The organism is Bradyrhizobium sp. WSM2793, assembly GCF_000379585.1.
Classification (GTDB): domain Bacteria; phylum Pseudomonadota; class Alphaproteobacteria; order Rhizobiales; family Xanthobacteraceae; genus Bradyrhizobium.
This window is the reverse complement of sequence record NZ_KB902791.1, coordinates 226,902-282,824: the sequence shown is the minus strand read 5'-3', so window position 1 is coordinate 282,824 and position 55,923 is coordinate 226,902. Positions and strand designations below refer to the sequence as shown.

Annotated in this window: 57 protein-coding genes and 3 pseudogenes (2 of these 60 running past the window's edge); 30 read left to right on the top strand and 30 right to left on the bottom strand. The window is 63.1% G+C overall.

Annotated elements, in window-relative coordinates; all coding sequences use genetic code 11:
* Together trpC and moaC are read left to right on the top strand one after the other, a co-directional pair.
* Window positions 1–56 carry the end of an indole-3-glycerol phosphate synthase TrpC gene (trpC, locus tag A3AS_RS0124860; protein WP_018320269.1) on the top strand. It extends 766 nt beyond the left edge of the window, so the window shows 56 of its 822 coding nt (coding positions 767–822); its start codon lies beyond the left edge, outside the window; the stop codon is at window positions 54–56.
* A 1-nt stretch (window position 57) separates the two neighbouring features.
* Window positions 58–558: a cyclic pyranopterin monophosphate synthase MoaC gene (gene moaC, locus A3AS_RS0124855; protein ID WP_018320268.1), complete on the top strand. Its 501-nt coding sequence runs from the start codon at window positions 58–60 to the stop codon at window positions 556–558.
* 14 nt (window positions 559–572) lie between these two features.
* Here the strand turns inward: moaC and A3AS_RS0124850 are convergent, their stop codons facing one another.
* The gene (locus A3AS_RS0124850; protein WP_018320267.1) at window positions 573–1,166 is read right to left on the bottom strand and encodes a CGNR zinc finger domain-containing protein; all 594 of its coding nucleotides are present in this window, start codon (window positions 1,164–1,166) and stop codon (window positions 573–575) included.
* Between the two features lie 139 nt (window positions 1,167–1,305).
* Here A3AS_RS0124850 and A3AS_RS0124845 point away from each other — a divergent pair, with 139 nt between their 5' ends.
* On the top strand, window positions 1,306–2,502 hold the full coding sequence (locus A3AS_RS0124845) for an amidase (RefSeq protein WP_371260710.1): 1,197 nt from the start codon (window positions 1,306–1,308) through the stop codon (window positions 2,500–2,502).
* A 214-nt stretch (window positions 2,503–2,716) separates the two neighbouring features.
* Entirely contained in the window at window positions 2,717–3,973 is a 1,257-nt protein-coding gene (locus A3AS_RS0124840; protein WP_018320266.1) for an MFS transporter, read from the top strand.
* Here A3AS_RS0124840 and A3AS_RS0124835 read toward each other — a convergent pair.
* Entirely contained in the window at window positions 3,954–4,118 is a 165-nt protein-coding gene (locus A3AS_RS0124835) for a Flp family type IVb pilin (protein WP_018320265.1), read from the bottom strand. The two genes, A3AS_RS0124840 and A3AS_RS0124835, sit on opposite strands and share 20 nt — an antisense overlap.
* A gap of 310 nt (window positions 4,119–4,428) precedes the next feature.
* Between A3AS_RS0124835 and A3AS_RS0124830 the strand changes: the two genes are divergently transcribed.
* Window positions 4,429–7,161, top strand: coding sequence for an EAL domain-containing protein (locus A3AS_RS0124830; RefSeq protein ID WP_018320264.1), 2,733 nt, complete (start codon window positions 4,429–4,431; stop codon window positions 7,159–7,161).
* A 91-nt stretch (window positions 7,162–7,252) separates the two neighbouring features.
* Here the strand turns inward: A3AS_RS0124830 and A3AS_RS0124825 are convergent, their stop codons facing one another.
* Window positions 7,253–8,590, bottom strand: a complete 1,338-nt coding sequence (locus A3AS_RS0124825) for a S41 family peptidase (protein WP_018320263.1) — start codon at window positions 8,588–8,590, stop codon at window positions 7,253–7,255.
* A gap of 354 nt (window positions 8,591–8,944) precedes the next feature.
* Here A3AS_RS0124825 and A3AS_RS0124820 point away from each other — a divergent pair, with 354 nt between their 5' ends.
* From A3AS_RS0124820 to lexA, 5 genes are all read left to right on the top strand, one after another.
* A complete protein-coding gene (locus A3AS_RS0124820; RefSeq protein WP_018320262.1) occupies window positions 8,945–10,078 on the top strand; it encodes an alpha-hydroxy acid oxidase in 1,134 nt (377 codons plus the stop codon).
* 8 nt (window positions 10,079–10,086) lie between these two features.
* Window positions 10,087–10,716, top strand: a complete 630-nt coding sequence (locus tag A3AS_RS0124815; RefSeq protein ID WP_018320261.1) for an HAD family phosphatase — start codon at window positions 10,087–10,089, stop codon at window positions 10,714–10,716.
* 168 nt (window positions 10,717–10,884) lie between these two features.
* Window positions 10,885–11,091: a hypothetical protein gene (locus A3AS_RS0124810; protein ID WP_049814976.1), complete on the top strand. Its 207-nt coding sequence runs from the start codon at window positions 10,885–10,887 to the stop codon at window positions 11,089–11,091.
* 227 nt (window positions 11,092–11,318) lie between these two features.
* Window positions 11,319–12,530 carry a gephyrin-like molybdotransferase Glp gene (gene glp / locus A3AS_RS0124800; RefSeq protein WP_018320258.1) on the top strand — a complete coding sequence of 404 codons (1,212 nt, stop codon included), beginning with the start codon at window positions 11,319–11,321 and terminating at the stop codon, window positions 12,528–12,530.
* A gap of 175 nt (window positions 12,531–12,705) precedes the next feature.
* A complete protein-coding gene (gene lexA, locus A3AS_RS0124795) occupies window positions 12,706–13,407 on the top strand; it encodes a transcriptional repressor LexA (RefSeq protein WP_026202323.1) in 702 nt (233 codons plus the stop codon).
* 64 nt (window positions 13,408–13,471) lie between these two features.
* On the opposite strand, the gene A3AS_RS0124790 is transcribed toward lexA, so the two are convergent.
* A complete protein-coding gene (locus A3AS_RS0124790) occupies window positions 13,472–13,720 on the bottom strand; it encodes a hypothetical protein (RefSeq protein ID WP_018320256.1) in 249 nt (82 codons plus the stop codon).
* A gap of 214 nt (window positions 13,721–13,934) precedes the next feature.
* On the opposite strand from A3AS_RS0124790, the gene A3AS_RS0124785 reads away from it, so the two are divergent.
* Together A3AS_RS0124785 and A3AS_RS0124780 are read left to right on the top strand one after the other, a co-directional pair.
* The gene (locus A3AS_RS0124785) at window positions 13,935–14,369 is read left to right on the top strand and encodes a hypothetical protein (protein ID WP_018320255.1); all 435 of its coding nucleotides are present in this window, start codon (window positions 13,935–13,937) and stop codon (window positions 14,367–14,369) included.
* Between the two features lie 218 nt (window positions 14,370–14,587).
* Window positions 14,588–15,529, top strand: a complete 942-nt coding sequence (locus tag A3AS_RS0124780) for a GAF domain-containing protein (protein ID WP_018320254.1) — start codon at window positions 14,588–14,590, stop codon at window positions 15,527–15,529.
* A gap of 9 nt (window positions 15,530–15,538) precedes the next feature.
* Here the strand turns inward: A3AS_RS0124780 and A3AS_RS43780 are convergent.
* Window positions 15,539–16,912, bottom strand: a pseudogene (locus A3AS_RS43780) (ComEC/Rec2 family competence protein); the annotation flags it as partial.
* Window positions 16,913–17,026: 114 nt separating this feature from the next.
* Here A3AS_RS43780 and A3AS_RS49185 point away from each other — a divergent pair.
* From A3AS_RS49185 to A3AS_RS0124765, 3 genes and pseudogenes are all read left to right on the top strand, one after another.
* A pseudogene (locus A3AS_RS49185) lies at window positions 17,027–17,228 on the top strand (hypothetical protein).
* An 834-nt stretch (window positions 17,229–18,062) separates the two neighbouring features.
* The gene (locus A3AS_RS48470; protein ID WP_018320252.1) at window positions 18,063–18,227 is read left to right on the top strand and encodes a hypothetical protein; all 165 of its coding nucleotides are present in this window, start codon (window positions 18,063–18,065) and stop codon (window positions 18,225–18,227) included.
* A gap of 125 nt (window positions 18,228–18,352) precedes the next feature.
* Complete coding sequence (locus A3AS_RS0124765; RefSeq protein ID WP_018320251.1) at window positions 18,353–19,465, top strand: acyltransferase; 1,113 nt, start codon at window positions 18,353–18,355, stop codon at window positions 19,463–19,465.
* Between the two features lie 42 nt (window positions 19,466–19,507).
* Here the strand turns inward: A3AS_RS0124765 and A3AS_RS0124760 are convergent, their stop codons facing one another.
* Complete coding sequence (locus A3AS_RS0124760) at window positions 19,508–19,765, bottom strand: hypothetical protein (protein ID WP_018320250.1); 258 nt, start codon at window positions 19,763–19,765, stop codon at window positions 19,508–19,510.
* On the bottom strand, window positions 19,762–20,097 hold the full coding sequence (locus tag A3AS_RS0124755; RefSeq protein WP_018320249.1) for a hypothetical protein: 336 nt from the start codon (window positions 20,095–20,097) through the stop codon (window positions 19,762–19,764). Before A3AS_RS0124755 ends, A3AS_RS0124760 begins: the two co-directional genes overlap by 4 nt.
* Window positions 20,098–20,459: 362 nt before the next feature.
* Between A3AS_RS0124755 and A3AS_RS0124750 the strand changes: the two genes are divergently transcribed.
* The 3 genes from A3AS_RS0124750 to A3AS_RS0124740 all read left to right on the top strand — a co-directional run bounded on the left by A3AS_RS0124750 (window position 20,460) and on the right by A3AS_RS0124740 (window position 23,319).
* Window positions 20,460–21,191, top strand: a complete 732-nt coding sequence (locus A3AS_RS0124750) for a hypothetical protein (protein WP_157644374.1) — start codon at window positions 20,460–20,462, stop codon at window positions 21,189–21,191.
* 88 nt (window positions 21,192–21,279) lie between these two features.
* Window positions 21,280–22,176, top strand: a complete 897-nt coding sequence (locus tag A3AS_RS43775) for a DUF6236 family protein (protein WP_157644373.1) — start codon at window positions 21,280–21,282, stop codon at window positions 22,174–22,176.
* 324 nt (window positions 22,177–22,500) lie between these two features.
* Window positions 22,501–23,319 (top strand): hypothetical protein, encoded by an 819-nt coding sequence (locus tag A3AS_RS0124740; RefSeq protein ID WP_157644372.1) that lies wholly within the window; start codon window positions 22,501–22,503, stop codon window positions 23,317–23,319.
* A gap of 102 nt (window positions 23,320–23,421) precedes the next feature.
* Here A3AS_RS0124740 and A3AS_RS0124735 read toward each other — a convergent pair whose 3' ends face one another.
* The 15 genes and pseudogenes from A3AS_RS0124735 to A3AS_RS0124670 form a co-directional block, all read right to left on the bottom strand.
* Entirely contained in the window at window positions 23,422–24,687 is a 1,266-nt protein-coding gene (locus tag A3AS_RS0124735) for a hypothetical protein (RefSeq protein WP_020508732.1), read from the bottom strand.
* An 83-nt stretch (window positions 24,688–24,770) separates the two neighbouring features.
* On the bottom strand, window positions 24,771–26,345 hold the full coding sequence (locus A3AS_RS0124730; protein WP_157644371.1) for a hypothetical protein: 1,575 nt from the start codon (window positions 26,343–26,345) through the stop codon (window positions 24,771–24,773).
* Between the two features lie 209 nt (window positions 26,346–26,554).
* Complete coding sequence (locus A3AS_RS0124725; protein ID WP_018320243.1) at window positions 26,555–26,794, bottom strand: hypothetical protein; 240 nt, start codon at window positions 26,792–26,794, stop codon at window positions 26,555–26,557.
* A 16-nt stretch (window positions 26,795–26,810) separates the two neighbouring features.
* Window positions 26,811–27,005: a hypothetical protein gene (locus A3AS_RS0124720; RefSeq protein WP_018320242.1), complete on the bottom strand. Its 195-nt coding sequence runs from the start codon at window positions 27,003–27,005 to the stop codon at window positions 26,811–26,813.
* The gene (locus A3AS_RS0124715; RefSeq protein ID WP_157644370.1) at window positions 27,002–27,625 is read right to left on the bottom strand and encodes a hypothetical protein; all 624 of its coding nucleotides are present in this window, start codon (window positions 27,623–27,625) and stop codon (window positions 27,002–27,004) included. The genes A3AS_RS0124720 and A3AS_RS0124715 overlap by 4 nt, the downstream gene beginning before the upstream one ends.
* Window positions 27,558–28,097, bottom strand: a complete 540-nt coding sequence (locus A3AS_RS0124710; protein WP_049814969.1) for a hypothetical protein — start codon at window positions 28,095–28,097, stop codon at window positions 27,558–27,560. Before A3AS_RS0124710 ends, A3AS_RS0124715 begins: the two co-directional genes overlap by 68 nt.
* A gap of 2 nt (window positions 28,098–28,099) precedes the next feature.
* Window positions 28,100–28,855 carry a hypothetical protein gene (locus A3AS_RS0124705; protein WP_018320239.1) on the bottom strand — a complete coding sequence of 252 codons (756 nt, stop codon included), beginning with the start codon at window positions 28,853–28,855 and terminating at the stop codon, window positions 28,100–28,102.
* Between the two features lie 727 nt (window positions 28,856–29,582).
* Window positions 29,583–30,809, bottom strand: a complete 1,227-nt coding sequence (locus A3AS_RS0124700) for an AAA family ATPase (RefSeq protein WP_026202322.1) — start codon at window positions 30,807–30,809, stop codon at window positions 29,583–29,585.
* Window positions 30,809–31,297 carry a hypothetical protein gene (locus A3AS_RS0124695; RefSeq protein WP_157644369.1) on the bottom strand — a complete coding sequence of 163 codons (489 nt, stop codon included), beginning with the start codon at window positions 31,295–31,297 and terminating at the stop codon, window positions 30,809–30,811. Before A3AS_RS0124695 ends, A3AS_RS0124700 begins: the two co-directional genes overlap by 1 nt.
* Window positions 31,294–31,584: a hypothetical protein gene (locus tag A3AS_RS0124690; protein ID WP_018320236.1), complete on the bottom strand. Its 291-nt coding sequence runs from the start codon at window positions 31,582–31,584 to the stop codon at window positions 31,294–31,296. Before A3AS_RS0124690 ends, A3AS_RS0124695 begins: the two co-directional genes overlap by 4 nt.
* 2 nt (window positions 31,585–31,586) lie before the next feature.
* Entirely contained in the window at window positions 31,587–31,796 is a 210-nt protein-coding gene (locus A3AS_RS45465; RefSeq protein WP_245283270.1) for an AlpA family transcriptional regulator, read from the bottom strand.
* A gap of 77 nt (window positions 31,797–31,873) precedes the next feature.
* The gene (locus A3AS_RS0124685; RefSeq protein ID WP_018320235.1) at window positions 31,874–32,452 is read right to left on the bottom strand and encodes a hypothetical protein; all 579 of its coding nucleotides are present in this window, start codon (window positions 32,450–32,452) and stop codon (window positions 31,874–31,876) included.
* A 1-nt stretch (window position 32,453) separates the two neighbouring features.
* Entirely contained in the window at window positions 32,454–33,686 is a 1,233-nt protein-coding gene (locus A3AS_RS0124680) for a site-specific integrase (RefSeq protein ID WP_018320234.1), read from the bottom strand.
* A 149-nt stretch (window positions 33,687–33,835) separates the two neighbouring features.
* A pseudogene (locus tag A3AS_RS0124675) lies at window positions 33,836–34,759 on the bottom strand (ComEC/Rec2 family competence protein); the annotation flags it as partial.
* Window positions 34,760–34,854: 95 nt separating this feature from the next.
* Window positions 34,855–35,088, bottom strand: a complete 234-nt coding sequence (locus A3AS_RS0124670) for a DUF2171 domain-containing protein (protein WP_024341296.1) — start codon at window positions 35,086–35,088, stop codon at window positions 34,855–34,857.
* Between the two features lie 387 nt (window positions 35,089–35,475).
* On the opposite strand from A3AS_RS0124670, the gene A3AS_RS0124665 reads away from it, so the two are divergent.
* Window positions 35,476–36,798: an MFS transporter gene (locus A3AS_RS0124665; protein ID WP_018320231.1), complete on the top strand. Its 1,323-nt coding sequence runs from the start codon at window positions 35,476–35,478 to the stop codon at window positions 36,796–36,798.
* 135 nt (window positions 36,799–36,933) lie between these two features.
* On the opposite strand, the gene A3AS_RS0124660 is transcribed toward A3AS_RS0124665, so the two are convergent.
* The 3 genes from A3AS_RS0124660 to A3AS_RS0124650 form a co-directional block, all read right to left on the bottom strand.
* A complete protein-coding gene (locus tag A3AS_RS0124660) occupies window positions 36,934–37,296 on the bottom strand; it encodes an SPW repeat protein (protein ID WP_018320230.1) in 363 nt (120 codons plus the stop codon).
* A gap of 171 nt (window positions 37,297–37,467) precedes the next feature.
* The gene (locus A3AS_RS0124655) at window positions 37,468–37,854 is read right to left on the bottom strand and encodes a nuclear transport factor 2 family protein (protein WP_018320229.1); all 387 of its coding nucleotides are present in this window, start codon (window positions 37,852–37,854) and stop codon (window positions 37,468–37,470) included.
* 7 nt (window positions 37,855–37,861) lie between these two features.
* On the bottom strand, window positions 37,862–39,538 hold the full coding sequence (locus A3AS_RS0124650) for a glutamine--tRNA ligase/YqeY domain fusion protein (RefSeq protein WP_018320228.1): 1,677 nt from the start codon (window positions 39,536–39,538) through the stop codon (window positions 37,862–37,864).
* 176 nt (window positions 39,539–39,714) lie between these two features.
* Here A3AS_RS0124650 and A3AS_RS0124645 point away from each other — a divergent pair, with 176 nt between their 5' ends.
* The 10 genes from A3AS_RS0124645 to A3AS_RS0124600 all read left to right on the top strand — a co-directional run bounded on the left by A3AS_RS0124645 (window position 39,715) and on the right by A3AS_RS0124600 (window position 51,101).
* Entirely contained in the window at window positions 39,715–40,215 is a 501-nt protein-coding gene (locus tag A3AS_RS0124645; RefSeq protein WP_018320227.1) for a hypothetical protein, read from the top strand.
* A 39-nt stretch (window positions 40,216–40,254) separates the two neighbouring features.
* Window positions 40,255–41,637, top strand: a complete 1,383-nt coding sequence (locus tag A3AS_RS0124640) for a hypothetical protein (protein WP_018320226.1) — start codon at window positions 40,255–40,257, stop codon at window positions 41,635–41,637.
* A gap of 143 nt (window positions 41,638–41,780) precedes the next feature.
* On the top strand, window positions 41,781–43,211 hold the full coding sequence (gltX, locus tag A3AS_RS0124635; RefSeq protein WP_018320225.1) for a glutamate--tRNA ligase: 1,431 nt from the start codon (window positions 41,781–41,783) through the stop codon (window positions 43,209–43,211).
* 147 nt (window positions 43,212–43,358) lie between these two features.
* On the top strand, window positions 43,359–44,663 hold the full coding sequence (gene gltA / locus A3AS_RS0124630; RefSeq protein WP_018320224.1) for a citrate synthase: 1,305 nt from the start codon (window positions 43,359–43,361) through the stop codon (window positions 44,661–44,663).
* A gap of 261 nt (window positions 44,664–44,924) precedes the next feature.
* A complete protein-coding gene (locus tag A3AS_RS0124625) occupies window positions 44,925–46,103 on the top strand; it encodes an ROK family transcriptional regulator (RefSeq protein WP_018320223.1) in 1,179 nt (392 codons plus the stop codon).
* A gap of 57 nt (window positions 46,104–46,160) precedes the next feature.
* Window positions 46,161–47,447, top strand: coding sequence for an ABC transporter substrate-binding protein (locus tag A3AS_RS0124620; RefSeq protein WP_018320222.1), 1,287 nt, complete (start codon window positions 46,161–46,163; stop codon window positions 47,445–47,447).
* Complete coding sequence (locus A3AS_RS0124615; RefSeq protein WP_018320221.1) at window positions 47,444–48,367, top strand: carbohydrate ABC transporter permease; 924 nt, start codon at window positions 47,444–47,446, stop codon at window positions 48,365–48,367. The genes A3AS_RS0124620 and A3AS_RS0124615 overlap by 4 nt, the downstream gene beginning before the upstream one ends.
* On the top strand, window positions 48,360–49,217 hold the full coding sequence (locus A3AS_RS0124610; RefSeq protein WP_026202320.1) for a carbohydrate ABC transporter permease: 858 nt from the start codon (window positions 48,360–48,362) through the stop codon (window positions 49,215–49,217). The genes A3AS_RS0124615 and A3AS_RS0124610 overlap by 8 nt, the downstream gene beginning before the upstream one ends.
* Window positions 49,218–49,227: 10 nt before the next feature.
* Window positions 49,228–50,337, top strand: coding sequence for an ABC transporter ATP-binding protein (locus tag A3AS_RS0124605; RefSeq protein WP_018320219.1), 1,110 nt, complete (start codon window positions 49,228–49,230; stop codon window positions 50,335–50,337).
* A complete protein-coding gene (locus A3AS_RS0124600; protein WP_018320218.1) occupies window positions 50,334–51,101 on the top strand; it encodes an SDR family NAD(P)-dependent oxidoreductase in 768 nt (255 codons plus the stop codon). Before A3AS_RS0124605 ends, A3AS_RS0124600 begins: the two co-directional genes overlap by 4 nt.
* Before the next feature lie 137 nt (window positions 51,102–51,238).
* Here the strand turns inward: A3AS_RS0124600 and lpxB are convergent, their stop codons facing one another.
* The 3 genes from lpxB to lpxA are packed head-to-tail and all read right to left on the bottom strand — an operon-like array spanning window position 51,239 to window position 54,082.
* Entirely contained in the window at window positions 51,239–52,417 is a 1,179-nt protein-coding gene (gene lpxB / locus A3AS_RS0124595; protein WP_018320217.1) for a lipid-A-disaccharide synthase, read from the bottom strand.
* A complete protein-coding gene (locus A3AS_RS0124590; RefSeq protein ID WP_049814974.1) occupies window positions 52,414–53,271 on the bottom strand; it encodes an LpxI family protein in 858 nt (285 codons plus the stop codon). Before A3AS_RS0124590 ends, lpxB begins: the two co-directional genes overlap by 4 nt.
* A gap of 19 nt (window positions 53,272–53,290) precedes the next feature.
* A complete protein-coding gene (gene lpxA / locus A3AS_RS0124585; protein WP_018320215.1) occupies window positions 53,291–54,082 on the bottom strand; it encodes an acyl-ACP--UDP-N-acetylglucosamine O-acyltransferase in 792 nt (263 codons plus the stop codon).
* 174 nt (window positions 54,083–54,256) lie between these two features.
* Here lpxA and A3AS_RS0124580 point away from each other — a divergent pair, with 174 nt between their 5' ends.
* Window positions 54,257–54,580, top strand: a complete 324-nt coding sequence (locus tag A3AS_RS0124580) for a KTSC domain-containing protein (protein WP_018320214.1) — start codon at window positions 54,257–54,259, stop codon at window positions 54,578–54,580.
* 30 nt (window positions 54,581–54,610) lie between these two features.
* On the opposite strand, the gene fabZ is transcribed toward A3AS_RS0124580, so the two are convergent.
* Both fabZ and lpxD read right to left on the bottom strand, forming a co-directional pair.
* The gene (fabZ, locus tag A3AS_RS0124575) at window positions 54,611–55,072 is read right to left on the bottom strand and encodes a 3-hydroxyacyl-ACP dehydratase FabZ (protein WP_018320213.1); all 462 of its coding nucleotides are present in this window, start codon (window positions 55,070–55,072) and stop codon (window positions 54,611–54,613) included.
* Window positions 55,069–55,923 carry the 3' portion of a UDP-3-O-(3-hydroxymyristoyl)glucosamine N-acyltransferase gene (gene lpxD, locus A3AS_RS0124570; protein ID WP_018320212.1) on the bottom strand. It continues 213 nt past the right edge of the window, so only the last 855 of its 1,068 coding nucleotides appear in the window; its start codon lies beyond the right edge, outside the window — the gene reads right to left on this strand; it ends in the stop codon at window positions 55,069–55,071. The genes fabZ and lpxD overlap by 4 nt, the downstream gene beginning before the upstream one ends.

The window sequence follows — 55,923 nt, the reverse complement described above, 5'->3', positions numbered from 1 at the left end:
CGACGCGCACGCTGCTCGCGCGCCAGAGTGCGGCGCGCGCGACGGGCACGCGCTGACATGGCGCGCAAGCCGGCGAAAAAAGCCGTCCCGGCCCTCACCCATATCGGCGCCTCCGGCGAGGCGCGGATGGTCGACGTCTCGGACAAGCCCGCGACCGAGCGGCTTGCGGTCGCGGAGGGCCGCGTCGTCATGACCAAGGCGACGCTCGATCTGATCGTATCCGGCAATGCCAAGAAGGGCGACGTGCTCGGCACCGCCCGCATCGCCGGCATCATGGCCGCCAAGCGCACCTCGGAGCTGATCCCGCTCTGCCATCCGCTGGCGCTGTCGAAGGTGACGCTCGACATCGAGCCCGACGCAAAACTGCCGGGTTGCCTCGTCCGCGCCAGCGTAAAGGTCACGGGTCCGACCGGCGTCGAGATGGAGGCCCTCACGGCCGTCTCGGTCGCCTGCCTCACCATCTACGACATGATCAAGGCGGTCGAGCGCGGCGTGCGCATCGAGGGCATCCATCTGGTCGAAAAGCTCGGCGGCAAGTCCGGCCATTACCGCGCCTGACTGCGCAATCCGCTCTATTTCGCCTCGCGCTGCCGCTCGCGATAAGCGCGCGTCTTCATCCGGTTGCCGCATAGCGTCGACATGCACCACCGCCGCGTCGATGGTTTCGACCGGTCGAAGAACACCCGGCGGCATTCCTCCGACGCGCACATCTTCAGCCGGTCCAGCGTTCCCACGAGGGTTGCGTCATGAAGCTCGATCGCGATGGCCGAGAGGCCGGCGAGCGCATCCTCGCGCGCCGCTGACAGCGTTGCGCCACGGCCTGCGAGCGCTTCGACCCGCAACGGGAACGGCGCCAGCGCGTCATTGAGCGCGCCAAGAACGCTCTTGTTCCGGAGCCGCTCGCTCGGCTCACACTGCAGATAGGCACGCAACGCCCCGCGCAGCCTCAGCGCAGTCTCGAACATCGCCGGCGTGACATGGCCGCCCTTGGCGCCAAGGCCGCGTTCCCGCATCCAGTCCGCCAGGTCCTTCGGGCCACTGAGCTCATCGCTCTCCGGGTGCTCCACGCCGAAATGCGTGAAGTGGCGAACATCGAGCGTGTTGGCGAAATCGTAGAGGTTCGCCAACGCGTCGGGAACCTGGAATTTGCGCGACTCTTTCGACATCGGAACACCAAAGATTTGAACACCAGTAAAACAGATTTACTGGTTGACAGCAAGCGACACCTGTATCTTACTCATACTGGTGTCGAACGATCCCTCGGGGTCGAACGCCTCTGCTATCACCGGAATGGAGAACCGAGCCGTGGCCGACGCCCTGCACTATCTCGAACTCACCGCGCTCGCGGCACGCCTCAAGGCGCGCGAAATCTCGGCGCTGGAGATGACGCGCGCACAACTCGACCGGATCGATTCCATCGACCGCGATCTCGGCAGCTACGTTCACGTGATGGCGGAAACGGCCATGGCCGAGGCGGAAGCCGCGGACGCCGACATCGCGCAGGGCCGGTATCGGGGGCCCCTGCATGGCGTGCCGATTGCGCTCAAGGACCTGTTCTGGACCGAGGGCGTTCCGACGGCGGCAGGCACGACGCTTCATCGCGACTTTCGTCCCAGTGCAGATGCAACCGTCGTGCGCCGGCTCAAGAACGCGGGCGCCGTGATCCTTGGCAAGGTGCAACTCACCGAGTGCGCCTATGCCGATCACCATCCGCTGGTGAAACCGCCGAAGAATCCGTGGAATGCGAGCTACTGGCCGGGTATCTCGTCCAGCGGCTCGGCGGTCGCGACGGCTGCCGGACTTTGCTTCGGCTCGCTCGGCTCCGACACCGGCGGTTCGATCCGTTGGCCCTGCGCCGCCAACGGCCTGACCGGATTGAAGCCGAGCTGGGGCCGCGTCAGCCGCCACGGCACCTTCGAGCTTGCCGCGACCCTCGACCATGTCGGACCGATCGGCCGCAGCGCGGCCGACGCCGGTGCGCTGCTCGGCGTCATCGCCGGACACGATCCGAACGACCCGACGTCGCTGGTCGATCCGGTGCCCGACTATCTGGCCGCCGCCGCACAGGACGTGCGGGGCCTGCGGATCGGCGTCGATCCCGCCTGGAACAGCGACGACGTGGACGTTGCGACCCAGCGCGTGCTGGCGGACGCCATCGATGCCTTCCGCGCGCTTGGCGCCGACACCGTCAATGTCCGATTTCCCGACGTCACGCAGGCGATCGCCGACTGGACGCCGAACTGTGCGGTGGAAGCTGCGGTCGCTCATGAGGCGACCTATCCCGCTCGCAAGGATGAGTATGGTCCGATCCTCGCCTCCGTGCTCGAGACCGGCCGCGCTCTATCTGCTCTCGACTATCAGAAGATCCTGCTGCGGCGGCTGGCGCTACGCGGCCGGGTGACTGCGCTGTTCGAGACCATCGACCTGCTGCTGATCCCGGTGCACCCGTTCCCGCCCGTGACGCTTGCCATGATCCAGACGCTCGGCGAACAGCCGGACTGATTGCGAAGCTGCAGCGCTACACCTGCCCGTTCGACATGACCGGTCATCCCACCATCACGCTGCCAGGCGGTGCGTCGACGGACGGGCTGCCGATCGCATTCCAACTCGTCGCCGCCCATCTGGACGAAGCCACGCTCGTGCGCGCCGGCGCGGCCTTCCAGCGGGCCACGTCCTGGCATCGTCGCCATCCTTCCCTCACCTCGCGGAGGCCGCATTGACCACTCGATCCACGCCCGCTCAGCGAAGCATTTTCCACGGCTGGTTCGTCGTCGCGGCGGCGTTTGCCGTCATGTTCGTCGGCTTCGGCTCCGCCTACACGTTCAGCGCATTCCTCGAGCCGCTCCAGCGCGATTTCGGCGCCTCGCGCGGTTCGATCTCGCTGGTGTTCTCGATCGCGGGCTTTCTGTACTTCGCGCTCGGCCTCGTCAGCGGTCCCCTCGCCGACCGGTTTGGCTCGCGTCCGCTGGCCGTCGCCGGCATGATCCTGGTCGCGGTCGGACTCGCGGCTGCGAGCACTGCCCGGTCCGTCGTCGAGGTCTATCTCGCCTACGGGCTCGGCGTCGGCCTCGGCGTCGGATGCGCCTATGTTCCGGCCATCGGCGCCGTGCAACGCTGGTTCGTCAGGCGCCGCGGCTTTGCCTCCGGGCTCGCGGTGAGCGGCATCGGGCTCGGTACGCTGGCGATGCCGCCGCTCGCCTCGTTGCTGATCGCCTCGGTGGGCTGGCGCGGCGCCTATCTGGTGCTGGGCGCGATTGCGCTGGTGCTGGGCGGCGGGATGTCGCTGCTCATCGAGAACGATCCGAAGCACCGCGGCCTCGGACCCGATGGCGATCCGCCTCGCGATGCCGCGGGCGCCAGCAACGCCGGCGGCGCATCCGTGCGCGAGGCGGTCCGGTCGACGCGATTTGTCGCCCTCTATTTATCGTGTCTGGTCTGCTCGTTCGGAGCCTTCGTCCCGTTCGTCCATCTCGTGCCCTACGCGCGCGATCACGGGGTCGCGGCGTCCTCTGCAGTGCTGCTGCTCGGCGTGATCGGGGCCGGCAGCACCGCAGGCCGTTTCTTTCTCGGCGCACTCGCCGACCTGATGGGCCGCGACCGCTCGCTGATCATGGTCCTGACCGGAATGGCGCTCGCGATGGCGATCTGGGCCATTGCCGCTGAGGTCTGGACCCTCGCCGCTTTTGCCTTCATCTACGGCGTGTTCTACGGCGGCTGGGTCGCGGTGCTGCCCTCTGTGGTCATGGACTATTTTGGCGGACGCAATGTCAGCGGAATCATCGGCATTCTCTACACCAGCGTGGCGTTCGGCACGCTGATTGGCCCGAGTGCAGCCGGCTTCGCCTACGACGTCAACCACAGCTATACGATGCCGATCCTGGTCGGTGCCGCCGCGAACATCGTCGCGGCGCTGATCGTGGTGGCGATACTGGCACGCAGCGGAACCCACGCGATCAGCGCAGTGAAGCGCTGATCGCGGTGAATTTGCTGTTGAGCTTGGCGCCCATGCCGTTCACGACGGTGATGATGGCCAGCGCGATTCCGGCCGCGATCAGGCCGTACTCGATCGCGGTTGCCCCACGCTCGTCGGCGAGGAAGTTCTTCAGGGTGTTTTTCATCGTTGCGTCCTCTCTGTGTCGTCAGCAGGCATGTCGCAAATCACGTGCCAACGCCGATTTGAGGCTCCCCAACACGTTAGATGGTTAGGGCTTGGTTGATTGTGGCGTGGCCGGCAGGAATTGACCGGCGCCCTCCAATGCTTCGGCAATTCCTGCCCGCTGTAATCGCGGACCTCGGTTGCATTTGCGCGCGGCCGTTCACACAGCGTTAACCGCGCTTCCTAACTTCGCCTCCACACCGTTCCCGTAAACCAACGGATGTTTTCGGGGCCAAGAATTGATCCTGACGTGTGCACGGCAACGATCCAGCATGATGACGAGATTCGGCAGCCGCCTCTTTGACCAGGCCTTCGTGCGCAGCGGACCGATCCGCTGGCTGGTCGTGGGCGGCACGCTGCTGATCGCGGCCATCGCCGTCGGCTCTGTCCTGATGGCGCAGAATTTCCGCGAGCGGGCGCTGCGCAACTCCAGCCGCGAGCTGGAAAACACCGTGCTGCTGCTCACCCATCATTTCGACCAGCAATTGCAGGACTTCGCGGTCATCCAGAAGGATTTCGTCGACCACGTCCGCACGACCGGAATCACGACCGTCGAGGACTATCGCAAGCGCCTTTCGGGCCAGGACATCCACCGGATGCTGCGCTCGAAGATCGAGGCGCTGCCCTACATCGGGGGCGTCAACATCATCGATGCCGAAGGCAATCTGATCAATTCGTCGTCGGCATGGCCGGCTCCGAAGGTGAGCGTTGCCGATCGCGCCTATTTTCGCACCTTCAAGGATGATCCCAATTCGCCGGATGTCCTGATCGAGCCGCTGCACAGTCGCATCTCCGGCGCCTGGACCGTCCTGATCGTGCGCAAGATCGTCGGGCCGAACGGCGAGTTCCTTGGCACCGTTGGACGCGGCATCGAGCCCGCCAATTTCGAGAAATTCTTCGCATCCGTCGCGCTCGGTGAGGGTGCGACGATCTCGATGCTGCATCGCGACGGGACGCTGCTCGCCCGCTATCCCCACTCCAGCGAATTGATGGGGCGGAATTTCAAGACTGGTCCGGTGCAGCATCAGAGGGTTTTCGACCTCGATCACTTCGCCGGCCGTTTCACGAGCCCGGTGGACGGAGAAGACCGGCTGATCTCCTCGCGCGCGCTGCCCCATTTCCCGATCCTGATGATGGCCACCACGACGCGCGCCTCCGCCCTGACGGACTGGCGCGAGCAGATCGGCATGCTGATCTCGATCGCCGCCTCTTCCGCACTCGCCATCGCAGGCTTGCTGATCGCGATCGTGCGCAAGCTTCTGGAGCAGCACCGCCTCTCGCGGGAACGGCTGACGCTGGAAAAGCAGCGGCTCGATCGCGCCGTCAACAACATGACGCAGGGACTCTTGCTGTTCGACGCCGAGCAGCGGCTGGTGGTCTGCAACCAGCGCTATCTCGAAATGTACGGATTGTCGGCCGAGATCGTGAAGCCCGGCTCGAGCTTCCACGACATCATCGCCCATCGCAAGGCAACCGGCTCGTTCACGGGCGACGTCGACGACTATGTCGTGCGCGTGCTGAAGGGCGTCCATACGCGCAATTCCATGGTGGTCGACACCTCCGACGGCCGCTCGATCCACATCCTCAACGAGCCGCTCAGGGACGGCGGCTGGGTGGCAACCCATGAGGATATCACCGAGCGCCGCCGGATCGAGGAGCGCATCACCCACCTCGCCCATTACGACGCGCTGACCGACCTGCCGAACCGCACCATGTTCCACGAGCATCTGCGCGAAGAGCTGGCCGCGGTCGGCAACGACGAACAGATCGCGGTGCATTACATCGACATCGACGAGTTCAAGGGCGTCAACGACGCGCTCGGCCATCTCGTCGGCGACGAGCTGCTGAAATCGATTGCCGCAAGCCTGCGCCGCTGTGCCGGCCCGGCGGATTTCGTGGCGCGGCTCGGCGGCGACGAGTTCGCCATCGTCCAGAGCGCGGTGGCATCGCTCGACCAGGTCAACGAGCTCGTCGCACGGGTCTTCGCCGCCATCCGCGCGCCGTTCGACTGCATGGGCCACCATCTCACCACCGACGCCAGCATTGGCATTGCGCTCGCGCCGGAACACGGCACGGCGCTCGACCAGGTCCTCAAGAACGCGGACATGGCGATGTACGCCGCCAAGTCCGCCGGACGCCGCACCTATCGCTTCTTCGAGCCGGAGATGGATGCCAAGGTCCGCGAGCGCCGGCAGCTCGAGAGCGACCTGCGCCACGCCATCGCCCAAGGGGGGCGCGACGGCGGCCTCGAGGTCTATTACCAGCCCTGCCTCAGCCTGAAGGACGAACGCATCACCGGCTGCGAGGCGTTGGTGCGCTGGCGCCATCCCGCGCGCGGCATGGTCTCGCCGGCGGAGTTCATCCCGATCGCCGAAGATACCGGTCTGATCAACGAGATCGGCGAATGGGTGCTGGCGACCGCCTGCCGGGACGCTGCGAACTGGCCCGACGACATCCGCCTCGCCGTCAACGTCTCGCCGGTGCAGTTCAAGAGCGGCACGTTGGCCCTGAAGATCATGGCGGCGCTCGCTGCTTCCAACCTGCCGGCGAGCCGGCTCGAACTCGAGATCACCGAGGCGGTGCTGATCCGCGACGACGACACGGCGCTGGCGATCCTGCATCAGCTGCGCGCCATCGGCGTGCGCATCGCGCTCGACGATTTCGGCACCGGCTACTCGTCGCTGAGCTATTTGCACCGTTTCCCGTTCGACAAGATCAAGATCGACCGCTGCTTCGTCGACGACATCGCCGGCCCGGACGGCTCGGCCAGCATCGTCCAGGCCGTCGTCAATCTGGCGGCCGCGCGCCGCATGACCACCACGGCCGAGGGCGTCGAGACCGAGGAGCAGCAGCGTCTGCTCCGCGCGCTCGGCTGTTCCGAGATGCAGGGCTATCTGTTCAGCGCCGCGAAGCCCGCCGACAAGGTGCTGGAGCTGTTCGCGCTGCATCGCAGCCGGCTCGCCCAGCGCGGCGGCGCGAAAGCCCGCCGCCGCGAGGCGAGTTAGGTCCGCTGCGGACACCGCTAAGGTCCCAAACGAAATCGCCCGGGAGCGGTCGTCCACTCCCGGGCGATATCGATGTCTCGACGTCGTAAGCCTAGTTCGGCACTGCAGCCTTCGACGCGGGCTTTGCGGCCACTGCATTCGCGCTCACGCCGTGCAGGAAGTCGTACGCGGCATGCAGGGCCTTGTCGTCCTCCTCCTTCGGCGGAACGTAGGACTGCGATCCGGTCTGCTCGCCGCCCTCGCCGGCTGAGAGATGCCCGCGCATCTGGGACTCCGCCATGGTGTCCATGCGGCCCTTCAGCTCCGGCGGCACGTCCTGCAGGATCTCGATGTCGGGGGCGATGCCCTGGGCCTGGATCGAGCGGCCCGACGGGGTGTAGTAGCGCGCCGTGGTCAGCGCCAGCGCGCCATTGCCGGCACCGAGCGGAATGACCGTCTGCACCGAACCCTTGCCGAACGAGCGCGTGCCGATGATGGTCGCGCGCTTGTGGTCGTGCAGCGCGCCGGCCACGATTTCGGAAGCCGAGGCCGAGCCGCCATTGACCAGGACCACCAGCGGCTTGCCCTTGGTGAGGTCGCCGCCATGCGCAGTGAAGCGCTGGGTCTCTTCCGGACTGCGGCCGCGGGTCGAGACGACCTCGCCGCGCTGGAGGAAGGCGCTCGACACGGACACAGCCTGGTCGAGCAGTCCACCCGGATTGTTGCGCAGGTCCATCACGTAGCCGGTGAGCTTCTCCTGCGGCACCTGCTTGGAGATCGCGGCGATCGCCTTCTTCAGGCCGTCGGTGGTCTGCTCGTTGAACGAGGTGACGCGGATATAACCGATGTCGCCGTTCTCGACGTGGAAGCGCACCGGGCGCACATGGATGATCTCGCGCGTGATCGCGACGTCGAGCGGCGCGTCAGCGCCCTTGCGCACGATGGTGAGCTTGGTCTTGGTATCGACCGGGCCCTTCATCTTGTTGACGGCCTGCTCGAGCGTCATGCCCTGCACGGCCTCGCCGTCGATCTTGCTGATGAGGTCGCCGGACATCAGGCCTGCCTTCGAGGCGGGCGTATCGTCGATCGGCGAAACGACCTTGACGAGGCCGTCTTCCATCGTGACCTCGATGCCGAGGCCGCCGAACTCGCCGGAGGTGGTCTCCTGCATCTCGGTCCAGGCCTTAGCGTTCATGTAGCGCGAATGCGGGTCGAGCGAGGTCACCATGCCCGTGATCGCGCCTTCGATCATCTTGGCGTTGTCGGGCTTCTCGACATAGCTCGCTTTGACGCGCTCGAACACCGTGCCGAACAGGTTGAGCTGGGAATAGGCATTGTCCGCGCTCGCTGCCGCCCGTGCCGCCCATACACCACCGTGCGGGCTGGCGACCAGAAGGGTGAGACACGCTCCGGTGAGCGCGCCCAGAGGGAACAGCAGGGTTTTCCGCATGGATGGGCTTGCCTTTTTGCTTGGCGGTTCGCTTGAGCTTGCTTGGGCTCGTCTCTCGAGACTTGGGAAGCAGACTTGGGAAGCGCCATGCAATTGGCGATCCAATCCACTTCTCACAATACCATTCTGGTTTCTTCAAGGCCGGGATGCACCGCCGACCGGTACACCGCAAAAATCGCTTCGTTCGGGCCTAAACTTTTGGCAACGTTGCAGGACTGGCCCGCCCCCAAAGGTATCTAAAGGGGCAATCGGTGCGCCCGTCCACGCCGCGCAGCCATGCCATTTTAGGATGGTTTTGGAACGCTGGACGGGTTAGGCGATGACACAAGGCTTCAAATTCTCGGGAGGATAACAATGAACGAAGCACCCCGGATCCGGCCGGAACGGAACGTCGAGCTCGGCGCCAGCAACGAGCCGTTCCAAAACCTGCACGAATTCATTCGGAAAGCGCGGGCCAACCTCAACCAGAACGCCTGGGACTACATCGTGGGCGCCGCCGAGACCGAAACCACGATGCGCCGCAACCGCATGGCGCTGGACGAGATCGCCTTCCGCCCGCGCGTGCTGCGCGACGTCCGCAAGGTCGACGGCTCGGTTCAGCAGTTCGGCCGCAGGATGCGCCTGCCGGTGGTGCTCGCCCCCGTCGGCGCGCTCGAGATCTTCGATCCGGATGGCGCGGCGAGCGTCGCGCGCGCTGCCGGCACCTTCGGTGCAGCGCACATGCTTAGCTCGGTGTCCGAGCCCGGCTTGGAGCAGACCGCCGAAGCCGCACCCGATGCGCTGCGGCTCTATCAGCTCTATGTCCGCGGCGACGACGCCTTTGTCGCCGATGTCGTCAGCCGGGCCGAGAAGAGCGCCTATGCCGCCTTCTGCCTGACCGTCGATACCGCCCATTACAGCCGTCGTGAGCGTGACATCGCCAAGCGCTACGTTCGCGAAAGCCGCCTGCGTGCCACCGGCGGCGATTTCCAGAAGGGCCTGGAGTGGCGGACCGTGAAGATGATCAAGGACAAGTTCAGGATTCCGCTGATCCTGAAGGGCATCGCCACCGCCGAGGACGCCCTGATCGCGATCGATCACGGCGTCGAATGGATCTACGTCTCCAACCATGGCGGCCGCCAGCTCGACCACGGCCGCGGCGCCATGCATGTGTTGCCCGAGATCGTCGAGGCCGTGAAGGGCCGCGCCAAGATCATGGTCGACGGCGGTGTCTGTCGCGGCACCGACATCGTCAAGGCGATCGCGGCGGGCGCGGACATGGTCGGGATCGGCCGGCTGCAATGCTGGGCGCTAGCGGCGGCTGGCGAGGCCGGCGTCGCGCGGATGCTGGAGCTGCTGGAGGACGAAGTGCTGCGCTGCCTCGGCCTTTTGGGCGCCACGTCATTTGCCGAGGTCGACAAATCCTGCCTGCATCCGGCGACCGCCACCAACGCGCCGAGCGTCTTCAGCGCATTCCCGCTATTCGACCACGATCCCTATCGATACTGAGTGAAAGGATGCAAGTGAACTCGCTTTCTCCCGGCAGCGCGGATGCGCTTCTGTTCGATCTCGGGCGCGTGGTGCTCGACATCGACTTCTCCAAGGCGATCGCCTGCTGGGCGGGACATGCCGGCTGCCAGCCCGAGGCCATCGTCGCGCGCTATGTGCGTGATGAGGCTTACCGGCTGCACGAGGTCGGCAGGATCAGCGACGAGGACTATTTCGCCTCGCTGCGTGCTTCGCTCGGCATCGGCATTTCGGACGCCCAGTTCCTGGAAGGCTGGAACGCGATCTTCGCCGGCGAGATGCCTGACATCGCCGAGCTGCTGCCGCGCGCGGCGAAGCAGATGCCGCTCTACGCCTTCTCCAACACCAACCGGCCGCATGTCGACTATTTCTCGAAGGAATACGGCGAACTGCTCGGCCATTTCCGCGCGCTATATCTGTCGTCCAGCATCGGCCTGCGCAAACCGGATGCGGAAGCCTTCGACCATGTCGTCGCCGCCATCGGCGTGCCCGCAGGACGTATCGTTTTCTTCGACGATCTCGCCGAGAATGTTGAAGGCGCGCGGTCGCGCGGGCTGACAGCGGTGCATGTGACGTCGCCGCGCGACGTCGGGAACGCCTTGAAGGCATTGGGCATCTGACGATCTCCGCGCAGCGGGAGACGCCAATGTCGCCAAGTCTTCCGGAACCAATTTTGCCCAAAATGAGGAACCAGAGCGCTTTGTGCATTTTTGTACGGAGTTCCGGGAACGGAATGGCCCCTTACGGACTCTTGAGTCCGTTGGGACTTCTACACCGGACTTATGCACGTGCTGGGCAAAACCTATCTCACCAAGCAAGCCTCTCTCCTGCTTGAATTCGCAAGAACCACCTCGGATTCTGACCTTTCCGCCAAGCTGATCAGCAAGGCCGCCGACCTGAAATCCCAGGCCGATCCGCTGCCCGACAAGGATCAAGGCCCGAAGGCTCCCGACGTCGCGCTGGACGCCGGGCCGGACCGGCCGAGCGGGAGTTGAGCGATGCTGGCCGTGGCGCTCGTCATTCTCGTCCTCGCCATGGCCACCCTCCTGCCGATCGGTCTCGTTCTCTGGATCATGCCACGCCAAGCCTGAGCCTGCCTTCCATCCTGGGCTGGAAGCGGCAGGATAAATCCTGCCCGCTCCGCCATTTTGCCTCTGCCCCCGCGCTCGGCTAGAAGACTGTCGGAACATTTCATCCGAACGTGCCGAGCAGGAGTTTCGCCGTGGCCTTGATGCCGGTTTCCGACGCCCTTGCTGCGGTGCTGGCGGGTGCAGAGCCGCTGCCTGCAGAGATGGTTTCACTCGACGAAGCCTACCATCGCGTGCTCGCGCAGGACGTCGCTGCGCGGCGCACCCAGCCGCCCCAGGCGATGTCGGCGATGGACGGCTATGCCGTGCGCGCGGCCGATGCGGCAACAATGGATTCCACGCTGACAATGATCGGTGAGGTCGCGGCGGGCCGTCCGTTCACGGGAAAGGTCGGCGCCGGCGAAGCCGTGCGGATCTTCACCGGCGGCGTCGTTCCGGACGGCGCGGATGCGGTCGTGATCCAGGAGGACACGATCGCCGAAGGCAAGCACATAACGATCAAGGAAGCCGCGATCGTGGGTCGGCACATCCGCCCCGCCGGCGTCGATTTCCGCGAGGGCGACGTTCTCCTGCGCAAGGGAACCCGTCTGACGGAGCGCGATCTCGCCCTCGCCGCCGGAATGAACCACCCGCAGCTCGCCGTTTGCCGCCGTCCGAAGGTCGCGATTCTCGCCACCGGCGACGAACTGGTGATGCCGGGCTCAACGCCCGGGCACGGCCAGATCGTCTATTCCAACGGCTATGCCCTGCACGCGCTCGCCCGCAGCGAAGGCGCCGAGACCATCGACCTCGGTGTCGCCGCCGATACGCTGGAGGCCACCACCGCCGGCATCCGCCGCGCGCGCGAAAGCGGCGCCGACATCCTGGTCACGACCGGCGGCGCATCGGTCGGCGACCACGATCTGGTCCAGCAGGCGCTCAAGGACGAAGGCATCGCGATGGCGTTCTGGAAGATCGCGATGCGGCCCGGCAAGCCGATGATGCACGGGCGGTTAGGGGCGATGGGCGTCATCGGCCTGCCCGGCAATCCCGTGTCGTCCTACGTCTGCGCCTTCCTGTTCATGGTGCCGCTGATTCGCGCGCTATCAGGCCGTTCGGTGATTCATCATCATCGCGAGCGCGTCGTGCTGGGCCGCGATCTCGGCGCCAACGACCAGCGCGAGGATTATCTGCGCGCGCGCCTGGAAAAGCGCGACGATGGCGCGCTCGTCGCCCTTCCCGTCAGCCATCAGGACTCCTCTCTGCTTGCGAATCTTGCTGCAGCACAGGTACTTCTCGTGCGCGCACCGTTTGCGCCGAAGGCCGAGGCCGGCAGCCCCTGCGAGGTGCTGCGGCTCCCCGTCTGAACTGCGCCGCCACACGCATTCCGTGAGTTTCGTTCTGTTCACGGTAAATTAAGCAGTTGCGGAACACATATCGAACATATAGTGTCCGTTCATGATTTGTTTCGAGATGTAGCGGCTTATCGCTGAACTCATCGTCTCGGAATCGAACGACATCAACCGGGGGACTTTGTTCGAGATGTTAACGCGCAAACAATACGAGCTTCTGCGGTTCATCAGCGAGCGCTTGAAGGAAAGCGGCGTGCCGCCGTCCTTCGACGAGATGAAGGATGCGCTCGACCTGCGCTCGAAGTCAGGCATCCACCGCCTGATCACCGCGCTCGAGGAGCGCGGCTTCATCCGCCGCCTGCCCAACCGCGCCCGGGCCATTGAAGTGATCAAGCTGCCGGAGCTCCAGGCTGCCGCCGGCAACCGACGCGGCTTCACGCCAAGCGTCATCGAGGGCAATCTCGGCAAGCTACGCGCTAGCTCCAGCCCGTCCGCGGACGAGGGCGAGCGACCCGTTGCGGTGCCCGTGATGGGCCGCATCGCGGCCGGTACTCCGATCGAGGCTTTGCAGACCCGCAGCCACACGATCAGCGTGCCGCCCGACATGCTCGGCTCCGGCGAGCATTACGCGCTCGAAGTGCGCGGTGATTCCATGGTCGAGGCCGGCATCCTCGACGGCGACATGGCGCTGATCCAGCGCAACGAGAGCGCCGATACCGGCGACATCGTGGTGGCACTGATCGACGACGAGGAGGCCACGCTCAAGCGCTTCCGCCGCCGCGGCGCCTCGATCGCGCTGGAGCCCGCCAATGCCGCTTATGAGGTGCGCATCCTGCCGCCGAACCGCGTGAAGATTCAGGGCAAGCTGATCGGGCTTTATCGCAAGTACTGATACCGGAAGTACTCGATACTGAAGTCTTTTGCGCCTCGCGCGCGCCTTCGATCGGCCTCGCCGATCAGAGATTGGAGCGGATAACGGTCCGCTCCGGCTGGATAGTCTTTCTGGTATCGCACAGATTGTCCGGCCCCTCCTCCTTTCGCGACATCCTCGGCAGGCCGCGCGACGCAACATCGCTTCGCGGCCTTTCGAGTTCGAGGGGGACGGCCCAAATGCGCAGCTCGTTTGAGTGCAGCCGCAGCAACGCTGATCGCATCACCAGCATCGCGTTGCCGCGCAACCGCATCACTCCGCCGGTCGTTGACACGCGCGGTTGTCGAGACGCGGCTGCCAAATGCACGGAAGCCGACTTTGTTCCTAACAAATTCGGAAAAGATGGAAAAGATAATGTGATCGGGGCTCGCGGATCCCAGCCGCAGATTTGCCTACAACCGAGCAGACCGTCACGTGCTTCCACTCTGGTAGGGGCCTGCGCCTCCGAAAGAGGCGCGGGTCGCTATCTCTGCATTGAGGAGCACCCGATGTGTGACTACAGCCTGCATGCCGTCGCGACGCGCCCCGCAGAAGTCGGCGAGACGATCGTTACGACAACATTCCGCGGCACCTCGACGCGCGGCTTCGCCTCCGAAGCCGATCTCTCCGTCGCGGTCTGCCTGCTGCCGGGGACGGAGCTCGCCTTCGCCGACGACGTCCGTTACGACAACCGCTGGATCTGGACGCGCACCGTCAACTCCCGCGTCGGCAAGTTCGGCAAGATCGATCCGCACATTCCCGATCGCCATCATGACGCGATCGAATTCCCGGACGGCAAATCCGTGCTGGTGACGCAACTGGTCGAAGGCCAGCGCGCAACCGTGCTGCAACTGCCGGTGACCCAGCCGATCGGCGAGCGCGAGCACAAGCCGCAGATCATCGCCGACAGTCGCCCGACGGTCACACGACTGCCGATCGGCTGACGCCCTCCGCCCGATAGGCCGAGGGCCAGGATTGAAATGCCGTCGCCGGCCGAGGCCGGCGAGCCCGGAGGGTTTTTGTTTCATGAAATTCGATCGGCGAGCGCCGCCGCCTCGCCTCGTCGCCGCACGAAGTTTGAGCCGTGCTGCCTGAATTTTAAACGTCCGCTCCGCAGCCAAATGACCGATGCTGTCGTGGTTTGAGGCGGCGGACACGCTCGATGAAAACCTTCATTCGCGTCGTTGAACTCTGGGTGCCTGACCGGACGCGCATGCGGCTGGAATTCGGCGGCGGCCTCTACGATGAAGGGCTGTCCGCGTTCAAGGCCGTCAGCGAAGAGCTGCACTTCGGATATGACGAGGGGCTTCCAGGCAAGGCCTGGGCCTGCGGCCATCCCGTCATCCTCACGAAATTCGCCAACTCCTATTTCAAGCGAACCGATCAGGCCGTCGCGGCCGGCCTCACCTGCGGCGTGGCGGTGCCGGTGTTCGCAGGCGAATTCCTGCAAGCCGTGATGGTGCTGTTCTGCGGCGACGAGGAGGCGCATGTCGGCGCGATCGAGCTCTGGCACAACGATCCTGATCTCTCCCACGAGATGGGCCTCGTCGACGGCTATTACGGCGCGGCGGAGATGTTCGAATTCAACTCCCGCCACACCAAGTTTCCTCGCGGCTTCGGCCTGCCCGGACGCACCTGGAAGGCGGGCCTGCCGCTAATCATCAAGGACCTGCACGACGCCAAGAGCTTCCTGCGCTGGGAGGACGCCGCCAAGGTCGGGATCAATCTGGGGGTCGGCGTACCCTACCGAACCGGCACCGACCAGACCTGGGTTTTGACATTCCTCTCGGCGCAGGCAACGCCGATTGCGCGACGCTTCGAGATCTGGGTCCCGAACGAGGCCCGTTCGGCACTGGTCTTTCGCGCCGGCGATTGCAGCGCGCAGACCGACCTTGCCGCACGCTATGCGGACAAATCCATCGCCCGAGGCGAAGGCAGCATCGGCGGCGCCTGGGCCACCGGCATGCCCGCGCTCAACGACGATCTCAGCCATGACGGCTCGATCGCCGGGTCCGAGGCCTGCGCAGCCGGGCTGAACCGGATGGTGGCCCTGCCAGTCATCGGCAACGCAAGGCTCGAGGCCGTGCTGGCCTGGTATCTGTAATCGATGGCGTCAATCGTCGGCCTGCAAGTCTGTCTCCGATGGCGTTGCATCGCGGGTGCGGGGAGCCGCCTTCGGCACGAGGCTGCCGTCGAAATCACCTTCGCCGACACCGGCCGGTGACCACGGGCGGTTCGTGCCGCTCGCCCTCACCGCCTGAACCGAAAAGCCGTCGCCGCGCTGCGTCAATGCCAGCGCGCCCTGGCGAGCGAGCCGCTGCCGATCCACCACCATCGCCGCACAATCCGGCGGCGCGGGCCGCGACGTCACCACCAGCGTGGCGCGGCTGCAATCGTCCGCCAACGCGTCGATGCGCGAGGCCAGCGCGACCAGCCGTCCGTCGGCGAGCGGTGTCACGCAGCCGGACTCGTCGCACGATATGCCGCTCGCCAGCGCGCTACTGCCGGCATCGCGCGGATCGGCGTCGGCAGACAACCACTCCTTCAGCAGGAAATTGTCCTTGCCTGCCCTGATCAGATGCAAACGCCCGTCCGCGCCCCGCACCGCGACGTTCGCGCCGTCCCCGGCGATCAGGATATCGGGCTGCCGCACCGACAGCCCCCAGCCGATGGAAACCAGCAGCACCACGGCACCGCCCCAGCGCAGGGGCGTGCGCAACAGGCCCATCACGATGACCCCCAGGCTCGCTGCGATCAGCGGCGCGATGCCGAAGGCCGGGATGCGGCCGACCGCGCCCGGCAGTGCCGCCACCCAGCGCGAGACCGAGACCATCCAGTCGATCCCGATCCCCATCAGCCACCAGAACACGCCGTCGAGCCCGAACGGCGCTGCGAGCAGGCCCAACAGCCCCGCCGGCATCACCAGCGCAGAGACCACCGGCATCGCGCCGAGGTTGGCGAGCACGCCGTAGGGCGTGACGCGGTGGAAGTGGAAGGCGGCGTAGGGCGTGGTCGCAAGCCCTGCGATCAGCGAGGCCAGGAACAGCATCGCGATCTCGCGGCCGCCCCACAGCGCGATCCGCGCTGTCGCCGAATGATCGGGGGACGCAAACAGGTTCGGCATGCCGATCTGCACCAGCGCAACAAGTCCGAGCGTCGCGGCGAACGACATCTGAAAACTCGGATGCACCAGCGCCTCCGGTGCGACTGCGAGCACGATCAGCGCCGCCACTGCGAGCGTGCGGAAGGTGATGGCGCGGCGATCGACCATCACTGCGATCAGCACCACCGCCGTCATGAAGAACGATCTCTGCGTCGCGACCTCCGCGCCCGACAGCAGCAGATAAAACGCAGCCGCGACCAGCGCTGCGGCCGCCGACCATTTCTTGATGGCAAAGCCGGCCGCAAGTCCCGGGATCAAGGCCAGCAATGCGCGCACCGCGAAGAAGACCACGCCGGCGACGACCGCCATGTGATAGCCGGAGATCGGTCAAGAATAATTATTACACAATATAATCAATAGCTTAATGTTCATTTGCTTCCCAACATTCCGCGGCGGGAAGCACTTGGTGTCAAATCTCACGAGAGAGCACGACGGGGCATCGAGCCCGTGCAAGACGGCCGCATCCATATCGAGAAGATCAACGCGCCGTTCCTCTACACGCTCAGGGCCCAACGGCGAGGAGTTCGGCGCCGGCATCAAGATCGCGGTGGAGCGCGGCTGGCTCGAGCTGCACGAGAGCGGGACTTACGTCAGGCTCTTGAAGCCGAGGCGACGATTTGAGGCGACCTCAAAAAAGTGAGCCCGGTGTGCCTAGGAGGCCGGGCCCATAGCCTCAGCAACGGCTACACCGTCGTTCGGCTATCAGCCCCTTAAGTGCCAGAGAAAACATTCGTTCCTTCTGGAAATTAGGACACTTCTGGGCAGTACCAGAACAAACGGCCGCAGGCACCGCCTCGTGACAGTTCCTGCGGCCGGTGCCGCGACGTTCCGCACGATCGGCGAGGCACGGCCAAGGCTAGCACGGCGGCCCGCCAGCATGAACAGGCGGGCCAGTTTCACTTTTTCAGGCAAAGACCAACGGTCGGCGAAGTGCTGCACTTTCCGCCATCCGCGCTGCCACCACTCGGGCAGAACACCGACACAAGCATTTCGCTACCGTCACAATTGACGGCGCCGTCGGCCTGCACCGCCCGGATATTGACCGACGCCGGATCCCCCTTGTCTCCCTTGTCACCTTTCGGTCCCTGCGGTCCCTGGGGTCCTTGCGCGCCTGCTGGCCCCTGGGGACCTGGCACGCCCTGGATTCCCTGGGCGCCTTGCGGGCCGGCAGGACCCTGTGGTCCCGGCTCGCCCTTAGGCCCCGGATCTCTTCCACATCCTGCAAGTGCAAAGGCAATTGCAAGCGCCGATACGCCGATCAGTTTGTGCATTTCTACCTCCCTAGGACTGGAGGCATTAAACTGGCTTAGGGGGAGCACGGCAACAGACCGGCCCGCCTGGCTGAACCGGCGCCCCAAGGTGAGCGCGGGACCGAAGCCGCGCCCCGCGGGTCCGGTCCGTCAGCGCCGTTTTGAACTTCAGAGAGGGATTCGCGTCTACTCATCGGAGACTTCAACGAAGTAAGGAGAGGCCGATGAGCACGGATGGCAGCAAACGCCACGAGAGCGTCATCCAAATCGCGATGCTCCTGGCGGAAAAGAACGGCTATTCAACGGAAGCCTGGCGCCTGTTCGAAGCCGAGGCGGACGCTGCCCTCACGAAGATGGAAAAGCACGAGAGGCCAGAACCGGCGGCCTGATTTTTGCGGCCTCTTAAGAGGAGGCGCGGGGCTTCTGTCCCGCGCCTTTCCATACCCCGTGACAATGAAAGGGCTAAGCCGCGCCTAACATTGCGTTGCTTTTCTCGTTCAAATAGGTTGCGGCAATGAATCCACGGGCCGGGAATTTCGATCTGATGCGGCTCGTCGCCGCTTCCCTAGTGTTTTGGTCCCATCAGTATGGAATTAGCGGCTTCCATGAGCCTACCGTGCCCTGGGTTGGATCGCTGGGTGGATTTGCAGTTTTCGCCTTCTTTGCGATCAGTGGTTACCTGAACTCCCTAAGCGTGGTCCGATCGCGTTCGCCGGTGCAATTCCTTGTCAGCCGTGCGTTTCGAATTTTTCCGGGCCTGATCGTTTGCGTCTCTTTATGCGTCCTGATGGGCGCTTTCGTCACGACCCTTCCGTTGAGCGACTATTTTGCTCCGCCAGGTTTGGGATTCAATGGTCGGAACACGCCATTTTCGTTCTTGTGGCGGGATTCGACGCTCTTCTTCGGATTGGATTACAAGCTGCCGGGAGTTTTCGAATCGAGCTTAGGCACAACCGAGGTCCTAACACCGCTCTGGACGCTTCCCCAGGAGGCGAAGCTGTATGTCTACTTGGCTATCGTTGCATTAGTTTGCCGGTTCGATGCCCGCGCCATCGGCGGCGCCATTTTTGTTGTTCTTGGCAGCTTTGCAATCTTCGGTATTTGGAAGGAACTATTGCCGCTCTGGCTCGGGGAGCGGAGTCTGACATGCGCAATTCTTTTCGCCGGGGGTGTCGGTATCGCTTTGTTGGAACGGTGCCTAACAAAGACAATTGCAATTGCCTGCTTCACGTCGATCGCGGTGTTGCTTCTGTGGTGCGGCCATAAAGAAACGTTTGCACTCGTGGCGATAGCACCGGTCTGTATCATCCTAAACACTATCCCGCTGCCCCGGTGGACTGCACCCAAGCTCGACATCTCTTATGGCGTCTACCTCTATGCGCTTCCAATACAGCACTTAACGTCTGATCTGCCTTTGAGCTTCGTGGGCAAGGGCCTTTTTGCGTTCTTCGTCACGCTCGTGATGGGTACACTTTCGGCGTTACTAATCGAGCAACCTATGCTTAGGCTGCGAAAGCGGATCCCGCAGTTGACTTGGCAAGGCGCTTTTTGGGCCCCGGCGGCACCCACCAGCGCCGCCGAGGTTATGGCTAAAGCTACCGCATCAGCCGTCGGCGGTGCGTCATGAGCCGCTGCCGGTCGCGCTTCCTGTGTGCTCGGCGACGGCGCTTCATGCTGGCCCCCGCAACTCGCTGTTCCACCGCGCATCGTACTCCTTTTCCAAGCGCGTCAGCATTTCGGCCGAATGAAACACGGCAAACCGCAAAAGATCGTTTTCGATCGCCGCGCTCAACATCAATTCGGCAGCTATGCCGGTCATCCTCACGCAATCTCGAAGCGAGGTTTCCAAGTCCCGGAAGGCGTGCGCGTGCAGTTCTTCGATGTTGAACCCTGAGCGGTCGGGCACCAATTCAACGACGTTGCTCATTGCTGCGCCCCCAGACCGTACTCCTCGGCAATGATCTCGAGGGCCACGGCGACCTCTCGGGCTGCCGCGGCGCCTTTGCGGAGTTCGGTAATCGGGTCGCTCCCCCAATCGCCGATCTCCTCGCCGCGCTGGATCCGCCCGGCGATCGTCACGGCAAGGGAGACCCTATTGCAGGGGTGGCGCAGCCGGTTGCGCGCGCGCCCGGCCTTCTGCCGGCCGGTGACGGGGAAATCGACAGGCCGGATGTTCTCGGGCGGCCGACGCAGGGCTCCGAATGATGGATTGCCCAGCGGCGCGGGATCGCGCCCCGGGAACGTGATGACGTTGGACATGGTGGTGCTCGCGGATTGAACCGACTTCTCAGGGCCGGGCGCCAGCGGCAGGCTGGCACCGGGAGACTGAGAACACGTCCGCGAAGACGTGCGCCACGGCCTTTACCCCGAAGGGCTGTTGCATAGCCGTGGCACTCCCGGCATAGTGAGCCGGTCGCAGCCCACGGCAAATGGGCGCGGTCGATATTTCGGCGGGTGATAGGGCCGGCAAGCCCAGACGGCCCGCCTATCGCGGATGAAGCGCAATCCCCGGCAAGGGACCGCTTCGGGAGTTCTCAGGCTCCGCGAGCATCCCACCATGATTTGGTGAATTTTGTCTATCCCATTTCGGGGGCGCTTTGGCACGTCCTGGGGAAATTCGCTTGCGCGCGCAACCCACCCTCGCGAATCGTGCTCGTATAGCGCATTGGAAGCAGAAACTTGCCGGGATATCGATGCCAGAGGGAAGACTGGGACTGATTGCGTTGATCGCGATTGCGGTGTGGATCTTCGCCGCGGTACCGCTCATCTATCTTCCCGACCACAGCGAATTCTGGAAAGAGCCACTCGGATTGAAGCCCGGTGAATGGCTTCTCTCGTTCGCCACTTTCGGGCTCTGGTACGCCACCTGGCGGTTGGTAAAGGGCGCGGATAGCAATGCCGAGCGACAGTTGCGAGCATACATCTCCTTGGTTGGCGGAGGGATGGTTCACGCGACCGTCGATAACCAGCCCGGATACCTCGTTCAGGTCGAGCTCAAAAACGGGGGCACTACACCAGGATACAATTTCACGACGTGGATCATGCCACCCCAGGTCCTCGATCCTGACGAGCTTCCCTTTGGGCCACCGCGGCCCGAGTCAGACCGCAATGGAAGGTCCATTGTCGCGCCGAACACGAGCGCATGGATCAATCACTATTCTGTTTGGAATCCGGGCGAGCTCGAGGCCATAAGGAAGCAGGAAAAAGCTGTTTTTATCTGGGGGGGCGCCAACTACATGGATGCTTTCGGCTACACCAGAATGTTTCTGTTCCGGCTTACGATCTCTGGATTAGAGGGAGCGCCGAACGGATGGGCACTCACGCCGCATCGCCTCGGCTATGAGGCTGATTGACGTGCGGCATCCCCCCTTGCGCTCGCCCTCCGGTTGCCGGACGTTCGCCAGGGAAATTCTGTGCGGTACGCTGACTAAGGAAATCGAAATGGGTGAGGCAAAGCGGCGGCATAAATCCGATCCACACTATGGTCGCCCAATCCGTGGGCTCATTCTTGCTTCGGCTATTCAACACAAGGACGGCAGCTTCAGTTTTTCGGGTGGGATTGATCCGCAGGATTTACGGCATGGGTTGCTTTTTTGGGATCAATTGGTCTGGCCTGACAGTAACTATCTTTCTGCGGATGGTGGCCCTGACGAAAAGTTTTTGGAAGACGTCAAAATCTTATCCAGGCCGCGTTACACATTCACAAATACTATGAAAGATGCCGAGCCCATAATCGCTGCGCAAATACAAGCTTTCAAAGAACTTAACGGTGCTAAGCGAGGCGTTTGGGACATGTGTCAATATTCCGCGGCACTTCTAAGTCGGTCCGATGAGGCTGCAAAAGAAGGTGGGATTCAGGTTGAACTACTGAATGCTATTCCAGTGCCGGACAAGGACGTTCCCTTAAATGAAATCCTCGAGTTCAAGCTCAAGCGTAATGACGAATTCCTTGCGCTCAGGACTGAGATTGACAGTCTGGTGGAAACCATCAACTTAGCTAAAGATTCTCATGCCGAGTTGCAGCGGAAGATTGCGCAAATAGACACAGCGTGTGCGGATGCACTAAAAATTTCGTCAGAGTGGAAATTTCCGGTGCGTCTTTCCAATCAGAAAGCCACATTCGACTTGAAACCTTTCGAAGTCATTGCTGGCAGTTTAGCGGGATATCTTGGTGGGACGGCTCTTGGTGTTTCGAGCGCTCTCCTGGCGGGAATAGGCGGAGCCGTTGCTGCGGCAAAATCCTCCGTGAAAATTTCAGCAGATATTGGTTGGAAGGGGTTAAAACCTCGAAAGACCCCATTTGCCTATGTGGCGCAGTTCAACAAGGAATTGTTCTAGATCGATGATCGGTGATAACGGCACTCAAGTTTCCGATCCTCGTCCGGGTACACCCATTTGTAAGGCGCGATAAGCGCGCGTCTGGATAAGCTTGATCATGCGGATGGGCTGCCTCGTTTTGAAAGCTTGATGATGGCGTCAGTTGTTGTTGAGTCGAGGACCGGGACAGTCGCCGTCTCGCGCCAGTCCAAATCTCATTGACGATCACGATCATGACCGCGGCATTTCATTTGCACGACATGTTGGGACGAGCCGGAATCGCTACAAGCGGAAATTCCCTCGAGAGAGCTGCCATAGCGAGGACGATTCTGTATCGATGGCTTATTGGCGATCGGTTCACGTGCGCCCGATAGTGAGCCGCATCGGACGCCGCACCACGATCTGTATGCTCGCAATACTCATGGCGGCGATTTTTGGGGTTTGCTCCGCAAGACCTCATCCTCCGCTTGGGCGTTCCAAATAGGGTTTTGGCGAATGGATGCTCCGCTCTTTATTCTGTCTAAATTTCCTCCAGAAGATCGTGATCTGGCATGGCACGTTGAGTGCAAATTTCTAGATCTGCAGCAGCACACCGAAGCATTTCATCACGCCGTGCTGCTCATGGACGAAATGGAGCCAAGGAGTGAGGCTATTGCGACCGCAATACACAGCAACAGGCCCTCGCTAGCGGCTGGACGTTGGCGGTTTCCAGCAAAAGAGATGGCAGAGCTAAAAGTGCTGAAAGGGTGGATTCACATGGCCGCAAGGGATGCGGCTTTTTCCGTCTATCATCTCAGAGCAGCGATCCACTCCATCATTGCGAACGTCGAGAAGTGCCCGTCGCTAGCAAAAGCGGTGGATTTTACAAAGCTAGAGGAAGCAAGGGATGATCTGCCTGAAATTGTTGAACTGCGGCACGCTGTAGCGCACAAGGCTGACGACACCTACTCCATCGAGAAGGTCAGGAAGAACTCCATCGACGGTGTGCGAGTAAGCGGAGATCTGTACGGCCGAACCCTAACCTATACCAGGGCCGGGACCAAAAACCCCGCACAGCTCCATGCTCTGTCTATTACCGACGATCAATTTGCGAGACTTTGCGCTATCAAGGATAAGGTGTTCGCGGCTTTTCCGCCAATCTACCCCGCGATGAAAACTAACTAGCCCACATCAGCGGCCGTGTTTGTGGCTCGCTGGCCCTTGAAGCAGATCGACTAGAGCGCGACGTTAGTCATGCACCAGTGCCGGCGGCCAAAACCAGACGCCTCACCAATTCCGCTGCGGCCCAAATGGCGTATCCGCGCCGGGGATCACGCCAAAATATATCTGCGCCACAGCTGCAAATACGATCAACATCACGCAGAGCAGGATTAAAGGTATTGATATCCTTCGAATGTTACCGACCGACACAAGCAAGTAGTAGAAGGGCAATACCAAGATCAAATAGCGTTGCGCTGGGCGGCTTGTCGAAAGCACAGCGACGAAAAGTACGATCGTGGCGGCGACTCCCACATTTCGCAATGATCGCGCGGAGCCTGACAAGCCGATCACGAAGACGGCAAAGAACCCGCAAAGCAACGCCCCGGAGATCCAATCGCCCAGCCAACGGTCTAGTGGGCCAAAGTTCATCTCTCCACTAGATGAGGGAAGCCAAAATCCGAGTACACATGCGACGAGAATGATCGTCACTTTCGCCGCTGTGCTACGAGGGAGAGCGCTGCTGCTGAAGCAGGCCTGAATCGAGAGTGGCGCTGTTAGTAGAGCGAGATAGCCACCGTACCGAACAATGTTGTTGCCAATGTTTGATGGATCAACGCGAAGAACGGAAAGCCATTTGGGGGAAGTGACCCAGAATCCAAACGTGCGAAACACTACCGTGTTGTACACGAGCAGCGCAAATGTTGCCGCTGCGCCGCCTGCAACCAGGAGCATCACGCGAAACCTGGCGCTCTGATTTTCCTCGGGGCTAAAGGCGACCAGCGGAAGAAGAAGCGCCGCGTGATATTTCATAATGACCGCGAGCGCAAACAGAGAGCTCGCTGCCGCTATCGTGATATTCGATCTCGCTCTCCAGAAGATCGCGATGCTTGCCACAGCAATTCCCATCGGCGGAAAGTCAGCCGTGCCTCTGCCCGCAAAGATCCATAGAAGTGGATTGATCAAGACGAGCAGCAGCAGGAGATGAGCGTTCTTCGGCTCCCACTGCCGCAAGATAGAGTGCATCGAAAACGCAAAAATCCCAAGGCACCCAAAGGCGACAAGCCGGCATCCATAATCGGGACTGACGTGGAGCGCTCCCGATACAAGCGCTCCTATAAAAGGAACCGTCAGTGTGTTGGCATCAAGCTCAAAAAAATTCCGAATTAGTGCAGCGTCGCCGAACCGGAAATATGCGGACGCCAAATTGAAGGCGCCCTCCTGATTGACCAACGGAAGGCCTAGCCCAACAACATGAAGCAGAATGACTGTCAGCGCGATCGCCGTTACGCGCCACCTGGCTGCAAGCTCCACTACTTCCGAACACTGCTTCACGACCTCTGCCGTAACAGCCTTTCAGACTGCATTCAAGACCAGCAAATGCTCATCCTCCGCTCGATGCGACCAGCAGCAGAGCTTCATGGCACGACTCCCGTCATGTTACCAGCCGCGGCCGTGCCGACGCTGTTGTTGGTGCCACTGTTGATTATCTTGGTCGTGACACCGTTATATGAATTCAGCGCGACTGTGTTCAGCGTCGAATTCGCCAGCAAATTCGTCCCGTTCGCGATGTTGTGGAATGCGTTTCCGACAACGGTACCCGTGGTCCCGTTCCACACAATGCCATAGTTGCCTGTAAATGACGCCATGTTGTTGAAGATGTTTCCGATGGCGATCAGCCCGGTGCCGCCAGATTGCTGCGCGGAAATGCCGATATTGTTGTTGCCGTAGACTGTGATCGTGTTGCCTGTGAACGTCGGCGACAGAACAGCAGTCTGCAAGTCGATCTGATGCCCTGCGCAGTTGAACTGGCTATTCGTAACGGTCAGAAGGACCAGGGTGCCGGCGGCCGCGCCACCCTGCTGGAGACAGGCCGCCCCCTCTGCTCCGTTGAAATTTGTTTGGTTAATCGTGATGCCCTGCCAATATGAGCCAAGGAACATCCCGACATTGTGAAAATTGAAGTTCGACGCCTGAACATTGAGGATTACGGCGTAGGACGACGATCCGCCGTCTCCTTCAAATCTGAGGCCTGTGCCACCTCCAGCACTTCCAGGCGCCCCATGAGGACCGTTCGTCGTCACGTTGTTGACGTAGATCCCGCCCCAGTTGAACAGCCAAATCGCAGTCGTCCAATACTGGCTCGATGAAGTCGAGAAGTCATCGCCCTGGATCGTGACGTTGGTGATGTCGGATTGCCACTCGCAGCCGTTATTGCAGCCGGGTCCGATCATGTGAAGCGCGCTGCCGCTGCCGACCTGCGACGTCGTAAGGGTCAGATCGTGGATGCTGAAATTGTTCTTGAGGTTGGCGGCAGTGACGGTGATGCCGCCGCTTGCGTTCGGCCAGTAGAGTGTCGTGATGTTCGAGCCGGCACCTTCCATGCAGAAGCAGGCCGCAGCATTCGGCAAGGTCACCGTGATGGCCGAGTTGATCTTGAACTTTCCGCTCGGCCACTTGATCGGCAGGCCCGTTGCGATCGCGCTATTGAACGCCGAAACGGAATCTGAGGCCCCTGTCGGATCAGCGCCCCACCAGACCGGGTTGGCATAGCCGAGTGTGGTGCATCCCCAAGCGCTCGACATCCGGACCCAAAACCGGCCAGCCGAGCTCGAGCAGAATGAGTCCCAGAGGTTGCTCGGATTGGTGCCCGAGGCTGCCGCGCTCGATCCAGAAATATTAGCCAAGATCTGATTGTTGCCGACGGTCGGTGCCGGCGGAGCCGCGAATGTGCAATCGGACCGGAGGAAGTTTGCAGTTCCACCGCCCGTGGCCGGGACAAGCCCCCGCGCCGAGGTGGAGCATGGTGTCGCCACAGTCGACAGGAAAGTGGAGAACGGAATCGCCTGTGCTGGGCCTGATCCGTTGCTGAGGCGGCCAACCACCGTGTTCTGTGGCAGCGTGTAGTTCGGGACCTGCGCGGCTGCGACGAAGGTGGATATCAGGAGCAGCGCCAGAATCGACGCTGCAAACTTGGTGTTCCGAATAAGCATGGTTGGCCGATGAATCTCGACGGCGCCATTCCTGATCGCCGTTCGCCTCGGCCTTATCCTCATCGGGGGGCCGCCTTCTCCTTTCAGCCTTGTCCCTCTCGGGGGGCGTTTACTGATCCAGCCTTATCCTTGCGGGGGCTGTACGCGCTACGCAATTAGTGGCGGTTAAGTCTCCCCAGGCGAAACGCCAAGCCTGAGCTCTCACAAAGTCATGCGCCGCCAGTACCGAGATCACGCAGCGCCTGATAGAACTGAGCGCTCTGCTGGCCGTTCGCGATCGCGCTGTCGCGGAGCGCTCGATAGAACTTGATCTCCGCGGTGCGCACCGCCGCGGCAACAGTCGCATTTCCGCCGCCGGCCGTGATGGCCGCAGCAACTTCCTGCTGCCTGGTGCCCTCGGCTGCGAGGCAAGCCGCTGCATGGGTGCGATTGGGGTGTTCAACGATCATCGGTCAATCCTCTCGTTCAGGCAGTTGCGCCGGGCACGCTCATCGTACCGAAGTCGATCGCGAGCGCTTGGCCGGCCGGGCTGAAGCCAGCTGTTTTCGCAGCCTCGATCCGCTTGCGTCGCAGTTCCTCAGTTTCATCCTTCGCCTGAGCGGCAAGGTTGTTGCCGAGGCCAAAGGTACTTCCGAGAGCCGAGCCGATCGCGGACATCATGCCCCGCTCCTCGCCGGGCCCGCGGTGACCAGGATGTTGAGCCGGGTCATGGTGCGCTTGGCTTCCGCGTCGCCGCCCATGTACTTCGCGACAAAATCGGGATTCTCGAGCAGCCGGGTCTTCGTCGCCACCGCCGCCGCATGCTCCTCCGCACTTACCGGCGCGCCCGTGATGCCCTGTCTCACCTCAGCCTCGCCGAGGCCCATGCTCTTGAGATACTGCGCGCCGCCGACCGCGGCGAGATGGCCGCTCGGCTGAATTCCGTCGTACAACTGACCGGTGACCGCCATGTCGACCCTGGTGTTCTTTGCTTTGTCGACAGCCGCCTGGAGCTCGCGCAGCTCTTTGGCATGGCGCTGATTGCCGGCCAGATATTCGTCTCGCCACTTCGGATCGGCCTTCACTGCACTCAGCCGCGCCTCGGCCTCGCCGACATCCGTCGGGATCACAAGCTCCGGGGGAGCATCTTTTGCAATGGCTGCCACCGCGGCGGCGTTTGCAGCCTCGTGCTGCGCAAACAGCAACTCGCCCACTGTCGCTGAACCGGATCCGTCATTGCTCGGCATCACCCGCCTCCTCTTCGTCGCTGTCGTCGTCTTCGTCGGCGTCACCGCGCTCAAGTGCCACGATTTCCGCACGCGCGGCTTGCTGGAAGCGGCGCAGCGTTTCGTCGTTCATGAAGGCCGGCGGCAAGCCACCCTTGTTCGGATGGCAGCACCGCCCCACCCCGGGCCCGATCACGCATTCGTTCGTGGAGCAGCCCTCGCAGCAATCGATCGTGCTGATACCGACGAGCAGGTCGTCGATATCCGAATTGCGCAGCTCGATGATGCGCGCCGATGCGCCCATACGCTCGATCTCCTGAGCTCGAACCTGTGCGGCCTGCAGCTCCTCCACCGCGGTCTTCGCTGCGGCGACCTTGCCGCGATGCGCCGTCAGCTTCTCGGCCGCGCCGAACTGACGCTGCACGGCGGCGAGAGCCAGATCGGCTTGCTCGCTCTCAAGCGCCGCGAGCACCTCAATCGCGCCTGCCAGTTTGGCAGCGACCGTTTCGGAGCCGCTCTCGGCCTTCGTCCTACTCGTCTCAAGCATGGTCACCTCACGCTGCTTCCGTCGTTGGCGCCGTGCGGCTCTTCGCCACCGCCTCCTCCAGGCGAAGGCGCACCCAATCGGATGGCTTCCGCCGGTCCTCCGCCGCCAGCGCCATGATCTGATCCTTCAGCTCTGTCGGAACTTTCGCGGTCAAAGACTGCATCGTGCTCATCGGCCTTCTCAAGGTTTACGAGATTGGATGAAGTTTGCGCCGTGCCATCGCGTTCATCTACGCACAACGGCGGTTTGTAACGTGGACCCTGTGGCTTGCGCTTTTCCCAGCGTCTCCTGACGCGCGCGACCTGCTCCGGATCCTCGACGAGCCGAAGCCCCACGCCGAGGGCCCCCAGGATCTGCCCCAACGAATGGTAGGACAGGTTTCTCGGCGCCCTCGGCGCCAGCAGCTTGCTCGTGTAGCGCTCCGGAAAGCCGGCGATGTTGTCGATCGTCTCGTTGCTGATGTCGAGCTCGTCCCGGCGCTGGCGCAGCGCCTCGACTAGGCCGGCCATGGAGCGGACAATCGGGGCCGCTGTTGGCGTGGTCTTTGCCGGAACGGCCTCTGGCAGGCTTACGGCGGGCGCTGGTGAGTCTGGGGCGGCCGGTGAGGGCTTGGGCTCGCGAGCTACCTTCGCGCGCTCCATGGCTGGAGAGATGCTTAGCAAGCCGGCGCGCCACTTCCTTGGCGTCCGAGAGCCAACATTGACCGAAAACGCGGTCTGCTCGTCGATCTCTTCGAAGGTTTCGAACTGCTCGCTCATCGCGGCACCGCGGCGGTTGTGCCGTCGAGAGCCGCCAAAATTTGGCGTGACCTTCGGGCAACAGGTTTTTTGGAGCCGACGCGAAAAAGACGGGGGACCTCGAAATATCCATGGGGGTCTCGTTTTCCCCCTACCCCCGCCCCACCCCCCTTCTTTTTGCCGGGAAGCTCAGGCTTTTCGGCGAGTTCAGCCGTTTCGCCAGCGATCAGCCGCCTCGCGCGCGCCTGGACTGCTTCAACAGAGTGAAAGACTGGGTTGGCACCCGCGCGCGAAACCCCCTCGCCGATCAGCGCCACATGATTGGGACAAAGCGGTTCACACGAGAGGCAATCGAGCCGGATCAATCGCTTACGGTTGGATCGCAGCGTCAGGCGGGATTGCGGGAAGCACCTGGGAAGCGCGTGGCGTCGCTCAGGCCTGATGGTAACTGTTACTAACGGGTTAGCCTGTCTGCTGAGCGGCTGTGTAATACACGACCAGAGCGCGGCCGTTTGGGCGTTACCACACACATGGGTCGAACGAGGTCCTTCCTGCCCTTCCCTTCCTTGAGCGGCGGGAACGCCTAGCCGCGACCCAGCGGCGTTGGGCGTTTCCAACGCTGGGGGGTATGGGGGGTTGGAGAACAGGCGTTGGCAGTACCGTTGGTACACGTTGGCAGGGACGTTGGCAGCACAGTTGGCAGGGGTGTTGGAAGGCGCGGAGGAGCGTTGGTAGGGGCGTTGGAAGGTCATGCCGACACCCGCTCGATATGCTGACGGCGCTTGCTCGGCGATCCTGTCTCGACGGTCCTGATCAATCCGCGGGCGAACAGGCGCTCCATCGCTTTGCGGAAGGCCTCTGCGGTGATGCCGGCGGCTTCGGGGTCGAGAACGAATTCCGCTGGAGCGCTGCCCTTGGCAGTTTTGCCGTGGACGGGACGGCCCTGGGCATTGCGCCTGTCGAGCAATCGAAGGAACACGTCCTCGACGTCACGGTCAGCGGCCGCGCGGTACTGTGAGGCCTCGCCTGCCATAGCGGTGGTGAAGGTCAGCCCCTCCCAGCGGAGCGTCACCTTCTCACCACCGCGGACACGGTTGGTTTTATTGATCACCAGCGTGCGCTGGTCGACGTCGTCCTTGTCGGGGTCGGATAGGTACATCATCGACCGAGCGGAGTTTCGCCAATCGACCGAGCCAGCGGTGCCCGTGCCGTCGGCCATGCCGCGCACGCTGGGGTGATCGAGCAGCAAAACCCCGGTGTCATGTGCGACCGCGATCTTCCGCAACATCCCGACGAAAGTCCGGACCTGGCGTCGCGCGATAGTCTCACCGTCGAATACTGCAGCCACGTTGTCGACAACAACCAAACGGGGCTTGTGCTCCGCGACCCAGCGCTCCAGGGCGAGCAGCAGAGGCGTAGCGGCAATCTTGCCGGTCCGTGGGTCAGCCGTGCCGAGCCATGTTTCGTCCAAGGCAGGAAAAACGAGATGAAGTCCGGTCAATCCATAAGGATCGATGCATCGATGTTTGCAAATGCGCTCGATGCGGTCCCTGACGTTGTCCTCCTGCTCCTCGCAAGACAAGAACAACGCGGGGCCGGGTTCGATTACGCAACCGAGCCAGTCCCCAAGTCCGGCGGCGACCGAAACGAGCAGCTGCGTGGCGATCTCCGTCTTACCGCTGCCGCCGTTGCCGGACAGAATTGTGACGTCGCCAGAAGGGATGCGGTTCTCAGCGACCCAGCGCTGCGGCACGGAGACCGTGCCTTTCCAGGTGGCGGGCGTGATTGGCTGGAAGGCGGTGGAAGATCGCGTCTCCGGTGCACTGCCCGGAAAAGCCATATCAGCGGGCATGCCACCGAACGCGTCGAAGGAATCGACTGGCGGCCGATCGTCATCCGGGGCTTCAGCATCGCGATCGAAGCCGAGATCCCTGAGCGCCTGGAGACCCATCTCCCGATTTGAAACATGCAGCATCAGGCGGCCTCCAGCATTCTTGCGAAGGCTGGTGCATCATCCACGTGATTGCGCAGCCACACCGCAAGACGATCCGGATCGCCGGCGCTCAAGGCGAACAGGAAGGCGTCCACCGTCGATTGCGGCGTGTGATAGGCCGGCTTCTCGATCGGCATCACCTCGGGCGCTGGCGGCAACTCGCCCGTCCATTTCCATCGATCCCTTTTGTCATCGAGCTCCCACTGCATGACCAACTGCGACGCATAGTCGGACGGCAGGTCCTCGACTTCGGCTTCGTCAGCAGCGGCCAGTGATCGCGCCCAGATGAAAGCAGCTGCGATCACATCCTGGATTTTGTCCTGTCCAAGCTCGGCGACGAGGCCACGTTGCTCGGCGAAATTTTGGAGCATATCCACGGCCCACTGCATTTCCATCTCGCCCGACACGCAGCACAAGGCGTACTTCTCAGCGCAGGCTGTGAGAATTTTGATTGGTGCCGGCGCGTTCATTCGTCATCGCCCCCGTCGAGCAGTCCGAGCTCTCGCGCCTTGGCAAGCGCCTGGCTGACAGCCTTCGCAAGGTCGGGGAGCCTGTTCACTGACATGGAGACGCCCTTCGACGTCGGGACGTTCGCGCCGGCTCTGTTCATGGCGAACAGGCGCACGTCGACAACATTGATCGGATCCTTGCCGGCGGGCGTAAAGACCTGCAGGGTAACCGCGACAACGTCCTTGCGGCGGTTCTTGAAAAAACGGAAGGGAATGGGCTCGGCGAGCTCGGGCTTGCGGGCTCCCATGATCAGGCCGCCGTCTCAGTCATGCGAGATGCAAGCCAGCGGCGATTTTCGCCGATTGTCACACCGATGCGACGAGTGGAGATCCGTACAAACTGGGGGCCCTTGCCATCACGCAACAGGCGTTGCCCTGTGCTGCGGCTGAAGCTGTTAAGCCGGCACCACTCATCGAAAGACAGCATCCGAAGGTCGGATAAGGCAAGATCGTCGGTCACTGAAGCGCTCCCTGAGCATCGAAGATGCCGAGGGAGTATTCAGAGGGACATGAGTGTCGCTATTTGTCGTTAGCCGACTATTTTCCGGGAGGTTTCGACACGCCTCCAGATATTGCCGCGATCCGTGCTTTCCGCACCGTATCACGCGAGGCGCGATAGCGCGCGACAAGCTCCTTTTCCGCCTCAGCCCGCAGGCTATCGACCGTGATTTTCCCGACCATCACGTCTTGCTGCATCTCGGCCACCACGCGATCCTGTATGCCGGACTTGGGACCGCGCCTTGCCTTCGGGGCGTCGGCTGACGGGCGAGGTGGAATTGCGGCGAGGAACGGGGTGAGGCTCTCGTTGGTGATGAAAATCTCTCGATTGCACCGGGACGTGAAGCCGGATGGGTCGGGACGGTTCGACTCGTCGAGCAAGGGTAAAATGAGCTCCACCTCGCCCTTCTCGAAAAAAGAGCGCCAGTGCGGGCGTTCCCAGATGCGGTTATCCATCTCGTCCGCGCCACCGGTCCACGAGCGATACGCCGCCTTCAGCCTGCCTGCGTGGCAGGCTTCTGCGATTGATCGCTCTGCATCAGCCTGCGGCGGAAGTTTCGCCCGAACTAAGTCCAGTGCAATTTTGAGAGGGATGAAACCGATAGGCGGTGCCAGCATGTCACACCTCGACGCGCCGCAGCGGGATCACGTTGTCGTCCGGAGCGACGATCGCCAACAGATGCGCCTCCCACTTTCGCAAAGCTTCTCCGATCTCCGCCTCATAGGTGTGATGGTCGTAAACTCCGCCGATGCCCGACTTGTGGCCGGCGTGATTGAGAACCAGCTCGGCGATATGCGGGAGCACGCCTAACTTGCCGAGACGGGTCCGAACCGTACGACGCAGGTCGTGCAGCCGCCAGGGCGCCAAGCTCTTGCCGGCCGCTGTGGTGATCGCGGCGTTGAGACGAAGGGTGTTGTAGCTCCACGCATTAAACCCGCTGGGGCCACCTCCAAACACGGTTTCCCGGCCATGCCGGCGGGGAATATGCCGCAGTATCTCCCGAGCCGTCTCCGGCAGCGGCAGGACGAATGTCCGCTTGCTCTTGATGCGATCCTTGGGGAACGTGATTTTCCCGGCGTCCATGTCGAGCTCCGACCAACGGAGCGCGCCGATCTCGTCGCGACGACAGGCTGTCAGCAGCAAAACACGCACGATGCGGCCGAAGTCATCCTCGCCGCAGTGGCACCAGATGGCCCGGATCTCGTCATCGGTCAGGACGCGGTCCCGAGGCTCTTTGCCCTCGATCGGGTTTTCGGTTCCAATGACCGGATTGGCTTTCACCTTGGCCTGGCGCATGGCCCACATGAAGAATGCGCCAAGGGTTCCGCGGGCCCGTGCCGCCGAGGTCGGGCCATGGTCACGAACCAGGTCGCGGAGTAAGCCGGCGACTTCCTCGAAAGTCACTTTCGTGACGCCCTTCTTGTGCAGAGGGCGGCAGTGGTCGAGCAGGTAGCGCTTGGCGGCAATGTAGGTGTTGGGCCGCATCTTTGAAACCCGCGCATCGAGGTACTCTTCCGCCGCCTTCAGGAAGGTATTGGCCTCAGCGGCCTGCTCCGCCTCCAGGCGCTCCCGATCGGCAACTGGGTCAATGTGGAGCTCGACCTGCGCAAACCGCTTCCGAGCGATCTCGCGCGCGTCCTTCAGTTCCAGTTTCCGAACGTCGCCGAGGCTCTCGCGCCGCTGCTTCCGGCCTATCCGGTACTGAACCACGAACGAGCTTCGCCCTCCCCGCAGCCGGACACCGAAGGAAGGTAGCTCAGGATCCCAGTGAATGAAATCTGGCTTGCTCGCCGGCGCCACCAATTTGCGGACCGAGGCGTCGGTCCATTTATTTGCTCTATCCGAAATCATGGGAAGCAGCCTTAAGTTTTGGGAAGCAGGTGGGACGCGCGAATATGACCCATTGTGAACATCCGCGACGCCGACAGTCACGTGCTGATGCCGGCTAAGCTGTTGTTATCTGTGGATGTTGACACTTCCTGATTGCTCGTGACGCTTCACGCTAGCTGATAGCCGGAGATCGAGAGCACGTGCCCGAGCCCCGAGATGAACATCGCGTCGTTGACCGGCGTGGAAATCGCATCGCGCCGCCCAGTGAGCAGCGCTGTCGCGATCGCGCGGTTATCGCCCTCGAGCGTGGCCCGGATGCGCGCATCGATCGTATCGCGCAGGCCTTGCATGAAGGCGGCATAGCGCAGCCGCAGGCCACCGGCATCGGGCGGGATTGAGGCCGTGATCGCGCCCATCACGAAGCCGGAAGCGCCGATGCCCTGAAAGAACATGTCGCGCGAAAAGTCGTAGCTGCCGGGACGCACCGGCGAAAGCGGCGGCATCAGCCGCGCCTTGAGCTGCACGAAGCTGCCGACCTCGGGTGCAGTGCCCTTGCGCACCGACAGCCGGACGCGCTCCAGCTTGACCTCGCTGCGCTGCGCCTCCATCGCGGTGACGCGCAGCACGAAACGATCGGTGCGCTCGCGGATATCGCGGGCCTCGACGAAACCCGACAGCGACACCGAATAGAGCGGCTTGGCCAGCACGGGATGGGCGATGCGCGCCGTCTTCCAGGTCGCCACGGCAAAGCCGGAAGCGACCGCCGCAATCATGATCGCAGGCGCAAAGAGCCGGCTCCGCCGCAACAGGATCGCGCCAAACGTGAGCGCGATCGCCGTCGCGGCAACGACCCACAGCACTGGCTCATGATCGGCGGCAAAATAAAGGGCGATGCCGCCGCCGAAGGCGACCGGCACCCACGGCAACAGTCGCCCCGCGCCGGCCTCGGCGCGGGCCCATTCCCGCAGCGTCTCGACGATTGCCGGCCAAGCTCCAAAGCCCGCGGGGGCAAAGCCGCCAGCCGGTGCCGCACGGCCGACCGGCCACGTCCCGGCAACTCCCTGGGAGCGTATTGGCCGGCCCGGCTCCGCCATATCCCTGCACCTAACGCGACGCGACTGGCACAGAGGCTACCGGAACGTGCGACCGCGCGAATAGCGGTACAAATCGGGAACGCGAGAAGGCGCCCCTACTTTTCCTCTTCCATGGTCACGGCGACCGACGCCTTGGCAGAGAGCCGCACCTTGTTACCCTCGACATCGGCAACGAGACCCTTGTCGATGAAATGATGATGGCCTTTGTGGCTACCCTCACCGCTGTCCTTCTTAGTCAACTTGATGCGATTGCCTTCGACGCGATCGACCGTGCCGACGTGGACGCCGTCGGCGCCGATGACTTCCATATGCTCTGCGATGTTCTGCATGGTGGGTTCCTTTTCCGGCCCCCTCACAACGCCTGAGACGCCTTTCCGTTCGCTGATTACCAGACGTCGCGGACAATTCGAGTCCTTGCGATCTCTGTCGCAAAAACGCCCCGTGTCAGATCGATTGAGCCGAAAGTCTCATAAGTTGGCAGCCCGCGGTGGGATTACACTACGGTTCCCCGCCTCCCCGACAGACGGGCAGGCAGTGGTGGCTCGCGGCTCTAAGGCCGCCGGAGCTCTTCTCAGGTGGCGTCAAACGCGCCTGAGGTCAGACGTTGCCGACGCAACTCTTTGAATTGGCGCCTGCAACGCCGCGCATCACGCTCTCCGCGAGAAGATCGACGCTGAATCAAGCGAGGAGACGTTTTGAAACCATAGGAGGCGCACATGCAGGTACCGAGCGATTTTCGCCGCGTGATCATCGCTGCGTCGGTAGGAAACATCATCGAATGGTATGATTTCTATATCTTTGGCAGCCTGGCCGCAGTTCTATCGGTCAAGTTCTTTGAACAGTCCCACCCCATCGCCGCCCTGCTCAGCACGATCGCGCTGTTCACGGCAGGATTTCTGATCCGTCCGGTGGGAGCATTCCTGTTCGGATGGATGGGTGACCGGGTCGGCCGCAAATATACGTTTCTCGTCACGCTCAGCGGAATGGGACTGGGCACGGGAGCGATCGGATTGATCCCAACCTACCAGTCGATCGGGCTGACGGCTGCGATCCTTCTCTTCGGCTTGCGCATGATCCAGGGGCTGTGCCTGGGCGGCGAATATGGTGGCGCCATCACCTATGTTGCCGAGCATGTGCCTGACGACAAGCGCGGCTACTACACCGGCTGGCTACAGACCTCTCCGACTCTCGGGATCGTGGTATCGCTGGCAGTCATCATCCTGACCCGAACCTATGCCGGCAATCAGGCCTTCGATGAATGGGCGTGGCGCATTCCGTTCCTGGTGTCCTTCCTGCTGGTGGCCATCGCGATCTATATTCGCCTCCAGCTCCAGGAGACGCCGATCTTCCAGGAGATCAAGGCCCGCGGACAGATGACGAGGAATCCGTGGAAGGAGGCCTTCCTCAGTTCGAACATCAAATACATCGGGATCGCCATCGTGGTCCTGATCGGACAGGGCGTGGTCTGGTACAGTGGTCAATTCTGGGCGCTATACTTTCTGCAGCAGGTCTCCAAGGTGGACCCGCTGACCTCGGCCTACATCGTGGGAGCAGCATTGCTCATTGCAACGCCGAGCCTGATCTTCTTTGGCTGGCTGTCGGATCAGATCGGCCGCAAGCCGGTGATCCTCGGAGGCATGCTGCTCGCCGCGATCACGTACTATCCGCTGTATCTGTGGCTGGGATCGGTCACGCAGCCCGGAAACATCAACTATCCGACCGCGATCTTCATCATCTTCATCCTCGTTTGCTACGTCGGGATGGTGTACGGGCCGGTCGGCGCATTTCTGGCAGAATTCTTCCCCGCCAGGATCAGGTACACGTCGGTCTCCGTGCCGTACCACATCGGCAACGGCTGGGGTGGCGGATTGGTGCCGTTCATCACCTCGGCGGCATTCGCCGCGACCGGCAGCATCGGCTACGCACTGATCTACCCGATCGTGGTCCCCGCGGTGTGCTTCGTGCTCGCTGTCTTCCTGATGCCGGAGACGCGCAAGATCAGCATCTGGCAACCGATCGAGCCCAGAGCCGCATTGTAATGGCTTGTGATGGGATGACCTGGTGCAGGACCGCGAGGCCCTGCACCGCACATTTCCTTCGGAATGCCGGAGCCAAATCCCCCCTCTCCGACCGTCAGTGGATAGAGGTCGGCGAAGTTCGGCTAACCGCTCTTGTCAGCCGGCTGGATGATGCCAGCGATCGTGCCACCAGGCGGTGAAGTCACGATCGGTCATCAGTTCCCAGCCGCCGAGCAAGATCACCAATATGCCCGACAATACGCTGCTCACCGTGGCTGACGCTGACTCATAGCCAATGGTCCAAGGCGCCAGCACAAGAGCCAGACCCAGCAGCATTTCTCCCCACTCTTCCAGATATGACGGGATGACAAACGCTTCTACGGCAAAGAGCACGACGCCGAGCCCGAGCGCGATGGTGATCCAGACAGCCGCTCCGGACAAGCCCAGGATGAAGGACGACAGGACCAGCCATACGCCGACCAACAGGCTGGCAGCATCTTGCCAATGTTGGATGCGCATAATGCTCACCTCCCCTCTTCCAATTAGATGGGGCGCACCGATGAAAATGCATCCATCCAACCTGCGTTATGTTGCCGCTGCGCTGATCCGGGGCGCCAATCCTGACACGTATGTCGCTGGAAAGGGCCCCAGCAACCGCCTTGCGTCAGGACGCAGGACGTTCCGCTGCCGCTAGATCAGCGATGTCCGCGACGAGGCGTGGTGATTGACGATCTTCCAGTCGCCGTCCTCGCGGACGATCACCCAGCTCATCTTGACGATGAGATCGTCCCGCTCGCCCGCGAGATCGAACGAGATGGTCGCGGCCATGTTGATCAGATCAGGGCCGGCCTGCGCTGCGTTCACATCGGAAAACACAGCGCTTGGCTTGCGCCAGCGCGGCAGGCCGTTGAAATAATCGGCAACGCCGTCCCTGCCCCGATAGAGTCTTGGGTTGGAGCCGAAGAAGAACGCGCTCTTCGAATAGAGCGATGACAGCGCGCCCGCATCGAGCGTCGCGAAGCCGGCGCACCATTTCGCGATGATGGCGGAAACGATGGCGTCGGCTTCGCTGCTCATGTGCGCCTCAACCTTTCGCGACTTCCTTCGCGAACGTGTCGCGCAGGCCGATGGTGCGCGAGAACACCGGCTTGCCGGGCGTCGAGTCCTTGTCGCGCACGAAATAGCCCTGGCGCTCGAACTGCATCGGCTCGGTCGAATTGCTCTGTGCGACCGATGCCTCGATCCGCGCGTCCGCGAGGATCTCCAGCGACTGCGGATTGAGATCCGCCGCGAAATTCGAGGCGTCCGGGCTCGGATTGGCGAACAGCTGGTTGTAGATGCGGATCTCCGCGGGCACCGAATTCGCCGCCGGCAGCCAGTGCATCGTCGCCTTGACCTTGCGGCCGTCGGGCGCGTTGCCGCCCTTGGTCGCGGGGTCATAGGTGCAGCGCAGCTCCACCACCTCGCCGGCATCGTTCTTGATCACGCCGGTGCATTTGACGAAATAGGCGTAGCGCAGCCGCACCTCGTTGCCCGGCGACAGGCGGAAGAACTTCTTTGGCGGGTTCTCCATGAAGTCGTCCTGCTCGATATAGAGCTCGCGGCCGAACGTGATTTTCCGCGTGCCCGCCGAGGGATCGTCCGGGTGGTTGATCGCCTCGAGCTCCTCGGTCTGCCCTTCAGGATAGTTCTCGATCACCACCTTGAGCGGCCGCAGCACGCCCATGCGCCGCTGCGACGTGCGGTTCAGCTCCTCGCGGATGCAGAACTCGAGCATGCCGACGTCGACCACGCTGTTGGCCTTGGCAACGCCGATGCGCTTGACGAATTCACGCAACGCGGCCGGCGGCACGCCGCGGCGGCGCATCCCCGCCATCGTCGGCATGCGCGGATCGTCCCAGCCTGCGACATGGCCGTCGCGGACGAGCTGGGTCAGCACGCGCTTGGACAGCAGCGTATAGGTCAGGTTGAGCCGCGCGAATTCATACTGGTGCGGCTGCGACGGCACCGGCAGTTTTTCGATGAACCAGTCGTAGAGCGGCCGGTGGTCCTCGAACTCCAGCGTGCAGATCGAATGCGTGATGCCTTCAATGGCGTCCGACTGGCCGTGGGCGTAATCGTAGCTCGGATAGATGTGCCACTTGGTGCCGGTGCGCGGATGATGCGCATGCAGGATGCGGTACAACACGGGGTCGCGCAGATTGATGTTGCCCGCGGCCATGTCGATCTTGGCCCGCAGCACCCGCGTGCCGTTCGGGAATTCACCGGCCTTCATGCGGCGGAACAGGTCGAGGTTTTCGTCCACACTGCGGTCGCGGAACGGCGAATTCTTGCCGGGCTCGGTCAGCGTGCCGCGCGAGAAGCGGATCTCCTCCTGGGTCTGGTCGTCGACATAGGCGAGCCCGTCGCGGATCAGCTGCTCCGCCCATTCGTACAGGCGCTCGAAATAGTCGGAGGCAAAGAACAGGTTCTTGCCCCAGTCGAAGCCGAGCCAGCGCACGTCGGCCTGGATGGAATCGATATATTCCTGCTCTTCCTTGACCGGGTTGGTGTCGTCGAAACGCAGATGGCAGCGGCCAGGAAACTCCTGGGCGATGCCGAAATTGAGCGCGATCGACTTGGCATGGCCGATATGCAAATAGCCGTTCGGCTCCGGCGGGAACCGGGTCACGATCTCCCTGTATTTGCCCTGATCGAGGTCGGCCTGGATGATGTCACGAATGAAATCGCGCCCAACCTCAATCGCCACCGGTTCTGTCATTACGAAAATCCTGCAGGGAAATCAGCGGTCCTTCTGCCAAATTCGGGAGGCTGAGCCAAGCCCGGTTTCGCGTCAGTCGTAAGCTCTTCAGCAACTATTATAGGTAGATTTTCTCGAATTTCGCACTCCATGGATGGCATACTTGCCACACCGCAGGACTCCGAGGTTCTCCATTCATGACGGTCGTCGCTCGCTTCGCCGCCTTCCTGGCAATGGCACTCATCGTGTTTGCATGTGGCAGTGCCAATCCGACCCTCGCGGAGGAAGCTCAAGCGGCTGCCGGCGGCACGACCGTTGAGAGTCCCGGCCGGGGTGAACTCAAGGGCTTCGTCGCAACCCCGCAAACCGAGGCCGGGGGTAACCGGGCCTTCCTGATTGCGCCCAACAGCCTGTGGTTCATCGCCACCTCACCCCGGGCTTCGGGGGCGCGGCTGATTGACATCAACAATGGCATCACGCTGCGAATTCTCACCAGCCCGGGCCTGCACATTGCCGCCGTGTCAATTTCGTCCGACAGCAAGACCGTCTTCGCTCGGGACTACGATGGACATAGCGTCGCCTGGGACGCGGCGACGGGGCGGCCGGCCTCAAACGCGCCGCCAGCGGATTTCCACGACATCGCGAAGCTTTCGTTGTCCTACGAGAGCAACGATGCCAGCAACCGTGTTCCGCCATAACTGCTGTCGCGCCATCATCTTCAGTCCCACTTCCCGCAATTGAAGCAGTTCGACGAGATTACGCTCGATCCAGCGCAAGATTACGCGATCGTTGGTTCCGTCGGCGACGCCGATTGGAAGGCGTTCCAGATATGGGATTTGAAGCAGGAAAGGACTGCGGTCTTCTTCCGGCTTGCGAGCGATACCTGCGGCTTCAGCCCTCCGGCGTTCGACTACGATGGCAAGCACCTCGTCTTTGGCAACAGCAGGGGCGAAAGCGAACCCAATCATCTGGATTTTGCGGTCTTCGAGATTGCCTATTTCGGTCCGGACAAAGGGCCCAAAACGGCCAGGGCAACCCAGACCCTGGGCAACAAGTGCAGCGTTCCCTTGGATTTCGACGGTGGGTACGAGCAGAACTTCTCGATTGCTCCGGGAGGGGAATTGATCCTGAGAGGTGGGGGAATTCCTGGCAGTCCGGAGTGGGCTGCATGGGACCTCCGCAATGGCAGGAAAGTCGCTTCCATTCGTCCGGATGGCTACGGCACCGTTTCCGACGACGACAGGACGATCGCCGTCCTACACGATATATCGCGCGATGGTTCGTCGTTGAGACAGTCGATGACGGTCAGGCGCGGAGGCAAACAAGCGACCTTCGAGATCCCCCGGAGCATGCGGTCCGAGAATTGGCGGCCTATCGTACTGTCCCCGAACGGCCATTGGATCGCATCGAAAGTAGGCGGGACGGTCGCGGTCTGGTCCTCCGACAACGGCAAGACGCTACGAGAGCATCACGTCGGCGATGGCAGAATCAGCGACATTCTGCGGCTCTCGGATGCGGGCGATCCGCTGCTGATTAATGACGACGAAGGTACCGTTTTCGTGAAAGGCACTTGGCGCCCGGCACGGTCCGAGAAAAGCGGGTTGATCGTACCGCTCACGTCGAATTTTCACGCGCAGTGCGGCGTAATTTTCTGCGATCGGATCATCGCCGAACTCGGCGTCGTCGAACGCAAGAGCCTCAAGGGCCCCCTGCCAGAAAACCTCCGACGTGACCTGTCGGCTGACGGCCGTTTCAAGATTGTCCGCTTGGACTACACGGCCAGTGGCGTCTCCAGGGGCACCGACATCGTCGATGTCGCGGACGGACACATTGTCATGCATGTCGACAAGGATGACATCCGCTTCCTGTCCGATAGCCTGCACATTGTCGCACGGGATGCCGACTTCGGCGGCTTCGTCGAATACGAGATCGCCACGGGGAAACAGCTTTGGATGGCAATCCCGAATTGGAGACAGGACGGTTTCCACATGATCCTGGCGGACGGCCGCGTGCGCTACACTCCGCCGCGAACGGCCGATTTGCGGCTGGTCCGGGGATTTGAAACCCGACCGTTCGACGCCACCGCAGCGAAGCAGTTCGTTGCGCCACCTGATCGCTGACCAGCGTCAAGGGCCTCGACAGCCGCCGACGCGGAACAGAAGCGACGCTTAGCGCTTGATGATTTCCGGCTTTCGTTGCCGCCGGTTCCTGCTATACCCACGCGCTTGCGAGACCTGTCCTCATCGTCCACCACCTGCCACGAATGACCACATCCCCAATCGTCACCCGCTTCGCTCCCTCTCCGACCGGCTTCCTCCATATCGGGGGCGCCCGCACCGCGCTGTTCAACTGGCTGTACGCGAAGAAGCACGGCGGCAAGATGCTGCTCCGGATCGAGGACACCGACCGGGAGCGTTCCACGGAGGCTGCGATCGGTGCCATCCTCGACGGCCTGAAATGGCTGGAGCTCGGCTGGGACGGCGAGGTCATCTACCAGTTCAGCCGCGCCGCGCGCCACCGCGAGGTCGCCGAGCAGCTGCTCGCCGACGGCAAGGCCTATCGCTGCTACGCCACCGCCGAGGAACTCGCCGCCATGCGCGAGAAGGCGCGCGCGGAAGGGCGCACCCGCCTCTATGACGGGATGTGGCGCGACCGCGATCCCGCGGCAGCCCCGTCCGACGTCAAGCCGACGATCCGCCTGCGCGCGCCGCAGACCGGCGAGACCGTGATCGAGGACCAGGTCCAGGGCCGCGTCGTCTGGCAGAACGAGAACCTCGACGACCTCGTGCTTTTGCGCGGCGATGGCAACCCGACCTACATGCTCGCTGTGGTGGTCGACGACCACGACATGGGCGTCACCCATGTGATCCGCGGCGACGATCATCTGATCAACGCCGCGCGCCAGAAGCAGATCTACGATGCGATGGGATGGGCTCTGCCGAGCATGTCCCACATCCCCCTGATCCACGGCCCGGACGGCTCGAAGCTCTCAAAGCGCCATGGCGCGCTCGGCGTCGATGCCTACCGCGCCATGGGATATTTGCCGGCCGCGCTACGCAATTACCTCGTCCGGCTCGGCTGGAGCCACGGCGACCAGGAGATCTTCTCGACCGAGGAGATGATTGCGGCGTTCGACCTCGCCAGCGTCGGCCGTGCCGCCGCCCGCTTCGATTTCGCCAAGCTGGAAAACCTCAACGGCCACTACATCCGCCACGCCGACGATCAATCACTCGTGAAGATGTTCGAGGACGTGCTCGACCATCTCGTGCCCGCGCGCGACGAGCTTAAGGCCAAGTTAAACGACACCACGCGCGCCCAGCTTCTCAAGGCCATGCCGGCCCTGAAGGAGCGCGCCAAGACGCTGATCGAGCTGATCGACAGCGCTTATTTCATCTTCGCCGACCGGCCGCTGGAGCTCGATCCCAAGGCGCAAGCGCTGCTGACGCCAGAGAACCGCAAGCTGATCGGCCAGCTTCATTCCGCGCTGGAGAAAGTCGAGACGTGGAGCGGCGCCACCACCGAAGCTGCGCTGCGCGCTTTTGCCGAGGAAAATAGTCTCAAGCTCGGCGCGGTCGCCCAACCCTTGCGGGCCGCGCTGACCGGACGGACGACGTCGCCTGGTATATTTGAGGTTTTGGACGTCCTGGGACGCCAGGAAAGCCTCGGCCGGCTTAAAGATCAGTCTACGACGTAAGTCGAGCATGCGTGCGGTGATCTTGCAGCGCACACAGCAATAATATACCCATCTCCCCCGTACCTTCTGGAACATCCGGCCTGCCCCATCATCTCGCAAAGGGGGCCTCCGGCTCCGGCCCGCTTCACATTTCATCGGGGACCTACGATGGACGCAAAACCGAGCAATAAGACCGCTACGCTGACGGTCGGAAACAAGAACTACGATCTCCCGATCCACAGCGGCAGCGTCGGGCCTGATGTCATCGATATCGGCAAGCTCTACGGCCAGTCCGGCCTGTTCACCTACGATCCCGGCTTCACCTCCACCGCGAGCTGCCAGTCCAAGATCACCTATATCGACGGCGACGCGGGCGTGCTGGAATACCGCGGCTACCCGATCGAGCAGCTCGCCGAGAACGGTGACTTCCTCGAGACCTGCTATCTCCTGCTGTTCGGTGATCTGCCGACTGCCGCGCAGAAAAAGGATTTCGACGACCGCGTGACCCATCACACGATGGTGCACGAGCAGATGGCCCGTTTCTTCCAAGGCTTCCGCCGCGACGCCCATCCGATGGCGATCATGGTGGCTGCGGTCGGCGCGCTCGCCGCGTTCTATCACGACTCCACCGACATCAACGATCCGAAGCAGCGCATGATCGCTTCCATGCGCATGATCGCCAAGATCCCGACCCTGGCGGCGATGGCCTACAAGTACACGGTCGGCCAGCCCTTCGTGTACCCGAAGAACTCGCTCAAGTTCGCCGAGAACTTCCTGCACATGTGCTTCGCCGTGCCGTGCGAGGACTACAAGATCAACCCGGTGCTGGCTGACGCGCTGGACAAGATCTTCATCCTGCACGCCGACCACGAGCAGAACGCCTCGACCTCGACGGTGCGCATCGCCGGCTCGTCCGGCGCCAACCCGTTCGCCTGCATCGCCGCCGGCATCGCGTGCCTGTGGGGTCCGGCGCATGGCGGCGCCAACGAAGCAGCGCTCGCGATGCTCGCCGAGATCGGCTCCGTGGACAAGATTCCCGAATTCATCGCCAAGGTGAAGGACAAGAACTCCGAAGTCCGCCTGATGGGCTTCGGTCATCGCGTCTACAAGAACTACGATCCGCGCGCCAAGATCATGCAGAAGATGTGTCACGCCGTGCTCAAGGAGACCGGCCATGGCGACGATCCGATGCTGAAGGTGGCGCTCGAGCTCGAGAAGATCGCGCTCAGCGACCAGTACTTCATCGACCGCAAGCTCTACCCGAACGTCGACTTCTATTCGGGCATCACGCTGAAGGCGATGGGCTTCCCGGTCTCGATGTTCACCGTGCTGTTCGCGGTCGCCCGTACCGTCGGCTGGATCAGCCAGTGGAGCGAGATGATCGAGGACCCGCAGCAGAAGATCGGCCGCCCGCGCCAGCTCTACACCGGCGTCACCCGCCGCGACTACGTCGCGATCAAGGATCGCAAGTAAGCTCCAAGCCGATACGGCTTTCGAAGCGGCGCCATCGCAGGATGGCGCCGTTTTTGTTTGTGGCGGTGCCGTAGGGTGGGCAAAGCGCAACAGATACGAAGTCGTGGGCACGCTTCGCATTGCCCACCCTACGAGACCAATCGGGCCGTGACACTCTTGCTGCCGCGCACAACAACAAGTCCACGCTTGCGGGCGCAAACGCCTTGACAGTCAGAGCGCTCCACGCGCAAATTCTTACACTAAGTAAGAATGACGACAGGGATGGAAATGCCGGAGCAGCCGAGAAGTCGGCGGCAGACGCGCGCTGCCATTTTGACCCATCTGCTTCAGTCGGGCGGCTCGTTTCGCCCGCCGCTGGCCAAGGCCGTGCGCCTGTCCGAAGCGAGCCTGTCGCGCATCCTGCTTGACCTGAAGGCCGAAGGCCTGATCGAGGAAGTACGGCGCCCTGCCCCTTACGTCGGCGGCCCGACCGGCCTCGTGTCGCTGGATGGAGCGGTCGCCCTCGCAGCCTTCGAGTTGACCGCTCAGCACCTCAGCGTCGGCGTCGGCGGCCTGTCGGGCGAGCTGCACTACACCGAGCGCGTACCGCTGCCGAAGACGCCGACCGTCGAGACCGTCGGCCGGGCCTTTCGCGAAGCGATGACATTGCTGCGCGACTGGACGCGGCGCCGCCGCGTCGTCCTCTCGCAGGTCGGCGTCTCCATTCCGGGCCTCGGCCGGCTCAGCGCCGCGGGTAATCCCATCATTCCCTCTGACGTCGGGCGCATCAGCGACATGTTCGGCGAGATGTTCGCCGACGTGTCCGTCGAATTCACCAATTCGGTCGTGGCGCACGCCACATTCCATCGCTGTCGCACGGAAAACTATCCGTTCAATGACACGCACCTGTTCGTGTTTGTCAGCCATGGCGTTGCGGGCGCCTGGATGGATGATCCCGCCGAGACCGACGCGCTCCAGCCGATCGAGCTCGGTCACATGGTGTTTGGCGAAGGCGGACCGCGCTGTCGCTGCGGCCACCTAGGCTGTGTCGAGGCCTATACCTCGCTTCCGGCGCTGGCCGAGCTTCTCGGCGTGCCCGAGCCGGAGTTGCTCCAGCTTGGCAGCGATTGGGTCAGCGCGATCCCGATCTCCTCGCGCGTGCGCCAGGAGCTGCGGCATCGCCTGTATCGCCTTGGGCTTGCGATCGGCAACACGCTGAACGTCAAGCCCTGTCACGGCGTCGCCATCTCCGGCTGGCCTTCGCTCCTTGCGGAAGGCGATCGGAAAGCGCTGGTCGACGGCGTCGATGCCTGCCTGCTCGGCGGCCGCAAGCATGCGCAGGTGTCGCTGGCTTTCGTGCCGCCGTCGAACGGCAATGATCCCAGGGCCGCGCTGGCCTTCGCCGCGTTCTGCCTCGCCTGCCGCGGCGGCATGCCGGCCGCGTCGACGGAGGCCGCCTGAGATGGCCTGAAGCTGCGCGGCTCGCGCGCAAGAGAGTTCACACCGGGAGGAACTGCCATGCCGATCACGACAACAAGGCGCCGTCTGCTCGCTGGATCCGTTGCCACGCTCGCACTGCCGGCATTTGCCCGCGCGCAAAGCGCGGTCAAGCCGCGCCTGACCGCGATCTCGCAATGGTCCGCGGGCAGCGACGGGGCGGCCATCACCGCGCTCGGCAAGAAGTTCGAGGAGAAAGGCGGCGTCTGGCAGCACTCGCCCGTCCCCGGTTTCACCACCGAGATGATGAACAAGCTGCGGGCCCAGATCATGGCCGGCGATCCGCCGGCCTGCTCGCAGCTCAAGGGTCCCGAGATCGCAGCCTGGTCGAAGATTGCCCCGACTGTCGATCTCGACGCCGTGGTCGCGGCCGCCGGCTATGAGAAAGTTGTCGCGCCGGACCTTGCGAAATTGCACAAGCCGGGCGGCAAATGGATCGCACTGCCGTTGCAGATCTACAGCACCAACATGCTGTTCTTGTCCAAGCGCGCGATGGACAAGGCCAAGGCCGACAAGATCCCCGTCACCTGGGCTGACTTCAACGACCTCGCCGAGAAGATGAAAGCGGGCGGCGTCCCCTATCCCGTCGCCAACGGCGGCACCCGCCCCGACGACGGGCAAAAATTCGAGGCCGCCCTGGCCGGCATTAGTCCCCTCGCATACCGCGCCGCCATCATGAATCTCGAGAAGAAGGCCCTGGAGGGGCCCGAGATCAAGGCTGCGTTCGCGCAGGTGCGCAAGATCGCCGACTGGATGGACCCCAATGTCGGCGCCCAGCACTTCTCGACCAATCTCAAGCGCTTTATCGACGGCGACATGGGCATGATGATCATGGGCGGCTGGGCGCAGGGCGTGTTGCGCAATGCCGGCTTCAAGTTTGAGGACTTCATGATCGCGCCAGGTCCGAGCGACAATAGCAAGCCGGTGTTCCTGTTGAACGCCGATGCCTTCATCTTCTGGCAGCGCAAGGAGCCCGACCTGCAGGCCGGCCAGACCCTGATGGCCCAGCTCGTCATGGATCCGGCGATCCAGACCATGTACTCGCAGATCACGGGATCGATCCCCGTGCGCACCGACGTCGATCTGTCCGGCGAAGGCTGGTCGGACGGTCAGCGGCGGACCGCGGCACCCCTGAAGGACGCGATCGCCAGCAACCAGGCGGTCCTGAGCCTTGCGCACAACATGGCGCAGGAAAACGGCATGACCGCCGCGATGATCGACGTGATCACGGAGTACGTGAAGAACAAGACGATCAAGCCCGAGCAGGCGGCCACCCGCCTCGCCGAGGCCGTCGAGGGCGCGCGTTGACCAATGCCGTCTCGATCAGACCGGGCCGGCCGGCGCTTCCTGAATGGGTGCGCCGGCTGCCCGAATATCTGATGATCTGGGTGCCGCTGCTGCTGTCCGCCGCGCACCTCGTCTCGTTCTCGCTGTGGACGATCTGGATCTCGTTCACGCCATCGACGCTGATCCCGGTCTCGGGCTGGGTGGGGCTGCGCAACTACTCGGCGGTCGCGGCGTCGCGGAATTGGCAGATCGCCTTCGACAATCTGCTGCTGTTTGGCAGCGCTTTCGTGCTGCTGAGCTTGGTGACAGGCCTCGCCCTTGCGATCCTGCTGGATCAGCGCATTCGCGGCGAGAACCTGCTGCGATCCATCTTCCTCTATCCCCTTGCGGTGTCGTTCGTGGTCACCGGCACGGTCTGGAGTTGGCTGCTCAATCCTGGCCTTGGAATCCAGAAGCTGGTCCACGACCTCGGCTGGACCTCCTTCAAGTTCGACTGGCTGATCGACCGCGACATGGCGATCTGGACCATTGTGATCGCCGCGATCTGGCAATCCTCGGGCTTCGCCATGGCGCTGTTCCTTGCCGGCCTTCGCTCGGTCGACACCGACATCATCAAGGCCGCGCAGATCGACGGCGCGGGACCGATCCGAATCTACCGGCGCATCATTCTACCGTCGCTTTGGCCGATCACCATCACCGTCGTCGTGATCCAGTTGCAGTTCGCGATTTCGACGTTCGACCTCGTGCGCGCGCTCACCAATGGCGGACCGGGAATCGCGACCCAGCTGCCGGCACTGGTCGTCTACGACCTGATGTTCCAGCGCAGCCTGCTCGGCCGGGGCGCGGCGGCGGCGGTGCTCATGTTGCTCATTCTTCTCGCGGTGCTGCTGCCGTATGCGGCGTGGCGATATGTCCAGCGACGGCGGGCCGCCCATGCGTGAGCGGACCTTCGCACCAAGCCGGATCTTGATCTACCTCATCGTCCTGCTGATCGCTGCAGCATGGCTCGCGCCATTGGCTGTTGTCGTGCTGAACTCGCTCCGCAGCAACGAGGAAATCGCGCAGGGCTCGATGATCGGCTGGCCGCAGCACTGGGCCTGGAGCAACTACCTGGCTGCCTGGAGCGGCTTCTGCGTCGCCGAGACCTGCGCCGGCATCCGGCCGTACATACTGAACTCCGCCCTCGTCACGATTCCTGCGACGATCTTCTCGACCCTGCTCGGTGCCGTCGCCGGCTACGCCGTATCGCTCTGGCGTTTTCGCGGCGACACCTGGATCTACGGCATCGTGACCCTCGGCCTGTTCCTGCCCCAGCAGATGCGCCTGCTTCCCTGGACCATCGTGCTGCGCGACATCGGTCTCATCAACACGCTGGCGGGCCTCGTGCTGATTCACACGATCCAGGGGCTCTCCTTCACCACGCTGTTCTGCCGCAACTATTATGTCGCCATCCCCCATGAATTGATCAGGGCCGCGCGCATCGACGGCGCCGGGTTCTTCCGCATCTTCTGGCGCATCATCCTGCCGCTCTCGCCGCCGATCCTGATCGTCACCGTGATCTGGCAGTTCACGCATATCTGGAACGAGTTCCTCTATGGCGTGACGTTCACGAGCGGCCAGCAGCAGCCCGTCACGGCCGCTCTCATCGCGCTGTCCGCTGCAGTCGCAGACATCCCGCAGCACGGCGTGCAGAGCGCCGCGGTGATCATCGCGGCGCTCCCGACGCTGTTGATCTATCTCCTTGGTGGCAAATACTTTGTCCGCGGCCTGACTGCCGGGGCCGTGAAATGATGGAGTTGTCATGGCAGCACTGAGCATTCGAACCCTGTCGAAGCGCTACGCCAATCTGGAGGTGCTGAAGGGCGTCGATCTCGACATCGAAAGCGGCGAGTTCACGGTGCTGGTTGGACCGTCCGGCTGCGGCAAGTCCACGCTGCTCAACATCGTCGCCGGGCTCGATCATCCGAGCGCAGGGACCGTCGAGATCGGCGGACGCGTGGTCAATGACGTCCCACCCAAGGATCGGGACATCGCGATGGTGTTCCAGTCCTATGCGCTCTACCCGTCGATGACGGTACGCCAGAACATCACCTTCGGCATGGAATGCCGTCACGTACCCAAAGCGGAGCAAGACGCTGCGGTCGCGAATGTCGCGAAACTGCTCCAGATCGAGGCACTGCTCGGCCGCAAGCCATCGCAGCTCTCCGGCGGCCAGCGCCAGCGGGTGGCGATGGGCCGTGCGCTGGTGCGCGATCCCCTGCTCTTCCTGTTCGACGAGCCGCTGTCCAATCTCGACGCAAAACTGCGCGTCGAGATGCGGATGGAGATCAAGCGGCTGCACCAGCGCATCGGCGCGACCATCATCTACGTCACCCACGACCAGATCGAGGCGATGACGATGGCGACCCGGATCGCCGTGATGCATCGCGGCGTGGTGCAGCAGTTTGCCGATCCCGATACCGTGTACCGCTATCCCGCCAATCTGTTCGTCGCACGCTTCATGGGCTCGCCGCCGATGAACACCATGCCGGCGCGGCTCGAGGCTGACGCCGGTGGTCCTGTGGTCGTGATTGGCGCCGGGCGGCCGGACGAAGTTCGCCTTCGTCTGCAGGGATACGATGCCGCGGCACCTTATCTCGGCCGCGAGGTGGTGTTCGGGATCAGGCCGGAATGCATCGCGGAGGGCAACCGCGTGTTCTCCGGCGGTGCACCCATCGTCGTCCACGCGCCGGTGGAGATGGTCGAGCCCACCGGCGCCGAAACCATCGTGCTGCTGAGGCTCGGCGGCGAGTCTGCACTGGCGCGCATCACGCCGGACATCCGCCCCCCGCCGGGGACGGCAGCCCCCTTCGCGCTCGACACGCGCCGCATCTGCCTGTTCGACCCCGAGACGGAGCGACTGATCGCATGACAAAGACGAGCTATGCCGGACTTGCGGACCGCGTCGTACTGATCACCGGCGGCGCCAGCGGCATCGGGGCCGCCTTCGTGCGCGCCTTCGTGGCGCAGGGAGCGCGCGTTGCGTTCCTCGATGTGGATGAAGAAGCCGGCGGGGCTCTGGTCGCGGAGGTGAGCGCTGCGTCCGAAACCGCGCCCTTGTTCTTGCCATGCGACCTCCTGGACATCGAGGCCTTGCGCGCCGCCATGGCACAGGTGCAGCGATCGCTCGGGGATGCCGCAGTGCTCGTCAACAACGCCGCTAATGATCAACGCCAGGTGCTGGCCGAAGTGACGCCGGCAGAGTTCGACTGGATGATCGGCGTCAATCTCAAGCACGTCTTCTTTGCCGCGCAAGCGGTGGTGCCGCAGATGCAGGCGCGCGGCGGCGGGTCGATCATCAACATGTCGTCGATCGCCTGGATGCGCGGGGCGCCGGGGCTGCCGGTCTACGCCGGGGCAAAGGCGGCGATCGTCGGTTTCACCAACTCGCTCGCCCGGCTGGTCGGCCCCGACCGCATCCGCGTCAATGCGATTGCACCGGGCATGGTGATCACCGAGCGCCAGCGCCGGCTGTGGTATCCGGACGAGCAGGTCATCGTCCAGATGCGCTCGCGTCAGGCCGTACCAGACGCAGTGACGCCCGAGGACGTCGCCAATATGGCGCTGTTCCTCGCCTCCGACGAAAGCCAGCGCATCACCAGCCAGTGTTTTCGGGTGGATGCAGGACTTGCGTAGAACTTGATCCGGCCACAATGGCGCAACGTTCACGGTCTCGTAGGGTGGGCAAAGCGAAGCGTGCCCACGAATTCTTCTCATCGCGACGAATCGTGGGCACGGCGCGACGCGCCTTTGCCCACCCTGCGAGACCTCCGTTACCGCCTGCCCTTGCGCATCGTTGCCAGCACGATGTCGGCGGCGAGCACGCTCGGTGACTTGTTGCCGGTCGACATGATCTCATCGAGCTGGGCAAAGGCCTCGACCTGCTGCTTGCGCAGCGGCGAATCCGTCAGCACCTCGGCGAGCGCCGGCGCCAGTTTCTCCGGCGTGCACTCCTCCTGCAGGTACTCCGGAATCACATCCCTGCCGATCACGAGATTGGCGAGGATCACCGAGGAGACGCGGATCGCGCGGCGCAGGATGAAGGCCTCGATTGCACCGACGCGGTAGGCTGTCACCATCGGAATACCCGACAGTGCGAGCTCCAGCGTCACCGTACCGGACTTGGCCAGCGCCGCACGCGCGATCCGGAACACGGCGCGCTTCTCGTTCTCGCCGGTCACAACCCTTGGCTTGACCGGCCAGCTCGCGATGCCCTCGCGGATGGTGGCTTCCAGATGCGGCATCGTCGGCAGTATCAGTTCGAAGGCACGGCCTTCCGCCTGCAAGCGGCCGAGCACCCCGCCAAACACGTCGAGATGGTGCCTGACCTCGCTGCGGCGGCTGCCGGGCAGCACCAGCAGCACCGGCGGCTCACTGTCGCGACGTGCCTGCTCCTCTGCGTTCGGCCGCAGCGAGGGCAATTGCTCGATGAGGGGATGGCCGACATAGCTGCATGGCGGTCCGCCGAGCTTGCGGTATTCCTCGGGCTCGAACGGCAGCAGACCGAGCACATGGTCGACATAACCGAGCATGGTCCGCGCCCGCCCCGGCCGCCACGCCCAGAGCTGGGGCGAGACGTAATCGACAACCGGGATCTCAGGATTCTTCGCGCGCACGCGGCGGGCGACGCGATGGGTGAAGTCGGGACTGTCGATGATGACGAGCGCGTCCGGCGCCGCCTCGGCCACGGCGTCGGCCGTCTCGCGGATCAGCCGCAGAATTTTCGGCAATTGCTGCACCACCGCGGCGAAGCCGACGATCGACAGCTCCTCGATCGGAAACAGCGATTCCAGCCCCTCGCGGGCCATGGTACGTCCGCCGACGCCGACGAACTGCACGCCGTCGCCGAGGCGCTGGCGCAGCACCTTCATCAAGGCACTGCCGAGCCGGTCACCGGATTCCTCCGTGGCGATCAGGAAGATCTTGCGCTTGGGATCGCGCGACTGCATCACGCCGGCAGTCCGATGACGAAGAGATATTTGGCGTCCGCGAGGCCGATCATCGCCTGCGGTTCGGCGGCGATGGTGTTGCCGGCGATGACGGCGAGGCCCGCAAGGCCGGCTGCCGCGACGCCCTCGATGGTGCGCGGGCCGATCGTCGGCAGGTCGAAGCGCAGATCCTGGCCGCTCTTCGGCGCCTTCACCAGAACGCCGCGGCCGGCGGCCGCGCGAATGCGTCCCTCCTCGCGCAGCCGCGCGACGCGCGCGAGCAGCGCGTCGGTGCCCTCGATGTCCTCGACCGCCACCACATGGCCGTCGATCACCACCGCAGCCTGGCCGATGTCGAACGGGCCGAGCGCGGTCAGCACTGCGCGGCCGCGCGCGATGTCGGTCTTGCTGGTATCGCTGGGCCAGGCGCGACTGATGCAGCCTTCGGGCATCAGGAGATCGGGTGCGAGGTCCTTGATGCCGACCATGCGAAAGCCGTCCTGCTCGAGGATGCGGCCGACGCCGGACAGGAGATGATCGTCGCCGCCGCGAAAGGCGCGGATGACATTGCCGAGCAGCCGCATCGTCTTGACGTCGAACCGGATCTCGGAGAGCGAGGGCCGCACCAATGTGCCGATGAAGATCAGGTCGCGGCAGCCCTCCTCGCGGAACAGCCGCATTGCGCGACCGAGCTGGCCGACCGAGATCCAGCGATGGCGGAATTTCTCCACCCGCGCGGGATCGCAGGCCCCGCGCAGCGGAAACAGCACCGGCGTGATGCCGCGGGCGGCAAGCGAGTCGGCAACCGCAAACGGCATCGCGCCTCCGCCGGCGACGATGCCGACCGGCGATGAGATGTCCGACGCCGCCGATGTCATGTCCGCGGCCATCCCGAAATCACTTCGCAATGGCGGGAAGACAGAGCGGGCGCTTGCCCTTGCCGATGAAGTCGAGGATTTCGGCGATCGCCGGATCTTCGCCCGCGAGCGGCCGCGCCGACTCCAGCCGCTCGGCGAAGGTGCCGGGGCCGTGGAAGAGCTTTTGATAGAACCCGCGCACCGTCGCCAGTCGCTGCTTGGTGAACTTGCGCCGCTTCATGCCGATCAGGTTGAGGCCTTCCAGCGCCGCATATTGGCCATTGACCAGCCCAAACGGGATGATGTCATCGCGCACGCCGCACACGCCGCCGACCATGACCTGCGGTCCGATGCGGGTAAACTGGTGCACTGCGGAGAGGCCGCCGATGAAGACGAAATCGCCGATCTCGGCGTGACCGCCGAGCGTCGCCGAGGTCGCGAAGATCACGTCGTTGCCCACATGGCAGTCATGGCCGACGTGGCTGCAATTCATGAAGTAGCCGCGATCGCCGACCGTGGTGATACCACCGCCGGCGACCGTGCCGGCGTTCATCGTCACGGATTCCCGTATGGTGCAGCCCGATCCGATCCGGAGCTTCGTCAGCTCGCCCCGGTAGCTCAGCGACTGCGGTGGCGTGCCCAGGGAGGCAAACGGATAGATGGTGCAATCATCGCCGATGGTCGTCTGCGCGGTGATATGCACATGCCCAATCAGCTTGCAGTTTGCGCCGATCACGACATTTGAGCCGATGATGCAATACGGCCCGATCTCGGTGCCCTCGCCGATCACGGCGCCGTCCTCGACCCGTGCGGTGGGATCAATCTTGCTCATCAAGCAATCTTACTCGTCAAGAAGGTCTGGTTATGCGTTGAAGTCGCTCAGTTTTCCGGTGGTTAGCGCGACTATGCCCGATCTGTCCAGTGACGTATCATCTCTGCCTGTTTCAAGTACCGGATGAGGTGCCTTCCCGGTTCCTCAACAACTTCATGCGGAGCTTCAGCTTTCATGGTCAGGGCCCTGGCACTTCTGCTCGCACAGCTCGCGGCCGCACCGATCGTGTCCGAGACGATCGAGACCGGCGAACGCCACCCTATCGACCTCGCGACATTCGAATGCCGCGACATCAACCGCAGCACGGTGCTTCAGCGCGTCTGCTACGACCGTACGCAGCGCGACCTCGTCGTCGCGACTGGCGGCAGCTATACGCGCTATTGCGGCGTCGCGGCCGAGACAGCCGACCGTCTCCTGGGCGCACCGTCCATGGGCCAGTTCTTCAACCAAAACATTAAGCGCGAGGCACCCGGCGGCCGCTACGATTGCGGCGCGTGAGGAATCCGTCCAGCGCGGCCCGCGTGCCGCTCAGTCCGTCAGCATGGCGCCGACGTCGGCTTCCGCGACCACCTGCCCGTTGACCTTGGCGTCGCCGTGAAACCACCACATGGCCTTGCGGCGGCCGACCGAGCGCATGTGATACTCGATGGTATCGCCGGGCAGCACGGGCTTGCGGAATTTGCACTTGTCGATGGTGAGGAAATAGACCGCCCGCGGCTTTTCGGTCCCTTCGACGGACTTGATGCCGATCACGCCCGCGGTCTGCGCCATCGCCTCGATCATCATGACGCCGGGATAGACCGGGCGCTCCGGGAAATGCCCCTGGAAGGCCGGCTCGTTGAAGGTGACGTTCTTGATGCCGATGCCGCTATAGTCGGCGCGGATGTTGATCACGCGGTCGATCAGCAGCATCGGAAAGCGGTGCGGCAGCGTCTGGAGGATGGCATTGATGTCCACCAGCTCGAACTTAACAGGTGATTCCGCCGTCATTCCCGTCCCTCATCCTTCGGATCAGCCCTGCTGTCGCGTACCAAGCGCTCCACCGCGATGATCTCCTTGAACCATTGTTTGGTCGGCTTGGCGAAAAAGCCACCCCAGCGTCCGCCCGGCGGGATGTCGTCCTTGACGCCGCTCATCGCGGTCACCTGGGCCCCGTCCCCGATCTTGAGGTGGTTGTTGATGCCAACCTTCGCTCCGAGTGCCACGTTGTCGCCAATGGACAGGCTGCCGGCGAGCCCGATCTGGGCAGCCAACAGGCAGTGCCGTCCGATCGTGACATTGTGACCGATCTGGACCTGATTGTCGATTTTCGTCCCCTCGCCGATCACGGTGTCGCGCAAGCTGCCGCGGTCGATCGTGGTCCCGGCGCCGACCTCGACGTCGTTCTGAATCAGCACCCGCCCGGTCTGGGGCACCTTCAGATGGCCCTCGGGGCCGAAGAAAATGAAGCCGTAGCCGTCCTGGCCGATCGAGCAGCCGGGATGGATCAGCACATTGTTGCCGATCAGGGCGCACTGGATCGCGGTGCGCGCGCCGACATTGCAGTCCCGGCCGATCTTGACGCCAGGCCCGATCACGGCCCCGACGCCGACCACCGTGCCGCTGCCGATCTCCACATCCGGGCCGATCACGGCCAGGGGATCGACGATCACGCCGTCCTCGAGCCGGGCCGAGGGATCGATGATCGCCGACGGCGCGATGCCCTCATTGCCGACCCAGGATTGCGGCCTCAGCGCTTCGCCGTGCCATTCCCGCGCGATCCTGACAAAGGCCCGGAACGGCTGCGCCGCCCGCAGCACGGCCACGTGCGCGGGCACCTGGGGCTCGAAGCGCGGGCTCAC

Bases quoted from the DNA above. Each gene is read 5' to 3' on its own strand.
- moaC (WP_018320268.1), top strand. From the start codon at position 58: ATGGCGCGCAAGCCGGCGAAAAAAGCCGTCCCGGCCCTCACCCATATC.
- A3AS_RS0124850 (WP_018320267.1), bottom strand. From the start codon at position 1,166: ATGTCGAAAGAGTCGCGCAAATTCCAGGTTCCCGACGCGTTGGCGAAC.
- A3AS_RS0124835 (WP_018320265.1), bottom strand. From the start codon at position 4,118: ATGAAAAACACCCTGAAGAACTTCCTCGCCGACGAGCGTGGGGCAACC.
- A3AS_RS0124830 (WP_018320264.1), top strand. From the start codon at position 4,429: ATGATGACGAGATTCGGCAGCCGCCTCTTTGACCAGGCCTTCGTGCGC.
- A3AS_RS0124825 (WP_018320263.1), bottom strand. From the start codon at position 8,590: ATGCGGAAAACCCTGCTGTTCCCTCTGGGCGCGCTCACCGGAGCGTGT.
- A3AS_RS0124820 (WP_018320262.1), top strand. From the start codon at position 8,945: ATGAACGAAGCACCCCGGATCCGGCCGGAACGGAACGTCGAGCTCGGC.
- A3AS_RS0124815 (WP_018320261.1), top strand. From the start codon at position 10,087: ATGCAAGTGAACTCGCTTTCTCCCGGCAGCGCGGATGCGCTTCTGTTC.
- lexA (WP_026202323.1), top strand. From the start codon at position 12,706: ATGTTAACGCGCAAACAATACGAGCTTCTGCGGTTCATCAGCGAGCGC.
- A3AS_RS0124785 (WP_018320255.1), top strand. From the start codon at position 13,935: ATGTGTGACTACAGCCTGCATGCCGTCGCGACGCGCCCCGCAGAAGTC.
- A3AS_RS0124780 (WP_018320254.1), top strand. From the start codon at position 14,588: ATGAAAACCTTCATTCGCGTCGTTGAACTCTGGGTGCCTGACCGGACG.
- A3AS_RS48470 (WP_018320252.1), top strand. From the start codon at position 18,063: ATGAGCACGGATGGCAGCAAACGCCACGAGAGCGTCATCCAAATCGCG.
- A3AS_RS0124765 (WP_018320251.1), top strand. From the start codon at position 18,353: ATGAATCCACGGGCCGGGAATTTCGATCTGATGCGGCTCGTCGCCGCT.
- A3AS_RS0124760 (WP_018320250.1), bottom strand. From the start codon at position 19,765: ATGAGCAACGTCGTTGAATTGGTGCCCGACCGCTCAGGGTTCAACATC.
- A3AS_RS0124755 (WP_018320249.1), bottom strand. From the start codon at position 20,097: ATGTCCAACGTCATCACGTTCCCGGGGCGCGATCCCGCGCCGCTGGGC.
- A3AS_RS43775 (WP_157644373.1), top strand. From the start codon at position 21,280: ATGGGTGAGGCAAAGCGGCGGCATAAATCCGATCCACACTATGGTCGC.
- A3AS_RS0124730 (WP_157644371.1), bottom strand. From the start codon at position 26,345: ATGCTTATTCGGAACACCAAGTTTGCAGCGTCGATTCTGGCGCTGCTC.
- A3AS_RS0124725 (WP_018320243.1), bottom strand. From the start codon at position 26,794: ATGATCGTTGAACACCCCAATCGCACCCATGCAGCGGCTTGCCTCGCA.
- A3AS_RS0124720 (WP_018320242.1), bottom strand. From the start codon at position 27,005: ATGATGTCCGCGATCGGCTCGGCTCTCGGAAGTACCTTTGGCCTCGGC.
- A3AS_RS0124710 (WP_049814969.1), bottom strand. From the start codon at position 28,097: ATGCTTGAGACGAGTAGGACGAAGGCCGAGAGCGGCTCCGAAACGGTC.
- A3AS_RS0124705 (WP_018320239.1), bottom strand. From the start codon at position 28,855: ATGAGCGAGCAGTTCGAAACCTTCGAAGAGATCGACGAGCAGACCGCG.
- A3AS_RS0124700 (WP_026202322.1), bottom strand. From the start codon at position 30,809: ATGCTGCATGTTTCAAATCGGGAGATGGGTCTCCAGGCGCTCAGGGAT.
- A3AS_RS0124695 (WP_157644369.1), bottom strand. From the start codon at position 31,297: ATGAACGCGCCGGCACCAATCAAAATTCTCACAGCCTGCGCTGAGAAG.
- A3AS_RS0124690 (WP_018320236.1), bottom strand. From the start codon at position 31,584: ATGGGAGCCCGCAAGCCCGAGCTCGCCGAGCCCATTCCCTTCCGTTTT.
- A3AS_RS0124685 (WP_018320235.1), bottom strand. From the start codon at position 32,452: ATGCTGGCACCGCCTATCGGTTTCATCCCTCTCAAAATTGCACTGGAC.
- A3AS_RS0124680 (WP_018320234.1), bottom strand. From the start codon at position 33,686: ATGATTTCGGATAGAGCAAATAAATGGACCGACGCCTCGGTCCGCAAA.
- A3AS_RS0124670 (WP_024341296.1), bottom strand. From the start codon at position 35,088: ATGCAGAACATCGCAGAGCATATGGAAGTCATCGGCGCCGACGGCGTC.
- A3AS_RS0124665 (WP_018320231.1), top strand. From the start codon at position 35,476: ATGCAGGTACCGAGCGATTTTCGCCGCGTGATCATCGCTGCGTCGGTA.
- A3AS_RS0124660 (WP_018320230.1), bottom strand. From the start codon at position 37,296: ATGCGCATCCAACATTGGCAAGATGCTGCCAGCCTGTTGGTCGGCGTA.
- A3AS_RS0124655 (WP_018320229.1), bottom strand. From the start codon at position 37,854: ATGAGCAGCGAAGCCGACGCCATCGTTTCCGCCATCATCGCGAAATGG.
- A3AS_RS0124650 (WP_018320228.1), bottom strand. From the start codon at position 39,538: ATGACAGAACCGGTGGCGATTGAGGTTGGGCGCGATTTCATTCGTGAC.
- A3AS_RS0124645 (WP_018320227.1), top strand. From the start codon at position 39,715: ATGACGGTCGTCGCTCGCTTCGCCGCCTTCCTGGCAATGGCACTCATC.
- gltX (WP_018320225.1), top strand. From the start codon at position 41,781: ATGACCACATCCCCAATCGTCACCCGCTTCGCTCCCTCTCCGACCGGC.
- gltA (WP_018320224.1), top strand. From the start codon at position 43,359: ATGGACGCAAAACCGAGCAATAAGACCGCTACGCTGACGGTCGGAAAC.
- A3AS_RS0124625 (WP_018320223.1), top strand. From the start codon at position 44,925: ATGGAAATGCCGGAGCAGCCGAGAAGTCGGCGGCAGACGCGCGCTGCC.
- A3AS_RS0124620 (WP_018320222.1), top strand. From the start codon at position 46,161: ATGCCGATCACGACAACAAGGCGCCGTCTGCTCGCTGGATCCGTTGCC.
- A3AS_RS0124610 (WP_026202320.1), top strand. From the start codon at position 48,360: ATGCGTGAGCGGACCTTCGCACCAAGCCGGATCTTGATCTACCTCATC.
- A3AS_RS0124605 (WP_018320219.1), top strand. From the start codon at position 49,228: ATGGCAGCACTGAGCATTCGAACCCTGTCGAAGCGCTACGCCAATCTG.
- A3AS_RS0124600 (WP_018320218.1), top strand. From the start codon at position 50,334: ATGACAAAGACGAGCTATGCCGGACTTGCGGACCGCGTCGTACTGATC.
- A3AS_RS0124590 (WP_049814974.1), bottom strand. From the start codon at position 53,271: ATGACATCGGCGGCGTCGGACATCTCATCGCCGGTCGGCATCGTCGCC.
- lpxA (WP_018320215.1), bottom strand. From the start codon at position 54,082: ATGAGCAAGATTGATCCCACCGCACGGGTCGAGGACGGCGCCGTGATC.
- A3AS_RS0124580 (WP_018320214.1), top strand. From the start codon at position 54,257: ATGGTCAGGGCCCTGGCACTTCTGCTCGCACAGCTCGCGGCCGCACCG.
- fabZ (WP_018320213.1), bottom strand. From the start codon at position 55,072: ATGACGGCGGAATCACCTGTTAAGTTCGAGCTGGTGGACATCAATGCC.